Source organism: Achromobacter sp. ACRQX (genome assembly GCF_022346505.1).
Taxonomy (GTDB): domain Bacteria; phylum Pseudomonadota; class Gammaproteobacteria; order Burkholderiales; family Burkholderiaceae_B; genus Achromobacter; species Achromobacter animicus.
On the sequence record NZ_JAKRML010000002.1, the window covers coordinates 275,601 to 331,983 of the forward strand.

The window sequence follows — 56,383 nt, forward strand, 5'->3', positions numbered from 1 at the left end:
CCGGGCTGCATGACAGCCCGGGCGCCCATTTGCGGCTGGCCGCAGGCAGGATCGCGTGCTAGAATGCGGGGTTACTTTTTGGATACGTGGCTAGCGCTTGTCGCGCCAAGATCTGGTAGCGAACCGCGGCAGCGGAACCAGGCAGCTGTAGCTGGCGACCCTAACTCTTGAAAAAGACTCGACCGAGTCTAGGAAAGCACCATGAAAGAAGGCATTCACCCCGAATACCGCGAAGTCGTCTTCGCCGACCTGCAAACGGGCAACAAGTTCATCACCCGTTCGACCGTCCAAACGCGCGAAACCGTTGAACTCGACGGCAAGACGTACCCGCTCTTCAAGTGCGACGTGACCTCCGAATCGCACCCGTTCTACACTGGCGCCCAGACCCGCATCGTCGAAACCGGCCGCGTGGAAAAGTTCCGCGCCCGCTTCGCCCGTACGGCTGGCACGGTCAAGTCCGCTTCCTGATCCTGTTGCTCCTACGGGAGTCACAGCAAAAAGGCAGCCTTCGGGCTGCTTTTTTTTCCCCCCTCGACGCCAGAAGGCCGGTCAGGGGGTGGCGCATCCCGACCACTCGGTTACATTAACGCCCGTGTCCCCACTTTCCATTTCCACGCCGGCCCGGCTTACGTCGGTAGCCACCGCAAAACTGCCCCGCCTTATCCTGCTGGGCCTGTCCCTGGCCTACATCGTGGCCGGGCTGTTCATGCGCGACCCGTGGAAAACCGACGACGCCGTCGGACTGGCGACGATGATCACCGCGATCCGCGAAGGCGGCCTGACCTGGCTGCTGCCGCAGGTGGGGCACCTGGCCCACGCCGAGGAAGGTCCGCTGATCACCTGGGTGGGCGCCATCAGCATCTGGCTGTTCGGGCCGTTCATCGGGGACATCACTGCCGGCCGCCTGCCCAATCTGCTGTGGTTCGGCATCACGGCCTCGAGCGTCTGGTACGGCACATATCTGCTCGGCCGCCGGGCCGAAGCCCAGCCGCTGGCGCTGCCTTTTGGCGGGGAACCCGAACCGCGCGACTACGGCCGCATGCTGGCCGACGCCGCCCTCCTTTTGCTGCTTGCCACGGTCGGCATCCTGCAGCGCACCCACGAAACCACCGTCATCCCCGCCATCATGGCCTGCCAGGCGCTTGCGTTCTATTCGCTGGCGCGCACGGTGGATCGTCCCGTCACCGGCTCGACCACGCTGGGCATTGCGCTGGCTGCCAGCTTCCTGACGCGCGGTTGGGTGGGCGCCCTGCCCATCATGGTCGGCGTGGCGCTGGCCTTCTATCCGCGCAGCCAGCTCTGGAAGTGCAAGCGCTGGATGCTGTGGGCCGCGGTGCTGGCCACCGGTCTGATCCTTGCCTGGTGGATTCCCGCCAGCCAGGGCAGCGAGTACTGGATCCGCAACTGGAAGACCTGGAATCTGTCGTCCTTCGCCATCCCTGGCCTGCACGACGCCGCCCGCACGCTACGCGACCTGCCGTGGTACCTGTGGCCGACCTGGCCGCTGGCGCTGCTGGCGATCTGGCGGTGGCGCGCCTGGATCTACGCGCCGCATATCTGGGTGCCGCTGATGCTGCTGGTGTGTTCGGCAGTGATCCTGTTCTTCGTGGATGAGGCCAGCGATTCCGAATTCGTGCTGCTGGCCGTGCCGTGCGCGGTGCTGGGCGCGTTCTCGCTGCCCACGCTGCGCCGCGGCGTGGTGAACACGCTGGACTGGTTTGCCGTCATGTGTTTTTCGCTGACGGTGGCCACCGCCTGGCTCGGCTGGGTGGCGCTGCACTTCCATTGGCCAGCGCAGATTTCCCGCAACATCGCCCGCCAGACCACCGGTTATGAACCCGTGATCTCGTGGGTGGCCTTTGCGCTGGCGGTGCTCTTCACCCTGGGCTGGATCGTCCTGGTCGTCTGGCGGCTGCGCGTGCGCCCCCAGGCGCTGTGGCGCGGCACCGTGCTGTCGGCTGGCGGCCTGACCGTGACGTGGATCCTGCTCGTGCTGTTGTGGCAACCCGCGGTGGACTACGCACGCAGCTATCGCACGGTGTCCGGCCAACTGGCCCAGGCCATCGCGCAGCACAAGCGCCCAGGCGAGTGCATCCGGGGGCTCAGCCTGGGCAGCGGGCAGCGTGCCTCGTTCCTGATCTTCAACAACCTGTCGTTCCCGTTCGACACGCGCTGCACGCTGGTCCTGCAACAGACCACCAACCAGAGCCTGCGCGACGGCACGGCCGCGTACAGCGAAGGCGCCGAAGTCCTCTGGCAAGGCGGCCGCCGCGCCGACCGTTCCGAAGTCTTCCGCCTGCTGCGAACCGGCGTCAAGCCATGACCGCCGCGATTGGGGCGCCGATGACCTTCGGCGCCACCCTGCGCGGCATCGCCAAGCAGGCCTGGCCCGTCCTCATCAGCCAGTGGGCCAGCATCTCTTTCGGGGTGCTGGACACCGCCATGACGGGACACTCCAGCCCCGACGATCTGGCGGCGATGGCGCTTTCCGCTTCCATCTACATCACCGTCTTCGTCGGCCTGATGGGTGTCGTGCACGCCCTGATCCCGATCCTGGCGCAGCAGTTCGGCGCCGGCAACAACGCGGAAGTCGGAAAGAGCTGGGGCCAGGGCGTGTGGCTGGCGCTCGGCCTGTCGGTCGTGGGCGCCGCGCTGATGCTGTTTCCGGACATGTGGCTCTTCATGTCGGGGGACGTCGCCCCGGGCGTACGCGACCGCATCGCGTCGTACCTGCAGGCACTGGTGCTGGCCCTGCCCGCCGCGCTGGTGTTCCGCACGATCTACGCGCTGGGCACCGCGGTGTCGCGGCCCAAGCTCGTCATGGCCATCAACCTGTCCATCATCGGCTTCAAGGCGCTGTTCAACTGGCTCTTCATCTACGGCAAGCTGGGCCTGCCGGCGATGGGCGCGGCCGGTGCGGGGCTGGCGACAGCCGTGGTGTCGTGGATGAGCCTTGGCCTGGGTCTGTGGGTGATCACGCACGATCGCTATTACCGCCGCTTCCAGCTTCGCATCGGCAAGCCGGACTGGAAGGCGCTCAAGGAACTGCTGCGCCTGGGCATCCCGATGGGCGGCTCGTACCTGGTCGAGGTCTCAGCGTTCACGTTCATGGCGCTGCTGGTGGCGCGCGAGGGCACCTTCGTGACCGGCGGGCATCAGATCATGTCGAACCTGGCCGCCCTCTGCTACATGATGCCGATGGCGCTGGGCGTGGCGACCGCCGCGCTGACGGCGCAGGCCATCGGCGCGGGCAATTACGCGCATGCCCATCGCACCGGCATGGCCGGTCTGGCGCTGGGTCTGATCGGCGCGCTGCTGACGGCTGCGGTGCTGCTGATCGGCCGTCCGCTGATCCTGGCGGCCTACACGGACGACGGCGCGGTTGCCGCCGTCGCAACGACGCTACTTGCCGTGCTGCCGCTCTTTCACCTCTTCGATTCGATGCAGTGCATCAACTCGTACCTGCTGCGCGCGTACAAGATCGCGGTCGTGCCGCTGATCCTGCAGACGGTCGCGCTGGCGGGCGTGGGGCTGGTAGGGGGCTGGTGGTTTGGGTTTGGTCCCGGCCGGGGCGGGATCGACGATCTGCGCGAAGTGCTGGTGCCGGGCTCGCCGCAGGGGGCCGGCAGCATGTGGCTGATGGCCATGTTCGGGCTGGCTTTGTCGGCGGTCCTGCTGCACCTCTGGTATCGGCGCATACTGCGGACGGTGGGGCGATAAAGGTCGCGAAATGAAGAAAGGCAGCCGGTTGGCTGCCTTTTTTGCGTAGGGACGCGCCCTCTACTTCGGACGCTTGTCGATCACCCGGCGTGCCTTGCCGGTCAAGGTGCGTTCGACATGCCCGGCATCCGACACCTGGATCCGCGCGCTCACGCCGATGTGCGTCTTCACGGCATGCTGCAGCTGCTTGCCCAGATTGGCGCGTTCGGCGTCGGACAGGCCCGAGAACTCGGCGCGCACTTCAGTCAGGATTTCCAGTTCGTCCATGTTGCCCGACCGGGACAGCACCAGCTGATAGTGCGGCGCAAGCTGCGCGATCTTCAGGACCAGTTCTTCCACCTGCGTGGGGAACATGTTCACCCCACGAACGATCAGCATGTCGTCGCTGCGGCCGGTGATCTTGCCGATGCGACGCATGCTGCGCGCGGTGGGCGGCAACAGGCGGGTCAGGTCGCGCGTGCGGTAGCGCACGATGGGCATCGCTTCCTTGGTCAGCGACGTGAACACCAGTTCGCCAGGTTCGCCGTCGGCCACCGGTTCGCCGGTATCCGGGTTGATGATCTCGGCGTAGAAGTGATCTTCCCAGACCACCGGACCGTCCTTGGTCTCGACGCATTCGCTCGCCACGCCCGGGCCCATCACTTCAGACAGCCCATAGATATCGACCGCGTCGATGCCCGCTTCGGCTTCGATGTCGGCACGCATCTGGCCGGTCCACGGCTCGGCGCCGAAGATGCCGATGCGCAGCGAGCTTTGACGCGGGTCGATGCCCTGCCGGCGCTGCTCTTCCAGGATGTTGCAGAAATAGGACGGCGTGACCATGATGATGTCCGGACGGAAATCATTGATCAGTTGCACCTGCTTTTCGGTTTGCCCGCCGGACATCGGAATGACCGTGCAACCCAGGCGCTCGGCGCCGTAGTGCGCGCCCAGGCCGCCGGTGAACAGCCCGTACCCATAGGCCACGTGCACGGTATCGCCGGGCTTGCCGCCTGCGGCACGGATGGAGCGCGCCACCAGGTTGGCCCAGTTGTCCAGGTCGCCCTGGGTGTAGCCGACCACGGTCGGCTTGCCAGTCGTGCCGCTGGACGCATGAATGCGCGAGATGCGCTCGCGCGGCACGGCGAACATGCCGAACGGATAGTTCTCGCGCAGTTCCTTCTTGGTCGTGAACGGGAACTTCGAAATATCCGACAACTGCTTCAGGTCGTCGGGATGCACGCCGGCTTCGTCGAACGCCTTCTTGTAGTGCGGGACGTTTTCGTACGCATGCTTGAGGGTCCACTTCAAGCGATCGAGCTGCAGGGCCCGCAGCTCGTCCTGGCTGGCATGCTCGATAGGATCCAGTCCCGGCTTGCTCATGGTGTTGGGCATGATGATGTCTCTCTTCTCTTTGGTACGGTGCAGCAGTCAGGCGTCCGTGGGCGTCCCGACGATCTGGCCCTTGATGCGGTAGGAACGCCCCCTGAACAAGGCCACGTTGCGTCCATCCTGATTGGTGACGGTGACGTCATAGACGCCGGTGCGGCCGGCCAGCGAACGCTCCTGGGCGACGGCAGTCAGCAGGTCGCCTTCGAATCCCGGCGCCAGATAGTCGATCGTGCAGCCCGACGCCACCGTGCTGACGTTGCGCGAATTGCATGAAAACGCGAACGCGCTGTCGGCCAGGGCGAAGATAAAACCGCCATGGCAGGTCTTGTGGCCGTTCAGCATGTCGGGCCGAACGCGCATGGTCAGCCGCGCATAGCCCGGCGCCATTTCCTCGATCTTCATGTCCAGGCCTTGCGTGGCCGCGTCGCCGGCATACATCACCGAGCCCACGGCCTGCGCCAGCGCCTGCGGGTCGGTCGGCACTTCAACGGGGGGAACGTGCACGCTCATCATTGCCCCTTGAACTGCGGTTCACGCTTGCCAAGGAACGCGGCGACGCCTTCGGCGTAGTCCGCGCTCTGGCCCAGTTCGCGCATCATGTCGCGTTCCAGGTCGAGCTGCGTGGACAGGTCATTGGACAAGCTGGCCTGCAGGGCGCGCTTGGTGAACGCCAGGCCTTTGGTGGGCGCGGCCGCGAAATGCGTGGCCAGGCGATCGAGCGTGGCGTCGAATTCCTCGTCAGCCACGCACTGCCAGATCAGGCCCCACTCTTCTGCCTGCTTGGCGCTGAGCTTGTCGCCCAGCATCGCCAGGCCCATGGCCCGCGCGCGGCCCACCAGACGCGGCAGCACGAACGTGCCGCCCGTGTCGGGGATGAGGCCCAGGCGGCAGAACGACTGGATGAAGCTGGCCGAGGCCTTGGCGATGACGATGTCGCCCGCGAAGGCCAGATTGGCGCCCGCGCCTGCCGCGACGCCATTGACGCCCACCACGACCGGCATGGGCAAGGCATTGAGGCGGCGCACCAGCGGGCCGTAGAACTTGTCGACGGTCTCGCCCAGGTCGGGCGGCGTGCCGTCCGGCGCGGGCTTGCGCTCGCTCAGGTCCTGGCCGGCGCAGAAGCCGCGGCCCGCGCCGGTCAGCACCAGCACGCGCGCGCCTTCGGTTTCGACGCGGGTCAGCGCGTCGGCCACTTCGGCGTGCATGTTGGCCGTGAAGCTGTTCAGCTTGTCCGGGCGGTTCAGCGTCAGGCGCGCAACGCCGCCGGACAGGTCGAATTGAATATCCTGATAGCTCATCTGCGATCGCCCGGCTTAGATGTGACGGCGGGTTTGCACCACGCGGAAGCGGTTCGAGACAAACGCCGTGTCCGACAGCGCGGCATTGGCCGCCGGATTGGCGCCGGTGCCGTGGAAGTCGCTGAAGGCGGCGGTCTGGTTGACGAACACCGCGCCCGTCAGGTTCAGCGAGAGCGACACGCCCGAGACTTCGGCGGCATCCTGCACCTGCTCGGCCACGCGATCATCCGTCGTGTAGGCCGACAGCGACAGCGCGCCGTGCTTGATGACGCTGTCGCGCGCCAGCTGGATGCTGTGCGCGGTGGAATCCGTGGCGACGACAAACGCGATGGGGCCGAACCACTCTTGGCCCAGCGCCGCATTGCCGGCCTCGGTGCGCAGCAGCAGCGGCGTGCGCACGCGGGCATTCTCGAACTGGGGATGCGCCAGCGTCTTGCTGTCCGCCACGACGGGCAGACCCAGCGCACGGGCCTTCTCGATGCGTTCGACGATGCCTTCGTTCTGGATGGCGCCCGTCAGCTCGACGGCCTTGGCGGCGTCGGCGCCCACCTTTTCCAGCGCCACGCCCAGCGCGGCGGCTACGTCGTCGAAGCTGACACGGCCTTCCGGCGTGTTGATGCCGTCGCGCGGCACGTAGATGTTCTGCGGCGCGGTGCACATCTGACCGGAATACAGGGCCAGCGAGAACGCCAGGTTGCGGGCCACGCCCTTCAGATCGTTCGTCGAATCGATGATGACCTGGTTCACGCCGGCCTTCTCGGTGTAGACCTGAGCCTGGCGCGCATTGTTTTCGAGCCAGTCGCCGTTGGCGGTGCTGCCGGTGAAGTCAACGATCTTGACGGCCGGGTCCAGCGCCAGCTTCTGCGCGGTGTCGTCGCCTGCCTCGTGGGCGGCCAGTTGCACGACGTCGGGATCGAAGCCCGCTTCCTGCAGCACTTCGCGCGCCACCTTCACGGTGATGGCCAGCGGCAGGATCGCGCCCGGGTGCGGCTTGACGATGACGGTGTTGCCCGTCGCCAGGCTGGCGAAGAGGCCCGGGTAGCCGTTCCACGTCGGGAAGGTCGAGCAGCCGATCACCAGCGCGACGCCGCGCGGCACGACGGTGAACTGCTTTTCCATGCGAATGGGATCGTTCTTGCCCTGCGGCTTTTCCCAGACTGCGATGCCCGGGATGCGCGACATTTCCTGCCAGGCGTAGGTCACGGCTTCAAAGCCGCGGTCCTGCGCGTGCGGGCCGCCGGCCTGGAAGGCCATCATGAAGCCCTGGCCCGTGGTGTGCTGGACCGCGTAGGCGATCTGGAAGCTGAGCTTGTTCAGGCGCGCCAGGATTTCCAGCGACACGCCCACCCAGGCGTGGGGACCGGCGCGGCGCCAGTCTTCGAGCGCGCGTTTGGAGGCGGCGATCAGCTTGTCCGCCGGCACGCGCGGATACGTGATGCCCAGGTCGAAACCATAGGGAGATTTTTCGCCGCCCACGACGCCGTCGGCATCATGCAGGTTCAGCGGAAAGGGCTTGCCCTGAAGCGCTTCGAAGGCAGCGCGGCCTTCGTCGTTGGCGGTCTCGCCGTAGTTACGCGGACTGGGCGACTCGGCAAACGGGCTCCAGTAACCGCGCAGCGCGGCGGCAGCCAGGGATTGTTCCAGCAGGGGCTGGTGACGTTCGAAGAATTTCTGGGACACGCTCGTCTCTCCAATAAGTTTTGAATGCTTGCCTGGCGTGCGCCGGGTCAGGTTTCCTGGTCGAAGTCGATGACCAGCCGGTCGCTGACCGGGAAGCTCTGGCAGCTCAGGATGAACCCGCGCGCGACTTCATAATCTTCAAGGGCGAAGTTGGCGTCCATGTCCACCTCGCCTTCGATCACCTTGCAACGGCAGGTGGAACATACCCCGCCCTTGCACGAATACGGCAGTTCAATGCCCTGCGCCAGCGCCGAATCCAGCACGCTGTCCTTGTTCTTGTCGATGACGAACATGCGGCTGTGTCCGTCCTGCACCACGGTGACTTCGCACTGCCCCTTGCCAGGCGCCTGCGGGGCGTCCTGGCCGGTGCGCAGCGCACGCGGCCCCTTGGGTGCGCCGAAGAGTTCGAACTTGATGTTCGACTTGGGGATGCCGCGCGCCTGCAACCGTTCGACCACGCTCTCGGTCATGGTCTGCGGACCGCACACAAAAGCGTAATCGATATCCTCGGGGCTCATCCAGGCCGACATCAGCTGGTCGACCTTGTCGCCATCCAGGCGGCCGTTGAAGAGCTCGATGTCCTGCGTTTCGCGGCTCATCACGTAGACCAGCGAAAAGCGATCCATGTACAGGTTCTTCAGGTCCTCGATTTCCTCGCGGAACAGCACCGCGGACGACGCGCGGTTGCCGAAGAACAGCGTGAACTTGCTGCGCGGCTCGGTCGACAGCGCCGTCTTGACCAGCGAAAACACGGGGGTGATGCCGCTGCCCACGGCAAACGCCACGTAGTGGCGCTGGTTCTCGGGCGAGAAGTCCACCGTGAAGTTGCCCGCCGGCGCCATGACCTCCAGGGTCTGGCCGGGCTGCAATTCGTGATTGGCCCAGCTCGAGAACACGCCCTCGTCGACCTTCTTGATCGCCACGCGCAAGAGCTTGTCGTGCGGCGCCGAACAGATCGAATACGAACGGCGCAGTTCTTCGCCATTGAGCTGGGTGCGCAGCGTCAGGTATTGGCCGGGCAGGAAGGCGAACTCGTTCGTCAGCGTGTCGGGCAGATCAAAGGTCACGACCACGGCATCGCGCGTATTGCGCGCCACGGACGCCACCTTCAAAGCATGGAATTGGTTCTGGCTCATCTCGAAACCACTCTTTAGTGAGTCTTGAAATAATCGAAGGGTTCGCGGCACGAAACGCAGCGATACAGCGCCTTGCACGACGTCGACCCGAAATTGCTGACCAGCCGCGTGTCGCGCGAGCCGCAGCGCGGGCAGGCGATGGCCGGGGCCGCCGTGCGGCGGCTGATGCCCGAAATGTCGATGGCGCGTTCAGCGGGCGCGGCGATGCCGTAGCCCTCGAGCGCCTCGCGCCCTTTTTCGCTCATCCAGTCGGTCGTCCAGGCGGGCGCGAGACGCGTCTCCACCCGGACCTCGGACACGCCGTGGCGTTCGAGCGTCTGGCGGATGTCCTGCGTGATCTCGCGCATGGCCGGGCAGCCCGAATAGGTGGGCGTGATGACGACGACACAGGCGTCACCCTCCCACGACACTTCACGCACCACGCCCAGGTCCACCACGGACAGCACGGGGATCTCGGGGTCCGGGACCTCCTGCAGCCAGGCAAAGACCTGGTCGGCGGAAATGGGCGCCAGCGCGTTCACCACGTGGCTCCCGGGTAGGCGCGGTGCAGATGCTGCATCTCGGCCAGCACGTAGCCCAGCGCCTCGGTGTGCTTGCCCTGCCGGCCGCCGCGATGCGCGGCGTGGTTGCCGGCGGCTTCGTCGGGAACGGTCAGCGTGGCTTCTTCCAGCACTTCCCGCACGTGTGCAAGCCACGGCTGGCGCAGCGCGGACAGGGCACAGCCGATACCGCGCGCCGCGACGTCCTGGTCGATGTCGTCGTCGGTGAAGAGCTCGCCTGTGAAACGCCACGCGTCATCGATAGCGGCCTGCATCTTGGCGTGGCTTTCCGCCGTGCCATCGCCCAGGCGCACCACCATGTCCGAGGAGCGGCGCACGTGATAGGTCACTTCCTTGAGCGACTTGGCCGCGATGGCCGCGACACGCTCATCCGTGGACGCCTCCAGGCGCTGCAGCAGGAAGTAGTGCCAGACGTCGAACAGGAACTGCCGCGCCATGGTGTCGGCGTAGTTGCCGTTGTCGCGCTCGACCAGCAGCGCGTTGCGGAACTCGTGCGTGTCGCGCAGATAGGCCAGCGCGTCCTCGTCGCGGCCCGCGCCTTCGACCTCGCCGGCCAGCGTCAGCCACATGCGGGCCTGGCCCAGCAGGTCGAGCGCGGTATTGGTCAGCGCCAGGTCCTCTTCCAGGATGGGACCGTGGCCCGTCCAGGCGCCCAGCCGCTGCGACAGGATGAGCGACGTGTCGCCCAGGCGCAGCAGGTATTCAAACAATGCTTTGTCCATGTCTCCCCCACCCGCCTTACATGTGCTTGATTTCTTCGGGCATCGGGAAGAAGGTCGGATGCCGGTAGACCTTGCTGTTGGCCGGCTCGAACAGCGGATCCTTGTCGCCCGGGCTGCTGGCCGAAATATCCGACGCACGCACCACCCAGATGCTCAGACCCTCGTTGCGGCGCGTGTACACGTCGCGGGCGTGATTGATCGCCATTTCCGCATCCGGCGCGTGCAGGCTGCCCACGTGCTTGTGCGCCAGGCCGTGCTGGCTGCGGATGAAGACTTCCCACAGAGGCCAGTCTTTGCTCATGATGGATTTCCTCTAGTGCCGGGTGCGCAGTGCACGGCCGGTCTGCAATAAATAAAAAGAAGGTGTCCAGAAAGTCACGCATCCCGAAGCGCAGCGAGGGCCAGCGGGGCCGCGCGGATCCGGGCTCCGCCGGTCCGCTGCGGCGCCCCCCTGGGGGGGAAGCGCGCAGCGCTCCGGGGGGGGACCTCAAGCGGCTTTACGGGCGGACTGCTTGTCGGCGTAGGCGACTAGCGCGTCGCGCACCCAGGCGCCGTCCTCGTGCGCCTTCACGCGCGCCGCAAGCCGTTCGCGGTTGCACGGACCGTTGCCCTTGAGCACAGCGTAGAACTCCGTCCAGTCGATTTCGCCGAAGTCGTAGTGACCGCGCTCGGCGTTCCACTTCAGATCGGGATCCGGCACGGTCAGGCCCAGGTACTCGGCCTGCGGCACGGTCTGGTCCACCATCTTCTGGCGCAGCTCGTCGTTGGAGAAGAGCTTGATCTTCCAGGCCATCGATTGGGCGCTGTTGGGCGAATCCGCATCCGACGGACCGAACATCATCAGCGCGGGCCACCACCAGCGGTTGAGCGAATCCTGGACCATCGCCTTCTGTTCGGGCGTGCCGTGCAGGCACATCTGCATGAGCAGGTCGTAACCCTGGCGCTGATGGAAGGACTCTTCCTTACAGACGCGCACCATGGCGCGCGCATACGGGCCGTAGGAACAGCGGCACAGCGGGATCTGGTTGATGATCGCCGAGCCGTCGACCAGCCAGCCGATCATGCCGATGTCGGCCCAACTCAGCGTGGGGTAATTGAAGATGCTGGAGTACTTGGCGCGGCCGGCGTGCAGGTCGTCGATCAGGTCGTCGCGCGACACGCCCAGCGTTTCGGCGGCGCTGTACAGGTAGAGCCCGTGGCCCGCCTCGTCCTGCACCTTGGCCAGAAGGATGGCCTTGCGCTTGAGGGACGGCGCGCGGGTGATCCAGTTGCCTTCCGGCAGCATGCCCACGATTTCCGAGTGCGCGTGCTGCGAAATCTGCCGCACCAGCGTCTTGCGGTAGGCCTCGGGCATCCAGTCCTTGGCCTCGATGCGGACGCCGTCGTCGATGCGCCGCTGGAACGTCTGTTCCAGGCCTTCAAGCTGGTCCGCGGTCTTGACCTGCTTGACGCCGGTTTCGACGAGTTGAGCGTACATAGTTGTCTCCTTGAGACGGTTTGCGAAAACGCAAAGCAAACGCTGCGCAGTGCCGTCATGTCATGGGACGATTATTTAATACAAAAAAATCATTGTCAAACTCAAATCTGTATCACATTGGATTTATGTATCATATCCGGCATCCCGATATCGGCCGTCCGCGGCCCTCCTCATGGCAAACCCTCAGTCGTCCCTGGAACGCGCTCTGTCCCGCTTATTGAAAAGCGATCCGCCCCGCGCGAAATCGCTCTGCGTCAGCGTGCTGGGCGATGCATTGGCCCCGCACGGCGGCGCCATCTGGCTGGGCAGCCTGATCGAGCTTCTGGCCCCGCTCGGGATCAACGAACGCCTGCTGCGCACCAGCGTCTTTCGTCTGGTGGCGCAAAACTGGCTGCAATCCGAACGCCATGGCCGGCGCAGCCTCTACCTGATTTCCGAGCAGGGCTTGCGCCACACGTCGCACGCGTCGCAGCGCATTTACGTGGGCGGCGCCAAGGAATGGAACGGGGAATGGACGCTGGTCGCGCTGCCGCGCACGGGCAACGGACTGGCTGAACGCGGCGAGCTGCGCCGCGAATTGACGTGGGAAGGTTTCGGCATGATCGCGCCGGGGCTGTTTGCGCATCCGCACACCGAGGCGCGCGCCGCGCACGACATTCTTGAAAAGCTGGGCATCCCGGACCGGGCGCTGGTGCTGTCGGCCCGCGACCTGGCCGGCGCCGGCGGGCTGCCGATCGCCAGCCTGGCCACGCAATGCTGGAACCTGGACGACGTGGCCGAGCAATACCGCCAGTTCTCGCGCAACTTCGGCCCGCTTGAAAAGCTGCTGGACGAGGCGCCCTCGCCCGCCGAGGCGTTCACCGTCCGCGTCATGGTGCTGCACAACTGGCGCCGGATCGTGCTGCACGATCCGCAACTGCCTGCCCCCATGCTGCCCGATAACTGGCCGGGCCACGCCGCGCGGGAACTGTGCGGACGGCTCTACTGGAAGGTGTTCGATCCCTCCGAAACCCACCTGAATGCCCTGGCCGGGCAGGACAACGAACGCTACCGCCCCCTGTCGCCGGAAGTCGAATCGCGCTTTGGCGGCCGGCCAGCCTGACGGCCGGCGCGTTGCGGGCTTAGCGGCCCGGGCTGTCCTCGCCGGCCATGACGACGCCCAGCGTGTCGACGTGGCATTCTCCCGCCGCCTCGCGTCCTGCGCCGGCCAGCGTGAGTCCACGGCATGCCGCAATGAACGACAACGTCCATCGCGCCCGGATCGGGCGGCCCAGCGCCACCCCGGTGTCGGCATCAATGCCGCTGGGCACATCCAGCGCCAGCACCGGGACCTGCCACGCATTGACCGTGTCGATCAGGGATTGCCACGCGGCATCGAGCGGACGGTTCAAACCGATGCCGAACAGCCCGTCAATGATTAGCCCCTGAAACGGCCCGGCCGGCAACACGGCGTGCGTCCGGGGTGCTCCGCCCGCGGCCAGCCAGCGGCCCCAGGCGCGCGCTGCATCGGCAGGCAGCCTGCCTGGCCCCGAAGGCAGCACCACGTGAACATCCAGGCCGCGCGCCAGCAATAGCGCAGTCGCTTCCAATGCGTCCCCGCCGTTGTTGCCGGGCCCGGCCAGCGCCAGAATCGACGTGCCGGCCGGCGCCCGCGCCGCGACGAAGCCGGCCGCCGCCGCGCCGGCCAGCGGCATCAGCGCACGCCCCGTGGCCAGGGCGCGCTGTTCGGCTTGGCGGATCTGCGCGACGGAGTAGGACGGCATGACAGTCGGGCGCGGCCAAAGTCCGTGGGAACCGGGCGGTCCCCCGACGGTCTCAGACCTTCAGGAAATGCTCGCGGTAATACTTGAGCTCGTCGATGGACTCGTAGATGTCGGCCAGCGCTTCGTGGCGGCTCTTTTTCTCGAATCCCTTGTAGACGGCGGGGGCCCAGCGGCGCGCCAGCTCCTTGAGCGTGCTGACGTCCAGGTTGCGGTAATGGAAGAACTGTTCCAGGCGCGGCATGTAGGCAAACATGAAGCGGCGGTCCTGGCTGATGGTGTTGCCGCACATGGGCGATTTGCCCGCCGGCACATGCTGCGCAAGAAACGCCAACAGCGTATCCTCTGCCTCTGCCTCGGTCACCGTGGACGCCTTGACCTTGTCGATCAGCCCGCTCTTGCCGTGGGTCGACTTGTTCCAGTTGTCCATCGCGTCGAGCAGGCTGTCGGACTGGTGCACGACGATCACCGGACCTTCGGCCACGACCGTCAGGTCGGGTTCGGTCACCACGACGGCGACTTCGATGATGCGTTCTTTCTCGGGGTCCAACCCCGTCATTTCCATGTCGAGCCAGATCAGGCGGTTTTCGTTCGCAGCCATATAATTTGCCTTTAAAACGCGCGATTTTCGCACATCCCTTCTTGAGCAAAACGCTTTGCCCATGTTCACACTGCTGTTCGTTGCCTTCCTGCTGACCGATATTGCCGTGCGCATGTGGCTGGCGTCACGCCAGATCCGCCACGTCGCCCGCAATCGCGACCAGGTGCCCGCGGAATTCTCCCATCGCATCGGGTTGACCAGCCATCAGCGGGCGGCGGATTACACCGTGGCGCGGGTTCGGCTGGGCATGCTCGAGCGCACCTATGACGCCCTGATGCTGGTCGCCCTGACGCTGCTGGGCGGCCTGCAGTTCATCGACCTGATGGTCAGCCAGCTTACCAGCAACGACTTCGTGCGGCAGATGCTGCTGCTGGTGGTGGTTGCGCTGGTGCTGGGCCTGCTCGGTCTGCCCTTCACGCTTTGGCGGCAGTTCAAGCTGGAGGCGCGTTTTGGTTTCAACCGCATGACGCCGGGGCTGTTCGTCGCCGACGCCGCCAAGGGCCTCCTTGTTGCGGCGGTATTAGGCCTGCCGCTGGCCGCCGCGGTGCTGTGGCTGATGGGCAGCGCCGGCGCCTACTGGTGGATCTGGGCTTGGGCGCTATGGACCGTGTTCAACCTGGCCCTGCTGATCATCTACCCGATGTTCATCGCCCCGCTCTTCAACAAGTTCACGCCGCTGTCCGATCCTGAACTGGCCGGCCGCATCCAGCGTCTGGCGCAGCGCTGCGGCTTTGCCCTGAATGGCCTGTTCGTCATGGACGGCTCGCGCCGCTCGGCCCACGGCAACGCGTATTTCACGGGCTTCGGAAAATCCCGCCGTATCGTGTTCTTCGATACCTTGCTGGCCCGCCTGAACGCCGACGAAATCGAGGCCGTGCTGGCGCACGAGCTGGGGCATTTTGCCAAGCGCCACATCATCAAGCGCGTGATCTTCAGCTTTGCCGCCGCGCTGGCGTTCTTTGCCATCCTCGGCTGGATCGCGCAGCAACCATGGTTCTATGTGGGCCTGGGCGTAATGCCGCAATTGGGCGGCCGCAACGACGCGATGGCGCTGCTGCTGTTCTTCCTGGTCATTCCTGTATTCACCTTCATGCTGACGCCGCTGGCCAGCTGGTACTCGCGCCGCGACGAATTCGAAGCGGACCGCTATGCCGCCGAGCAAAGCTCGCCGGACCGTCTGGTCTCGGCGCTGGTCAAGCTGTACGACGACAACGCAGCAACCCTGACGCCCGACCCTGTGCATTCCGCCTTTTACGACAGTCACCCTCCTGCCGCCGTGCGCATCCGCCACCTGATGGCGGCCGCCGCATGAGCGCGCCGATGGAAGGCCGCATCATCGCCGCGCATGGCCGCCACTACACCGTGGAATTGGCCGATGGGGCCCTACGCAAGTGCTTCCCGCGCGGCAAGAAAACCGGCGCCGCAGTGGGCGATCGGGTCAAGATCACGCCGCAAGGCAAGGACGAAGGCGCCATCGACGCCATTCTGCCCCGCAGCAACCTGCTCTATCGTTCCGACGAAATGCGGTCCAAGCAGTTTGCATCCAACGTCGACCAGTTGCTGATCGTCGTGGCTGTCCGGCCCACCTTTTCGGACGACCTGACCGGCCGCGCGCTGGCGGGCGCATGGAGCGCCGGCATCGCGCCCCTCATCATCCTGAACAAGACGGACCTGACCGACGAGCTGCCGGCCGCGCGCGCGCGGCTCGCGCCCATCGCGGCGCTGGGCGTGGACATCATCGAACTGAGCGCGCTCGAGCCCGAGAAAGTCCACACGTTGCTGGCGCCGCGCCTGGCCGGCCGCACGAACTTGCTGCTGGGACAGAGCGGCATGGGCAAATCCACGCTGCTCAACGCGCTGGTGCCGGATGCCGCCGCAGCGACGCGCGAGCACTCCACCGCGCTGGACATGGGCAAGCACACGACCACCAGCACCCGGCTCTACCATTTGCCGGCGCCGGGGGGCGACCTGATCGATTCACCGGGGTTCCAGGCTTTCGGTCTGCATCACCTGACGCGGGATGACATCATTCGCGGGTTTCCGGAGTTCACGCAGCCCATCGAGGAATGCCGCTTCTACAACTGCACGCACCGCCACGAACCCGGGTGCGGGGTGGTGGCGGCGCTGCAGAGCGGCAGGATCGATCCGGCGCGCTACGCGCTGTACGAACGCATCCTTGAAGAAAACCTGGCGGGCCAGCAGCGCTACTGACGCTTGCCGCGCCCCCCATTGAAAACGGCCCCATCGGGGCCGTTTGCTTGTGCGGGCCTGCACGCCCGATCGTTCCGAAGCGGATTCAAAGGCCAATCAGCGCGGCGTGAATCCGTGGCGCAGCAAGTGATAGAGGTTGCGCAGCATGCCCGCAGTGGCGCCCCAGATGAAGTGCTTGCCGTATGGCATGCCGTAATACTGGCGCACCCGTCCGTCATCGAGCCGGGCTTCATAAAGGCGATGATTGGCCGGGTCCATCAGGAACGACAACGGCACCTCGAACACCTCGGCCACTTCGAACGCGTCGGGCGCCAGTTCAAAACCCGGCCGCACCAGCGACACCACGGGAATGATCGAAAAGCCGGTCGCCGTCAGGTACGGCGGCATGCTGCCCAGGACTTCGACATGATTGGCCGGCAGGCCCGTTTCTTCTTGGGCTTCGCGTAGCGCCGCATCCACCGGCGTGGCGTCGCTGGTCTCGATGCGACCGCCGGGAAAGCTGATCTGGCCCGCGTGGTCGTGCAGATGCGCCGCGCGCTGCGTCAGCATGATGTTCACGCCCTCGTCGCGCGTCACCAGCGGGATCAGCACGGCAGCGGGCACAGGCGTGCCCTCGCGGCCGGGATAGCGAAGATCGTTGTCGCGCGACAGCTCCAGCGTCCAGGTGGACGGCTGGCTCAGGGTGCCGCGCAGGGAATCCGGCGTCAGCAGGCGGGTGGGCACGGGCGGCAGCGATTCGTTGGCCACCACCCACGGTTGCGTCGCCGGATCGAATCCGGGGCGCGCCAGCGGCCGTCGAGGCCGCGCGGAGGACGAGGTTTCAGACATACGCTCAGAAGTAAGAAAAAAGGCACCCTCGCAGGTGCCTTTTTAACCCGGAAAACCGTGCCGGACGGAAACGCGGATTGGCGTGAACGTCCGACACTGTCAGGGCCGTGTACCGATAAGCGATCAAGCCGCGGGGGCTTGCTTGCTGACCAGCTTTTCCTTGATGCGAGCCGACTTGCCCGAGCGCGAGCGCAGGTAGTACAGCTTGGCGCGGCGCACGTCGCCGCGGCGCTTCACTTCGATGCTGGCGATTTGCGGCGAGTACAGCTGGAACGTACGTTCCACGGCTTCACCCGACGAAATCTTGCGCACGGTGAACGCGGAGTTCAGGCCGCGATTGCGCTTGGCGATAACAACGCCTTCGAAAGCCTGCACGCGCTTGCGGGTGCCTTCAACGACGTTGACGCTCACGATGACGGTGTCACCAGGAGCAAATTCAGGCTTGGCTTGACCGCCGGTCAGACGGGCAATTTCTTCCTGTTCCAGGATAGCGATGAGGTTCATGTGAACTCCTAGATCATCATGTCTTTGCGGACTAAAACTTTTGCCGATCGATGTTGTTCACGCCCGGCTTTCGCGTGGCCCAGGATTCCAGACTGAAGAATCAAGATTACGGCCACATCCGGCCTGGTGCGTGTGCATGGCAACCTGTCCGCTAGGTAAGCCGCAATGCGTAAGCCGCAATGCGGTTTTCCTGTTGGCGTGTATTGCGATGCTATGCCGCAAGCAGAGGATGAGATTTGGCAAACCGATGATTCTACACCAAAAATTCCCCAGAGCCTCGGGTAACATGTGCGCCTTGAGCACGGTTTGCGGTACCCTTCCAACTCCCTGTAACAAACACGTCATCTGACGCTGTTCCCTCATGTCGTACTCGTCCCTGATATTGGTCGTCCTGGCGGCGATGGCCCACGCCACGTGGAACCTCCTTGCCAAGCGCGCGGCCATGGTGGGCGCGCCGTTCGTCTTTGCCTACGGCTTGTGCGCGACGGTGCTGTATGCGCCGTGGGTGATCTGGGTGCTGATGCACGACGGCATGAACTGGACCTGGCCCGTCGTCGGCGCCATCCTGACATCCAGCCTGTTGCATCTGGGCTACAGCCTGTGCCTGCAGCGCGGCTATCAGGTGGCCGACCTGTCCGTGGTGTATCCGATTGCGCGGGGCACCGGCCCCCTGCTGTCGACGACAGGCGCTTTCCTGCTGCTGGGCGAACCCGCCACCAGCACCGGCATCACCGGCATGCTGTGCGTCGTGGCCGGCGTGCTGCTGATCGCCACCCAGGGTCGGCTCGCCATCTTCAAGCAAGCGCAGGCGTGGATCGGCGTGCGTTGGGGCGTGGTGATCGGCCTGTTCATCGCGGCCTATACGGTGGTGGACGCGTACGGCGTGAAAGTGCTGCTGATCAGTCCGGTGCTGTTCGACTGGTTTACCTGTGTGACCCGCACCGCCATGATGACCCCGCATATGCTGCGCCGCCCCACCCAATCGTGGGAATCCATGCGCGGCCATTGGCATCTGGCACTGGCCGTGGGGTTTCTGTCGCCGCTGGGGTACATCCTGGTGCTGTATGCGCTGCGCAACGGCGCGCCGCTAAGCCTGGTGGCGCCTGCCCGGGAAATGTCCATGATGCTCGGCACCCTGGCCGGCATGTTCCTGCTGCGCGAAAAAGTGGGCGTGGGCCGTCTGGCTGGTTGCGTGTCCATTCTGGCGGGCGTGATCCTGCTGGGATCGAGCTGACCGCCGCCGCGGGTCGTCAGAAGCCCGCGGCCATCAGAAGCCGCCAGCCACGCCCAACCACATCAGGCCGGGGATCATCGCGCCCCAGGCCAGCACCAGCACTACGTCCGTAATCATGGCTTTCATCGTGAGCTGATTGGCCACCGGCTGCGCCTTGGCGTCTCCGATGCTGTGATTGCGCGCCGCAGCGGCGGTCGCGGCCGGCGTGGAAGTGGCGGCGTCGGCGACGGGCAGACCCGCCAGTACGCCGGCCGCCGGAAGGCCGGCCGCCGGGACGCCAACCGCTGGAGCACTGGCCGCCGGCGCGACGGCCTCCCCTGCCGCGCCCGAGACTTCCTCGGGGGTGGGCGCCGGGGGGAACGGCCAGCGGACGGGCATGCGCGTCGACCGTGCCGGCTGGCCGGACATCGTGCCGCTCCAGGGCATGGCCATGCCGGTCAGCCGGGCGCAGAAGGTGCGCGCGCGGTTGGCGCCGCGGCGCAGCGGATTCAGGGAAACGACAAGCTCATCCGGCAGGACGGAAAAATCAGCGGTGTTCATGGGAACTCCTTGGATAAACGTTCCAGCGCCGAGGCAAATCGCCCTGGCATGCACCCGAGGCAACAGCAGCCTGCGGTCAATCGAACAAAGACAATTGGCCGGCCGCCATGGCGCGCAACTGGCGCGCACCGCGCCCGTATGCGCCGCTGACCGCGGGCAAACCACCAGGAAAAGGGACCCCTGAAGACGCTTTCGCGCCAACCGGGGATTGAAAATCGGTAGCGGCATTGGCGGAGCCGGCCGCGTTGCCGGCGCCAGCCGAGCGGGCATCGCCAGCAACGCTGGTTGATCCCGACGGCGTTGCGGCTACGCCGGTTGCAGCACCCGCTGCGTCAACCCCTGCAGCTCCGGACGCCGCGCCATCGAATAGCGACGCTGAGGCACCGGGCCCCGCGGGCGGCACGAACCGGCTGCAATCGAGCGACAGGCGGGTACGGTTCAGCCCCAGCTTGCGCGTGGCAACCGCAAAACGCTGGCGCAGCAGGTCAGCCCAGATGCCCGTGCCGCGCATGCGCGACCCGAAGTTGGGATCGTTGCGGCGGCCGTTGCGCAGGTCTTCGATGCGATGCAGGACGCGTTGCGCGCGGTCCGGGTAATGGGCGTTGAGCCAGTCCTCGAACAGCGTCTTGACCTCCCAGGGCAGGCGCAGGACCGTGTAGCTGGCGTAATGCGCGCCGGCCGCCTTGGCCTCCTGGAGGATGTGTTCCATGGATTCGTCGTTGATGAACGGGATGACCGGAGCCACCAGCACGCCCACCGGCACGCCGGCGTCGGTGAGGCTGCGCACCGCTTCCAGGCGGCGCCACGGCGCGGCGGCGCGCGGTTCCAGCGTGCGGGCCATGCCGGCATCCAGCGTGGTGATGCTGATGTAGACCACCACGAGATTCTGCTGCGCCAGAGCCGCCAGCAGGTCCAGGTCGCGGGCAACCAGCGCGTTCTTGGTGACGATGGTGACCGGGTGGCGGGTTTCAAGCGCCAGTTCGAGCATGCCGCGCGTCAGGCGCCAGTCGCGCTCGATGGGCTGGTAGGCGTCGGTGGCCGAGCCGATATTGATGGGCGACGGCTTGTAGCCGGGGCGGGCCAGTTCGGCGCGCAGGGCCTCGACCGCATTGGCCTTGGCGACCAGCCGCGTTTCGAAGTCCAGCCCGGGTGAATAACCCAGGTAGGAGTGCGTGGGCCGGGCATAGCAGTACACGCAACCGTGCTCGCAACCGCGGTACGGATTGGCAGCCACGTCAAACGGAATGTCAGGGGAATCGTTGCGCGACAGGATCTTGCGCGCCTCTTCTGCAGTGACCGTGGTTTTAGGGGCGGCCGGCGTGGAAAGCGTGTCGGGCAGGATGGGGATGACCGTGGCGCGGGCAGCAGCGCCTGCAGTCTGTTCAACTGCAGCGGCTTGCCCGGCAGACGATGAAATATCGGGAAAGGAATCGGGGACAGAATCGACGAAGTCGGCAGGCAGACCGGAAGCGGACCAGCCGTCGTCGACCTGCACGCGGTCATCGCGCTGAAAGCGATGCCGAACATTAGTAACCGCACCCCGACCGCGCAAGGCGGCGGGGGCGGCAGCCGGGGACCCAGAACCGGCGGGAAAAGAATGATCGGTGCGTGCCATAAAAACTACTGTACAAAAACACAGTGGTTTTGACAAGCACCAAAAGCCTTTTCGTAAGACAGCCCAACTTTACCGCAAGAAGAAGACATCGTCTGAACAATTCGATTTCATCTTGCGATATGGCCCGCAAACCCGCGCCAGCATTGAGTTTGGACGAAAAACAACACGAAAAAACGGGCCACGCGGTCCCGCCTTTCATCCAAAATTGCGGTTTACCGCAGCATGCCTGCCGCGGCCGTCTGATGCGTGGCTTCGTCGATCAGAATGAACGCGCCGGTCGCCGCCACATCGTCATAACGATCAACCGCCAACGACTCGCGCGTCGTCAACGTCACGCGTCCGATGTCGTTCATGCGCAAGGTGCCTTCTGTGTTCTCGACCTCCTGCAGTTCATGGATGTCCCGATGCGACAACACCGCGCGCACCTTCGCCGACGTCAGCCGCGTGCCCGACTTCAGCAGATACTTGCGCGCAGGATTCAACGCCTGCGCATCCAGCCAGCACAGTTCGGCTTCGAACTCGCGCGAGACCTGCGCCGGCGCGGCGGTATGCACGATCACGTCACCGCGCGACACGTCGACGTCGCGGTCCAGCACCAGCGTGATCGAATCGCCAGCCACCGCTTCATCCAGCGCACGATCAAACGCACGCACTTCCTGCACCACTGCCGTCACGCCCGACGGCTGCACCGTCACTTCGTCGCCGGGGCGCAGCACGCCGCTGGCGACGCGGCCGGCATAGCCGCGGAAATCATCCGCGCGATCGCCGCCATGACGCGACACCCACTGCACCGGAAAGCGCAGCGGCAAGGTGCGGCCGTCGCCCGACAGATCCAGCGATTCCAATAGGGCGAGCAGCGGTTGCCCTTCGTACCAGGGCGTCTTGGCAGACAACGTGACGACGTTGTCGCCGCTCAGCGCCGACAGCGGCAGCGCGTCGAAGTGCGGAATGCCCAATTTGACCGCCAGGTCCGCATAGGCATCGCGGATGCGTTCGAACACCGCGCGGTCCCAGTCCACCAGGTCCATCTTGTTGACCGCCACGACGATGTGGCGGATGCCCAAGAGACGCGCGATGGTGCTGTGCCGCTTGGTCTGCGGCAGCAGCTTGCCGTCGGCGGCGCGGGTCGCGTCGATCAGGATCACGGCAACGTCCGCGGTCGACGCGCCGGTCACCATGTTGCGCGTGTACTGCTCGTGGCCCGGCGCGTCGGCGATGATGAACTTGCGCGTGGGCGTCGAGAAGTAGCGGTAGGCGACGTCGATGGTGATGCCCTGCTCCCGTTCGGCTTCCAGGCCGTCGGTCAGCAGCGAAAAGTCGATGCCGTCGCCCGCCACGCGCTTGTGCTTGGCGCGCGAGATCGCGTCCAGCTGATCGGCGAAGACGCCCTTGCTGTCGTACAGCAGGCGGCCGATCAGCGTGGATTTGCCGTCATCGACGGAGCCCGCCGTGATCAGCCGCAGCACGCCGGTGTCGGCGCCGGAAAGAAAGGAATCGTTCAGTGCATTCATGTGGTTCCCCAGGCGCCGGCATGCGCCGGCGCGTCATCTCATTCAGAAATAGCCTTCCTTCTTGCGGCGCTCCATCGAGGCCTCGGAAGTCTGGTCGTCCATGCGCGTGGCGCCGCGCTCGGTGATGTCGGTCACGGCGGTCTCGGCGATGATGGCCATGGTGTCGGCGGCCTCGGAGGCGACCGGGCAGGTGCACGAGATGTCGCCCACCGTGCGGAACCGGACGGACAGGCGCTCAACCTGTTCGCCTTCCGCCGGCGGCGTCAGGCGGGTAACGGGCACCAGCAGGCCCTTGCGGCGCACCACCTCGCGCTCGTGCGCGTAATAGATCGGCGGCAGCGCCAGCTGTTCGCGCTGGATGTACTGCCATACATCCAGCTCGGTCCAGTTCGAGATCGGAAAGACGCGCATGTTCTCGCCGCGATGCACGCGGGTGTTGAACAGGTTCCAGAGTTCGGGGCGTTGAGCCTTGGGATCCCACTGCCCGAACTCGTCTCGGAACGAAAAGATGCGTTCCTTGGCGCGCGCCTTTTCCTCGTCGCGGCGCGCGCCGCCGATGCAGGCGTCGAACCCGAACTCCTCGATGGCTTCCAGCAGCGTCACGGCCTGGGCCGCGTTGCGCGAATCGGTCTCGCGGCGCAGCACGACGCTGCCGCGCTTGATCGAGTCTTCGACGCTGCGCACGATCAGGGTTTCGCCCAGTTCGGCCGCGCGGGCATCGCGAAAGGCGATCACCTCGTCGAAGTTGTGGGCGGTGTCGATGTGCATCAGCGGGAACGGAAAGCGTCCCGGCCGGAAAGCCTTTTCGGCCAGGCGCAGCAGCACGACGGAGTCCTTGCCGCCCGAAAAGAGCAGGACGGGCTTTTCGCATTCGGCGGCGACTTCACGCAGGATGAAGATCGCTTCCGATTCCAGCCAATCCAGGTGGCTGCGTTGGATCACGGCAGACATAGATATTCCCCTAAAACAATTTTGAATTCATGGCCGCGCTCAATCGGCGCGCGCCGCAATGGTGATGACCCGGTTGCCCGCATGCAGGCCGCATTCCTTCGAGTCGGACGACTCCCACCACCAGCGCCCCGCCCGCAGGTCTTCGCCGGGGCGGATGGCGCGCGTACAGGGTTCGCAACCGATGGACGGGTAGCCCTGGTCGTGCAGCGGGTTGTACGGAATGCCGAGCGCGCGGATGGCGGACCAGATGTCGTCCTCGCTCCACTCGGCCAGCGGGTTGAACTTGTAGAGGCCGAAGGTCGCGTCGTCCTCTTCCAGCAGCAGCTCGCCGCGCGTCGTGGACTGCGCGCGCCGTTGCCCGGTGATCCAGGCGCCGCGGCCGGCCAGGGCGCGTTTCAACGGTTCGACCTTGCGGATCTGGCAACAGGCCTTGCGCAGGTCGACGCTTTCGTAAAAGGCATAGGCGCCGTGCGCCGCGACGTGCTCGTCGACCGCCGCCTGAACGGGCCGGTACACGGTGACCTCACGGCCATAGCGCTCCCGCACGGCGTCCAGCACGCCCAGCGTCTCGGCGTGCAGGCGGCCGGTGTCCAACGTGAACACTTCCAGGTCCAGGCCGCCGTCGTAGATGGCGTGGGTCAGCACCATGTCTTCGGCGGCCAGCGACGACGCCAGCGCGGCGTCCGGATAACGGTGCTGGATGTCCGCCAGGCGCTCGGTCAGATCGCGCCAGCGCGCCGCCAGCGCCGGGGTCAGTTCAACGGAGGTATCGGTCGTCGTCATGGCTGCACCGCAAAGATGCGCGCCCGGCGGGGACGCGCGAGCAGGATTTCGCCGTCCCGCAGATTCAGCTCCTGATATAGCGATTCGGGCACCTCGGCTTCGATGATCGCGTCCGTGTCCTGGCGCGCCAGTTCCAGATACGCGCTGGGACCGGCCAGATAGGCGTGCGACAGACGCACCGGAATGCCATCCGCGCCAGCGCGATAACGCTCGACCTCGAACTCGTGCGGGCGCACGTACGCGGTGGCGCGCTGCGCATCAGCCTGCGCCAGCTCGGGCGCGGGCAGCGACAGGCCGGCGCCTTCAAACACGCCACGCGTGGCGGTGCCTTGGAGCTGGTTCACGTCGCCCAGGAAGCCGTAGACGAACGGGGTGGCCGGACCTTCCCAGACTTCGCGGGGCGTGCCCACCTGCTCAATGCGGCCGGCGTTCATCAGCACCACGCGGTCCGAGACTTCCAGCGCCTCTTCCTGATCGTGCGTGACGAACACGCTGGCCACGTGCAACTCGTCGTGCAGCCGCCGCAGCCAACGGCGCAATTCCTTACGGACCTTGGCGTCCAGGGCGCCGAAAGGTTCGTCCAGCAGCAGCACGCGCGGCTCGACCGCCAGCGCACGCGCCAGGGCAATGCGTTGACGTTGTCCGCCCGACAATTGCGCCGGATAGCGGTCGGCCAGCCAGTCCAGTTGCACCAGGCCCAGCAGGTCGTGCACCTTGCGCTTGATCTGGTCCTCGGACGGGCGCTGCGAACGGTGCTTGACGCGCAGGCCGAACGCCACGTTCTCGAACACCGTCATGTGCTTGAACAGCGCGTAGTGCTGGAAAACGAATCCCACCTGGCGCTGGCGCACGTCCACCGCGGTGGCGTCCTCGCCGGCGAACAGCACGCTGCCCGAATCGGCCGATTCCAGCCCGGCGATGATGCGCAGCAGCGTCGTCTTGCCGCAGCCCGACGGGCCCAGCAGCGCCACGAGCTCGCCGGTTTCGATGTGCAGCGACACGTCGTTCAGCGCGCGGAACTGTCCGAACCGCTTGGATAGATTGCGTACTTCGATACTCATGCCTGTCTCCTTGTACGGCCGGCCACGTCAGGCAACCGCCGGCTTGATGGCTACCGCGGCGCCGGGATACTCCACCGGCTGGTCCGCGTTCTGCTGCATGCGCGCGTTGCGCCACTCGACCACGTTCTTTGCCACCAGCGTCACCAGCGCCAGCAGCGCGAGCAGCGAGGCAACGGCGAACGCCGCGGAATACTGATATTCGTTGTAGAGAATCTCGACATGCAGCGTCATCGTGTTGGTCAGCCCGCGGATCTGGCCCGACACCACCGACACCGCGCCGAACTCGCCCATGGCCCGCGCATTGCACAGGATCGCGCCGTACAGCAAGCCCCACTTGATGTTCGGCAGCGTCACCCGCCAGAAGATCTGCCAGCCGCTCGCACCCAGCGTCAGCGCCGCCTGCTCTTCCTCGCTGCCCTGCGCCTGCATCAGCGGGATGAGCTCGCGCGCGACGAACGGAAAGGTCACGAACAACGTCGCCAGAATGATGCCGGGCACCGCGTAGACGATCTTGATGTCGTGGGCCTGCAGCCATTCGCCAAACCAGCCCTGCGAGCCGAACAGCAGCACGAACACCAGGCCCGCCACCACCGGCGACACCGAGAACGGCAAGTCGATCAGCGTGATCAGGAACTGCTTTCCGCGGAACTGGAACTTTGTGATGGCCCACGCGGCGGCGACGCCGAACACCAGGTTCACCGGCAAGGCGATGGCTGCGACGAGCAACGTCAGCCGGATGGCCGCCCAGGCGTCCGGCTCGACGATCGCTTCAAGATAAAGCGCCCATCCCTTGCGGAAGGCCTCGGCAAACACGGCCGCCAGCGGCACCAGCAGAAACAGCGCCAGAAATCCCAGCGCGATGAACAGCAAAACGCCGCGCACCCAGCGCGGCTCGGTCAAATGCGCGGGACGATCCGGTGCGCTCATGACTGCCTCCCCAGGCCGCGGCGCGCCTGCCAGCCCTGCAACAGGTTGATGATGAGGAGCAGCACGAACGACAGCACCAGCATCACGGTCGCGATGGCGGCCGCGCCGGCGTAGTCGAACTGCTCCAGCTTGGAAATGATCAGCAGCGGCGTGATCTCGGACACCATCGGCATGTTGCCGGCGATGAACACCACCGACCCGTACTCGCCCACCGCACGCGCGAACGCCAGCGCAAAGCCCGTCATCAGGGCCGGCATGATCGTCGGCAGCAGCACGCGCCGGAAGGTCTGCCAGCGGTCCGCGCCCAGGCTGGCGGCGGCCTCTTCGATCTCGCGCTCCACGTCTTCGAGCACCGGCTGCACCGTGCGCACGACGAACGGCACCCCGATGAAGATGAGCGCGATGACGATACCCAGCGGCGTGAACGCCACCTTCAGGCCGAACCAGTCGGACAGCGGCCCGCCCAGCCAGCCCTTCTGCGAATACAGCGCGGTCAGCGCGATGCCTGCCACGGCCGTCGGCAGCGCGAACGGCAGGTCGACCAGCGCATCCAGGATCTTCTTGCCGGGAAAGCGATAGCGCACCAGCACCCAGGCGACGACCGTGCCGAACACCAGGTTCACCAGCGCGGCGATGAACGACGCGCCGAAAGTCAGCTTGTACGAGGCCATCACGCGCGGCGCGGTCACCGCGTCCCAGAAACCCTGCCATCCCAGGCCGGCGCTCTTGATGGGCAAGGCGGCCAGCGGGATCAGCACGAGCACGCTGAGATACAGCACCGCGTAGCCCATGGAAATGCCGAATCCGGGCAGTACGCCCGGGCTGTTGCGCCGAACGGCAAAAGGCGCTTGCGCGCCGATTGCCGCCGGGTTCGAGGCTGAAGTCATGGCCGTCGTCCGAACGTTATGCAGTTACTTCTTCTGCGGCTGATAGATCTGGTCAAAGGTGCCGCCGTCGCTGAAGTGATCCTTCTGCGCCTTGCGCCAGCCGCCGAAGATCTTGTCGTCGATGGTGACGAGCTTGACCTTGGGGAACTTGGCTTCGTATTTGGCGGCGACCGTCTTGTCCAGCGGCCGGTAGTAGTTCTTGGCGATGATTTCCTGCGCGGCCGGGGTGTACAGGAATTCCAGATAGGCCTGCGCGGCGGCGCGGGTGCCCTTCTTGTCCACGACCTTGTCAACGACTGCCACCGGCGGTTCCGCCAGGATGGACAGCGACGGCACCACGATGTCGAACTTGTCCGGACCCAGTTCTTCCAGCGCCAGGAAGGCCTCGTTCTCCCACGCCAGCAGCACGTCGCCCACGCCGCGTTCCACGAACGTCGTGGTGGCGCCGCGCGCCCCGGTATCCAGCACCGGCACGTGCTTGAGCAGATCGCCGACGAAGGCGCGTGCCTTGTCCTCGCTGCCGCCGTTCTTCTCCAGCGCATAGGCCCAGGCGGCCAGATAGTTCCAGCGGGCGCCGCCCGAGGTCTTGGGATTGGGCGTGATGACCTGCACACCGTCCTTGAGCAGATCGTCCCAGTCCTTGATCTGCTTGGGGTTGCCCTTGCGCACCAGGAACACGATGGTGGACGTGTACGGCGAGCTGTTCTGCGGCAGGCGGGCCTGCCAGTTCTCGGGCAAGAGACCGCGGTCGGCGATGGCGTCGATGTCGTAGGCCAGCGCCAGCGTCACCACGTCGGCTTCCAGCCCGTCTATCACCGAGCGCGCCTGGCGGCCGGAACCGCCGTGCGACTGGCGGATCGTCAGATCGACGTTCGCCTTTTCCTTGTACTGCTTGATGAAGGCGTCATCGATCGCACGGTAGAGCTCGCGCGTCGGATCGTAGGACACGTTCAGCAGCGTCTGCTTCTGCTGCGCCTGCGCCGGCGCAATCGCGGCAAATGAAACCGTCACTGCGGCCAAGGCGGCCAACCAACCGGCTTTCCTGAAAGACATCCCTTGCTCCCTGTGATCTGCAATGTGGAGGCAAGTTTGCGTGTTGGCCGATCTGAACGGAACGAATCATTATTTGGTTGCTCATCGCCAAGAGGCATATAGGACAGGCATCCCAACAACGAAAAACCGCCGCGATCCTCTATGAAGATCGCGGCGGTTCGGGCGGCGCGGGACCGCGTTCAAGCCGGGGGGGCCAACCCCCCATTTTTCGAATTTACTTATTCGGTTGCGGCGTGATGCGCAGGTACGGACGCACGGCCTTGTAGCCCTTCGGGAATTTTTCCTTGATCACCGCTTCGTCCTGCAGGGACGGAACGATGATGACGTCGTCGCCGTCTTCCCAGTTGACCGGCGTGGCCACGCTGTGGCTGTCGGTCAGCTGCAGCGAATCGATGACGCGCAGGATTTCATTGAAGTTGCGGCCCGTGCTGGCGGGATACGTGATGGTCAGGCGGACCTTCTTGTTCGGATCGATGACGAACACCGAACGCACGGTCGCCGTGGCGCTGGCATTCGGGTGGATCATGTCGTAAAGCTCGGAAACCTTGCGATCCTTGTCGGCGATGATCGGGAAGTTGACCGTCGTCGATTGCGTGTCGTTGATGTCTTCGATCCACTTGGCGTGCGAATCGGCGCCATCGACCGACAGGGCCAGGACCTTCACGTTGCGCTTGGCAAACTCGTCGGCCAGTTTGGCCGTGTAGCCCAGTTCGGTCGTGCAAACCGGCGTGAAATCGGCCGGATGCGAGAACAGCACACCCCAGCTGTTGCCCAGGTACTCGTGGAAGCGGATCTTGCCAGCCGAGGATTCCTGCTCGAAATCGGGGGCGACGTCGCCCAGGCGTAGTTGACTCATGATGTCTCCTGTACGGGATTCAGTTGTAGGGACCGGCTGACGGTCCGGCATGGACTGCAGCGGGCAATCGCGTTTCGTGGCGGAGGTTGCCGTGTGACGTTACCGCGTGTGAAACGATTCTTCCATCAAACCTTTAGGCGAGGAAATACGCAAGTCATATAACCTTATGCAATATTCGCAGCCGTCTTAACGCCGAGCGCTGGCGGCCCCTGCCACCGGGTCAGCTCAGGTGATAGGCCAGCGACACGATGATCGGTCCCAGCACGGGCAGCAGCACGTTGGCGATCGCGTATGTCACCGTGTAGCCCAGCAGCGGCACCGAGCTGCCGCTGGCGGTCAGGATGGCGCTGATGGCCGGGGTGCTGACATGCTGCCCGGCAATGGCGCCCACCAGCAGCGGCCCCTCGATCTTCAACAGTTTGTGTCCCACCCACAGCGACAGGCACGCGGGCCCCAGCGACACCAGCAGGCCGATCAGCGGCAGCACCGCCCCATGCTCGCGGATCAGCGACAGCGCATCCGGCCCCGCCGACAAACCCACGCACGCCACGAAAATCGCCAGACCCAGGTCCTTGAGCAGTTGCACCGCATGGGCCGGCATGTGCCCGATCGACGGCCGCTTGGCGTTGATCCAGCCGCACACCAGACCGCTGACCAGCGCCCCGCCCCCGCTGCCCAGCGAGACCGGAATCCCCCACAGTCTTGCCCCCAGGCTGCCGATCATCAGCCCGGCAAGAATGCCAAACGCCAGAAACACCAGGTCCGTCACGCCGCTGCGGCGCAATTCGGAACCCAGCGCCGCGCCCGCCTCGGACAGTTCGGGCTCCGCCCCCACCAGGGTGACCAGATCGCCGAACTGCACCACGGTCGCCGGCGTCAGGGGTAGCACGTGGCCGGAGCGCGAGATGGATTGCAGGAACACGCCTCGCGCGCGTCGTGCATTGGGCCGCAAAGCCAGCTCGCCCACCGTGTGGCCGTTCACGGCCTTCTTGCTGACGATGACCTGCAGCTCGCTCAATTGCAGGTCGTCCGCGTGCGCTTCGGGCAACTGGATCTCCGGACCGATCACCGATCCGGCGCGCAGGGCAAAGCGGCGCAGCCCCAGCACCACCACGATGTCGCCCGTCGCAAGCACGTAGTCGGGCGTGGCGTCGACGGCCTCGCCGTTGCGCAGGACGCGGCTGATCACGGTGCGCCCGCCCAGTTGCGCCTCCACGTCGCCCACCCGCTTGCCGTCCACGTCCTTGACCACGTGGGCGCGTCCCACCAGACGCGGCAGCGTCGGCAGGCTGGCCTCGTCGTTGTCGCCGGGCGCCGCACCCAGCTTGGCCTCCAGCGCCTTGGACGCTTCGCGCAGGTTGATGCGCAGCAACGCGGGCGCCACCTGGCTGGTGAAGAACACGATGCTGATGAGGCCCACCAGATAGGTCAGCGTGTAGGCCGTGGCGATGTTGGCCTCCATGCGCTGCACTTCCGCGTCCGGCAGGCCCAGGTGCTTGAGCGCCTCGGCGGCGGTGCCCACCACGGCCGATTCGGTCGCAGCGCCCGCCGCCAGGCCCGCGGCGGTACCGGCATCCAGCCCGAACAGCGGCACGGCCGCCAGCACGATCGTCAGCACCAGCACCGCCTCGATCAGCGGCAGGACGACATAGCGCAGGCTGGACCGGTTAAGGTTCGCGAAGAACTGCGGGCCACCGGAGTAGCCCATCGCAAAGATGAACAGCGCAAACGCGACCTCCTTCAGGTCGCCGCGCATCTGGCAGCCCGTCTGGCCGATCAGCAGGGCGACGATGAGCGTGCCGCACACGCCGCCTAGCTGTATCGGCCCGACCTTCAGCTTGCCGATCAGGTATCCCAAACCCACCGTGACGAACAGCACCGCGATGGGAACGCTATTGAAAAACCCGACCGAACACGTCATGAGTCCACGCCGCCCTGTTGTTGCCTGCTGTGCAATGGCCTGCGCTGCGAACAACCGCGTTGCAGTTGCCCGCTTCACGGTTGCCCGCCGAACGGCTTCCTACTTCGCGGTCGCCTTCTTGGCCGACTTGGCTGCCGTGTCTGCCTTTTTCACGGCCTTCTTCACGGCCTTCTTGGCAGCAGTCTTGCCGGCGGCCGTGCGCTTTTTGGCGGCCGATGCCTTGACCGTCTGGCCCTTGCCCGCGGTCGGGCCGGAGCGCACCAGCTCGGACGCCTTCCACGCTTCGACGTACTCGGTCGCGGATTCGACCATGTACTTGCCGATCTTGGCGTAGTCCGCATCGTCCAGGTTCGCCAGCGAGATCCGGATCGACCACGGCGGCCCGCCAAACCCGCCGCCGTCCATCAGCACCACGCCCGTCTTCTCCGCCAGGCGGAACAGGAAGTCCACCGGCTCGTAGTTGTCGATCATGTACTTGCAAAACGCATCGCCGTACATGATCTTGGCCCAGACCATGAAGTCCAGTTCGACGTAATACCAGCCGCGCATCGGATCTTCCGGCGGCATCGGGATGCCCAGCCCACGCCACAACGCGTCGCGCCGGCTGCGCACGATCTGCATGGTCAGGTGCTTGTAGGCGTCCTTCAGGTCCAGCAGGTGCGACAGCGCAAAAAAGCCCATCTGCACCTGCTGCGGCAAGGACAGCCCCGCCGTATGGTTCAGCGCCACCTCGCGGCTGTCGGCAACCAGGCGGTCGATGAACTTCAGCTTTTCGGGCTCCATCGTCATGGCGCCGTAGCGCTTGTCCAGGCGCTTTTTCCAGGACGCGGGCAGCTCGGCGATGCGCCGGTCCATCGTGTTGTTTTCGTGCGTGGCGATGACGCCCAGGCGCCAGCCGGTGCAGCCGAAGTTCTTTGAGAACGAGTACACGCAGATGGTGTTCTGCGGCACCTCCGCCATCAGCGAGCGGAAGTTCGGCACGAAGGTGCCGTACACGTCGTCGGTCACCAGCACCAGGTCGGGATTTTTGCGGATGATGCGCACGATCTGCTTCATCTCTGCAGGGCTGAACGCCACCGACGGCGGGTTGCTGGGGTTCACCGTGACCGCCAGCTTGATCTTGGGATCTTCCAGTTTGGCGATTTCCGAGGCCGGATAATGCCAATCGTGCGTGCCGTCGGCGCGCAGGCTGCTGGCGTTGATGCCGACGATCTTGAACTGGAAACGCTCCAGGTGCGCGATCTCGATATAGGGCGTGAACGTCGGCAGGAACAGCGCAATGGTGTCGCCCTGCTTCAAAAGGCCGTTGACCATCAGCGAATCGAAGATGTAGCACATGGCGGCTGTGCCGCCTTCCACCGGGAAGAGGTCGAACTTGCCCTTGGGCGGGCGGCCGTCACACATTTCCTTGATCAGGTAGTCGTGGATGATCTGCTCGGTGTGCACCAGCGCGCGCGGCGGCACGGGATAGTGGTCGCCGATGATGCTGTCGGTCAGTTCATGGATCCACTCGTCCGGATCGAACCCCTTGATCTTGACGCCGTATTCCAGCACCCCGACCAGAAAATCGTAGCCGTCCTCGCTCTTGTGCTTGGACAGAAACTTGCGCAGCCGGTCGGCGCATCCCTTCTTGGCCGGCATGCCCGCCAGGATGCCCTCGTCGCGCACCCGGCGCGCCTCTTTCATGGCGAACCGGCCCATCAGGAAGAAGGCGTCCCGCGGCTCCGTGGCGATCCAGTTGGGATTGCCCCGGCCCGCATTCAACATGGACGCCGCAGCAGACTGCTGGCTGTCCTTGGCCAACGTGATCAGGTAGTCCTTCAGTTCGAACGGTGAAAGTTGCTCCAGGTCGCGTTGGTGGGAACGCGTGGTCTTCAGGGCCGAGGCCAGGCTGACGGTGACAGGCGCAGTGGAAGCCATTTTGTGTACTCCTGGTGTGCGTGTTGACAGGCGCCATCAAGTCGAGCGCCGTTACGATTGCCGCGCTTCTATCCAGCACCCGCAAGCCGGCGCTTGCGGGCAATCCTGCTAAGCCATGAGCATGACGATGACAATGCCCCAGATGATGAGCAGGGTATTGCCGATGGCGTAAGGCACCGTGTAGCCAAGCGCCGGGACCTGGCTCTTTGCCGTCTCGGTGATCTGGCCGATCGCCGCGGTGGTGGTCCGCGCCCCCGCGCACACGCCTAATGAGATGGCGGGGTGGAACTTGAAGACGTAGCGGGCAATGAGCACGCCCAGGATCATCGGGATGCTGGTGGCGATGACGCCCGCGATGAACAGCTTTGCGCCCAGCTGCTGGAAGCCCTGCACAAAGCCCGGTCCCGACACGATGCCCACCACCGCAACGAATGCGGTCAGGCCCACCGATGTCAGGAACCAGTGCACCGGCTCGGGCACGCGCCCGAAGGTCGGATGCACCGACCGCAGGTATCCAAAGATCAGCCCGGAGATCAGCGCGCCGCCGGACGTCGACAGCGTGATCGGAATGCCGCCCACCGTCAGCACCAGCGTGCCGAACAGGCCGCCCAGCAGGATGCCGAAGCCCACGAACACCATGTCGGTCTGGTTGGTGGCGCGGTCCACGTAGCCCAGCTTGCTGACCACGCGTTCGACGTCGCGTGTGGCGCCCAGGATGAAGAGGCGGTCGCCTCGGTCCAGTTTCAGGCCCCAGTTGACCGGCATCTCGTGGCCGCCGCGCACGACCTTGCGCAGGAACACGCCGCGGCCCAATTGGCGCACGGTCTCGTTTTCGGCAAGTTCCTTGAGCGTCTTGCCGGCCACGTTCTTGTTGGTCAGCACGACTTCGACGATCTCAGCCGGCAGGTTGATGACGTCGCGGTCCTCGACCTCGGTGCCGATGATGCCCGAGGCCTGCAGCACCAGCGCGTCATGGCGGCCCGTCACGCCGAGCACGTCGCCGGCCTGCAGCATCGTGGTCGAGTCGGCGTCGATGATCTGGTCGCCGCGGTGAATGCGCTCGACAAAGACTCGGGCGTCCACGAACTTTGCTTCCAGTTCGCCCACCGTCTTTCCGGCGTATTCCGCGTTGTCCAGCCGGTACGCCCGCGCCGTGAACTTGCGGTAGCCCGACAGTTCCATCGAATCGGCCCCGCCGGACATCTTGGCCTCGTAGTCCTTGCATTCCTTCACGATGTCCACGCGCATCAGCTTGGGACCGAGGGAAGCAAGCAGCCAGGCGCTGCCGACCGTGCCGAAGATGTAGCAGACCGCGTACGCGACGGGAATGTTGTCGATCCACTGCTTCTTGGTCGCCGCGTCGACGGACAGGCCGTTGATCGTGTCGGTCGCCACGCCCATGACCGCAGATATCGTCTGCGCGCCGGACAGCAGCCCGGCGCCGGTGCCGGCATCAAAGCCGAATCCGATGGCGGTCACCCAGGTGACCAGCAGGCAGAGCACGCAGATGATGACGGCAAAGATGACCTGCGGAAGGCCATCGCTTTTCATGCCGCGGAAGAATTGCGGTCCGACGCCGTAGCCAAGACCAAAAAGAAAAAGCAGGAAGAACACCTGCTTGAGAATGGGAGCAATTGAAATGTTGAGCTGGCCGACCAGCACGCCCACCAACAATGTCCCGGTCACTGCGCCCAGATTGAATCCGAAGATTTTCTTGGCCCCGATCCAATAACCGAGGCCCAGGGTCAAGAAAATCGCCAGCTCCGGGTACTTACGTAGCGTGTCAAAGAACCATTCCATCACGAATCTCCTTCGTTCTGTACAGGTCAAGCACAATCGCAAACGGTGAGTAGCGCGAAGTACGTTATCAGAGTCTTTCAGAAAATCAAAGATTTTCGAATATCTGAAATAAATGCGTGGCGCGTCCGCAAAAAAAAACCGCGGACCCGAAGGCCCGCGGTTTTGATCGAACCGGCTGAAACTTACAGCGCGTTCGTCAACTCGGGAACGACCGTGAACAGGTCGCCCACCAGGCCGTAATCGGCGACGCCGAAAATCGGCGCTTCGGCGTCCTTGTTGATCGCAACGATGACCTTCGAATCCTTCATGCCGGCCAGATGCTGGATGGCGCCAGAGATGCCGACGGCCACGTACAACTGCGGCGCGACGATCTTGCCGGTCTGGCCAACCTGCCAGTCGTTCGGCGCGTAGCCGGCGTCGACCGCGGCGCGCGAAGCGCCCAGTGCGGCGCCCAGCTTGTCGGCCAGCGGATCCAGGATCTTGAAGTTTTCGGCGCTGCCCAGACCACGGCCGCCCGAAACCACGACGCGCGCGCCGGCCAGTTCGGGACGATCGCTCTTGGCGACTTCGCGGCCCACGAACGTGGACAGGCCGGAATCGGCCACGGCAGCGGCGTCTTCGACCGAGGCGGAACCGCCTTGGGCGGCGACGGCGTCAAAGCCGGTCGTGCGCACGGTGATGACCTTGACGGCGTCAGCCGATTGCACGGTGGCGATGGCGTTGCCGGCGTAGATCGGGCGCTGGAACGTGTCGGCGGATTCAACACCGATGATGTCGGAGATCTGGGCCACGTCCAGCTTGGCTGCAACGCGCGGCGCCACGTTCTTGCCCGACGCGGTGGCCGGGAACAGGATGTGGCTGTAGTTCGAAGCCACGGCCAGCACCTGCGCCGCGACGTTTTCGGCCAGGCCGTCCGCCAGATGCGGGGCATCGGCCAACAGCACCTTCGCCACGCCAGCGGCTTGGGCAGCCTGGTCGGCCACGGCGCGCGCGTTGGCGCCGGCGACCAGCACGTGCACGTCGCCTCCGATCTTGGCGGCGGCGGCGATGGCGTTCAGGGTTGCGCCCTTGAGTTGGGCGTTATCGTGTTCGGCAATAACCAGCGTCGTCATGATCAGACCACCTTCGCTTCGTTCTTGAGTTTGTCCACCAGCGCCGCGACGTCGGCAACCTTGATGCCGGCCTTGCGGGCGGGCGGCTCGCTGACCTTCAGCGTCTTCAGGCGGGGCGCGGGATCAACGCCCAGGTCTTGCGGCGTGACGGTGTCCAACTGCTTTTTCTTGGCCTTCATGATATTCGGCAGCGTGACGTAGCGCGGCTCGTTCAGGCGCAGGTCGGTGGTCACGATGGCGGGCAGCTTGAGCGACAGGGTTTCCAGGCCGCCGTCGACTTCACGCGTCACGGTGACCTTGCCGTCGGCCAGTTCGACCTTGCTGGCGAACGTGGCTTGCGGCCAGTCCAGCAGCGCGGCCAGCATCTGGCCGGTCTGGTTGGCGTCGTCGTCGATGGCCTGCTTGCCCAGGATCACGAGCTGGGGCTGTTCCTTGTCGACCAGCGCCTTGAGCAGCTTGGCGACAGCCAGCGGTTGCAGTTCGGCATCGGTCTGGACCAGCACGCCGCGATCGGCGCCGATGGCCATGGCGGTGCGCAGTGTCTCCTGGCATTGCGCAACGCCGCAAGAAACCGCCACGACTTCAGCGACCGCGCCCTTTTCCTTCAGGCGGGTGGCTTCTTCGACGGCGATTTCGTCAAAGGGGTTCATGGACATCTTCACGTTGGCGATATCCACGCCGGTCTGATCAGACTTGACGCGCACCTTGACGTTGTAGTCAACGACGCGCTTGACAGGTACCAACACCTTCATCCCGCTGCCTCCAATTGGAAAATAATGACCCGGCTTTGCGCCGGGATCGCATTGCACAATTTTTTCCTGATTCTACAGCTTCGCCAGCGCCCGTATGTGCGCGACCACGCTGCGGCCCAGGGCCGACAAGTTGTAACCGCCCTCGAGCGTGCTCACGATCCGGCCCTGAGAGTGGCGGTCAGCCACGTCGACAAGCTGCTCGGTGATCCAGGCATAGTCCGCCTCGACCAGCCCCATCTGCCCCATGTCGTCCTCGCGGTGGGCGTCAAAGCCCGCAGACACGAGGATTAGTTCGGGGCGATGCGCTTCCAGCCGCGGCAGCCACGTGTCCGTGACGATGGTCCGGACCACGGCGCCCGCCGTGTAGGCAGGCACGGGCACATTCAGCATGTTGGCGGCCGGGTGATTCGCGCCGCTGTTGGGGAAGAACGGATGCTGGAAAAAGCTGCACATCAGCACCCGATCATCGCCGGCGAAGACGTCTTCCGTGCCGTTGCCATGGTGAACGTCAAAATCGACGATCGCCACGCGCGTCAGGCCGTGGAAGTCCATGGCGTGCTGCGCCGCAATGGCGACGTTATTGAAAAAGCAGAATCCCATGGCCTGCGATCGGCAGGCATGATGCCCCGGCGGACGCACCGCGCAGAAGGCCGTACGCGCCTCCCCGCCCAGCACCGCGTCGACCGCAGCCACCCCGGCACCCGCGGCATGCAGCGCGGCTTCGTAGGTGTGCGGGTTCATAAGGGTGTCGGGATCGATAGGGTAATACCCTTGGTCCGGCGTATGTTTCTGCAAACTGTCCAGGTACTGGACAGTGTGCACGCGCAAGAGGTCATTGCGGGACGCCTGCGGCGCCTGCCGGTCATCCAGATAAGGCATCAATCCGCTTGCGAGCAACTGATCGGAGATGGCGTCCAGCCTCTGGGGGCTTTCCGGATGCCAGCTTCCCATTTCATGCAAGCGGCATGCCGGGTGGGTAAGATACATGGTCTCCATAAGGAAGATTATGTTCATCTGTCGGCGAATACTGCAACTCGGCGCGCTTTCCGCCCTGCTGGCGGGGTGCTCCACCACCACTCCCACCGCAGCACCCTCCACGTCCCTCGCTCCCCAAACGGCCCAGGCTTCAGGGACAACCCCCATCCGCATCGGGCCCAGCACGCCGACGCTCGGCCCCGAACTGGCGGACGACGCGCCCGCCACGCTGACGCCGTCGGGCGCGCTGCGCCCCGAGGTCCGCACCTTCGTCGAGAACCTGGCCGCCGAACGGCAGCTGCCGCTGGCGCCGATGGTGTCCGCCTTGGAAAGCTCGCGCTACAACGCGACGGTCGCGCGGCTGATTGCGCCCTCCCCGCCGGGCAAAAAGGTCTGGCGCAGCTGGCTGACCTACCGGTCGCGCTTCGTCGAGCCCAAGCGCATCGCCTGGGGCGTCGAGTTCTACAACGAAAACCGCGACCTCTTGAACCAGGCCGCGCAACGGTTCGGCGTGCCCGCGCCCATCATTGCCTCCATCATCGGCGTCGAAACGCTGTATGGCCGCAACATGGGCAACTTCCGCGTCCTGGACGCGCTGGCCACGCTGGCCTTTGACTACCCCGACCCCGCCAAGCCGGAGCGCGCCACCATGTTCCGCACCCAATTGGCGGACTTCCTGACGCTGGTCATGAACGACAAGCTCGAGCTGGAAACGCAGGGCTCCTATGCCGGCGCCATCGGCATGCCGCAATTCATGCCGACCAGCGTAATGCACTACGCCGTGGACGGCGACGGCAACGGCCATATCGACCTGACCAACAACACGCAGGACGCGATCATGTCCGTGGGCAGCTTCCTGGCGCAGCACGGCTGGCAGCGCGGCCTGCCGGTGTTCGCACCCGTGGTGCTGCCCGCCGATCCCACCGCGCTGGTGGACGGCGGCCTGGAGCCCAAGCAAAGCTGGACCACGCTGTCGGCGGCCGGCTCGCAGCTCAAGCCTGGCGCGACCAGCGATGGCTGGAGCAGCCAGCCGCTGGGCGTGGTGGATCTGGTCGAAGAAATGCGGGGCACGGCGCAGTATCGCGTGGGCACGCCCAACTTCTTTGCACTGACCAAGTACAACCGCAGCTACTTCTATGCGACGTCGGTGGCGGATCTGGCCACGGAGATCGAGGCCCGCGTCGCGCGGTGAGCGCCCTCGCGCGGACACGCCCGCGCCGAAAGACAAACGCCCTGGCAGGTTCAACCGCCAGGGCGTTTTTCATTTGGGTGCCCTACTGGCTGGGGCGGCCGGGGGGCACCGCGTGTCAGTTGAACACGCCCGTCGACAGATAGCGATCGCCGCGGTCGCACACGATGAACACGATGGTCGCATCGTTGACGCGTTCGGCAACCCGCAGCGCCGCGACCAGCGCACCGGCCGACGAGATGCCGCCGAAAATGCCTTCCTCGGCGGCCAGCCGCCGCGCCATGACTTCGGCTTCGGACTGCTGGATGGACTCGTAGGCGTCCACGCGGCTGCGGTCAAAGATCTTGGGCAGGTAGGCCTCGGGCCATTTGCGGATACCGGGGATCTGCGATCCTTCGGCCGGCTGCGCGCCCACCACCTGCACGGCGGGATTGCGAGACTTCAGGTAGGTGGACACGCCCATGATCGTGCCCGTGGTGCCCATCGCGCTGACGAAGTGGGTGATGCGTCCTTCCGTCTGATTCCAGAGTTCCGGGCCCGTGGTTTCGATGTGCGCGCGCGGATTGTCGGGATTGGCAAACTGGTCCAGCACCACGCCACGGCCATCGGCCTGCATCTCGGTGGCCAGGTCGCGGGCGTATTCCATGCCGCCCTTGTCGGCCGGCGTCAGGATCAGCTCAGCGCCGTAGGCGGCCATGGCTGCGCGCCGCTCGACGGACAGATTGTCCGGCATGATCAGGATCATGCGGTAACCCTTCATGGCGGCCGCCATGGCCAGCGCAATGCCGGTGTTGCCGCTGGTGGCCTCGATGAGGGTGTCGCCGGGCTTGATGTCGCCGCGCTCTTCCGCGCGCTGGATCATCGACAAGGCGGGACGATCCTTGACGGACCCCGCCGGGTTGTTGCCTTCCAGCTTGGCCAGGATGACATTGCCGCGCGCGTCGCCCGCCGCCCCAGGAATGCGCTGCAGGCGCACCAGGGGCGTGTTGCCGACGGTCTGCTCGATAGTGGGGTAGGTAGTAGTCATGCGGTCGATCATAACTCCGCCCGGCGCCGCGCGGCCGCAAAAGCCGCGCACCCGCCAGGGTTAGCCAGAACCCGACTCAGGGCTTTGCGCGGACCTGTGCCGGCGCACTGGCGGCAGGCGGCGCCGGCTTTGGCGCAGCGGCCTTGCCGGGCGCGGGCCGGGCTCCGGGCGCCGCGCCGGACGCGCCTGCCGACGGCTTGGCGGCCGCACCCGCCGCGCCGATTGTCAGCCCCGCCGCCTGCAGCGCCTGAGCCTTTTTCTGGCCGATGCCCCGCACGCGCTCGGTCAGGTCGTCCAGCGACTCAAAGCCGCCGCCACGCTCGCGTTCACGGACGATGATTTCAGCGGTGCGAGGGCCGATGCCTCGCACGCCCTCTAGCTGGGCTGCAGTGGCCTGGTTGATGTCCACCGCATGCGCGGGCGGCGCGGCCACGCCCAGGCCAGCGGACAGCAGCAACGCGCCGAGCGCCCGCCGCAGGATGCGGTGCCGCTCGCGGGGGCATGCAGTCATGGCAGCGGGACGCGCGCGGCGCCACGAGACCAGAGGCAGGTTGCGGGCAACGGTGGGATAGACGAAGGGATTCATGGGGTTCTCCTGACAGTGACGGACGCGACGGTTGCCGCGCCCCGTTGCCATCATCGGGGCGGGCGGCTCGCAGCGCCGGTCCGGTGAACCAAAACATCCACCCCGGCAACTACGCGTGCACATACCCCGGCAATGTCCCCGGCCAATGACAGGCAACGTCGCGGGCAAAAAAAAGCCACCGCGTCGCGGTGGCCTTCGTTGTCGCCTTGCCTGCGTGGCGGATTACTTCCGGGCGCGCCAGTAGCGCACGTACTCTGCCACGCCCGTCTGCACATCGCGCATCGGCGCAGCAAAACCGGCGGCCCGAAGCTGCGTGACGTCCGCCTGCGTATAGCTCTGGTAGCGCCCCTTGAGGTCGTCCGGGAACGGGATGTAGCGGATCAGATCCAGCTCGGCCAGTTGAGCCAGCGTCAGCTCGGCTTCGCCCCGCTCGGCGCGCAGCGTGTTCACCACCGCGGCCGCCACGTCGTTGAACGGCTGCGCCTTGCCGGTGCCGCAATTGAAGATGCCCGATTGCTCGGGGTGATCCAGGAAATGCAGATTCACGGCAACCACGTCCTCGACCGAAATGAAGTCACGGCTCTGGCCGCCATCCACGTAGCCGTCCCAGCCCGCAAAGAGGCGCACGTGCCCGTGCTCCAGGAACTGGTTCATGTTGTGGAACGCCACCGAGGCCATGCGGCCCTTGTGCTGCTCGTGCGGACCGTACACGTTGAAGTACCGCAGACCGACGACCTGTGCCGTCAGGCTGTCCATGCGCTTGCGCAGCACCTGGTCGAACAGCAGCTTGGAATAGCCGTAGACGTTCAGCGGGCCTTCGTTGTCGGGATGCTCGACGTAGGTCGTCGAACCGCCGTACACGGCCGCCGAGGACGCATACAGGAACGGCACGCGGCGCGCCTGGCAGAACTCGAAGAGTTCCAGCGTGACGCGGTAGTTGTTGTCCAGCATGTAGCGGCCGTTGCGCTCGGTCGTGTCCGAGCACGCGCCCTGGTGCAGCACCGCGCGGATTTCGGGCAGGCTGCCATCGGCGACGCGCCGGCGGAAGTCGTCCTTGTCCATGTAGTCGGCGATCTTGCAGTCGACCAGATTGACGAACTTGTCGCCTTCGGTCAGGTCATCGACGGCAATGATGTCTTCGATGCCGCGGCGGTTGAGTCCGCGAACCAGGTTGCTGCCAATGAAGCCCGCGGCTCCGGTAACGACGATCATGAGGATTCTCCTGCCAATTCCGCGGCCGTGACGACGGACGTGCCCAGCTTGCCCACGGCGATGCCGCCGGCCTTGTTGGCCCAGCCCATGGCTTCGGCCCACGGCAAACCGATGGCGCGCGTAACCGCCAGCGTGGCCAGCACGGTGTCGCCCGCACCGGACACATCGAACACCTCATGCGCTTGCGCGTCGGTGTGGTCGCGTCCCGCGTCGGAAAACAAAGTCATGCCCTGCTCGGACCGCGTCACGAGCAAGGCTTCAAGGTCCAGATCGGCGCGCAGGCGCTGCGCACGATCGGTCAATTCGGCTTCGGACGTCCAGCGGCCAACTGCCTGCTGCATTTCCGAGCGGTTGGGCGTGACCAGCGTCGCGCCGCGATAACGCGAATAGTCGTCGCCCTTGGGGTCCACCAGCACCGGGATGCCCGCGCTGCGCGCCAGCGCAATCAGCGATTCGACCCGGGTCAGCACGCCTTTGGCATAGTCCGACAGAACGACGATGTCGTGGTTGGCCAGATGCCGGGCCAGCGCGGCGTCCACCGCGTCAAGCGATGGCTGGGTGGGATGCTGTTCGAAGTCCACACGCAGCAGCTGTTGCTGGCGGCCCAGCACGCGCATCTTGAGGGTGGTGTGCAGTTCGTTGTCGGCAATCAGGTCGCCCTGGATGCCGGCCTCGGTGGCCAGGCGCCGAACGCTGTCGCCGGCTTCGTCCTGGCCCAGCACGCCGACCAGGGTCACGTGGCCACCCAGGGCCGCGACGTTGCGCGCGACGTTGGCGGCGCCGCCCAGACGGTCTTCGCGTCGCGCGACCCGCACGACCGGCACCGGCGCTTCGGGCGAGATACGTTCGACTTCACCGAACCAGTAACGGTCCAGCATGACGTCGCCAACCACGAGCACGCGGCTACGCGAAATGGCTTCGGCGGGAAAAGAGTTCATTCAAGTTCTTCCAGACGGCGCGGCGCATAGGTTTCCCAGGCGTTGCAGCCGGGACATTGCCAGTAAAAGCGACGCGCTTGAAAACCGCAATTGCGGCATGCGTAGCGATCGAGCCGTTGCGTGTGCTTGTGAATCAGGCTGCGCAGCAGGGTCAGGTCGGCGCCCGGCACCGGACCGTGATCGCCGTCGCTGTCGCCGTTGGCGAGTTCGGCTTCCAGCAGGCGATCCAGCCCCAACAGCGAAGGATGGCTGCGCAGCGCGCCGCGGGCAAAGGCCCACGCGGTCGCGGCGCCCTGCTGCACCCGCAGCTCCCGGAACACCACATTGAAAAGGTCCAGGGACGCATGGCGGCCATACTGCTTTTGCAGGAAATCCAAGCCCTCCGCCACCTGATTGGCATTGCGGTAATTGGCCAGCAACTGTTCGGCCACCAGCCCGGCGTATTCGGACGCGTCGGTCATGACCGACTCGAGATACAGCCGTTCGCGCTTCGGATCCTGTTCGATCAGCGCCAGGCGCGCCCGCAGCATGGCGGTGCGCACCTTGGCGCCCTTGCTCGAGGCGGCTTCGGTGGTGGACAGCGCATGGTCCGCCGCGTCCAGCGCCTTGTGTGCGGCCTCGACGTCGGCGGGCTTGGCCGCCAGCGCGGTCTGGGCCTGTTCGCAGTAGTAATGCACGATTTGCGGGACGGGCTCGTCGACCAGGCCCTGCAGGGTCTTCACGGCCTCGATCGCACGCGGCCAATCGTGCTCGGATTCATAAATGCGGATCAGTGAGCGCAGCGCGGGCAAGGCGTAGCGCGTGTCCTTGAGCTGCTCGAAACCGCTTTCGGCGCGATCCAGCATCCCGGCCTTCAGGAAGTCCTGAGCCAGCTCGTGCTGCGCGTGTTCGCGTTCGGCCTGCGGCAGGTCGGAACGGTTCAGCAGGCTTTGGTGCACCCGGATGGCGCGCTCCATTTCGCCGCGGCGGCGGAACAGACTGCCCAGCGCAAAGTGCAGCTCCGTGGTTTCCGGGTCCAGCTTGGCGACTTCGACGAAGGCGTCGATGGCGCGATCAGGCTCTTCATTGAGCAGGAAATTCAGCCCGCGGAAATAGGAGTCGGGCAGGCTGCGCGTTTCCCGCAGCATCTGCCGGATATCGAATCGCGCGGCCAGCCAGCCCAGCGCGAACAGCACCGGGACGAATATCAACCACCAAGGTTCAAAATCCACTATTCGGACTCATGCGGTAATTCGGTGCAAAAAGGCGGCGCGGTGTCACAGCGGCGACATGGGAGCGACGGCTTCGGGGGGCACGACGGGCGTCGTGCCATTGGCGGCGGCCTGGATGCGATCCAGTTCGCGGCGCAGGCGGATGGCCTCGCGGCGGCGGCGCAGCGCGGCGGGCACCGTCAGCAGCAGGCCGAACAGCGCGCCAAGCACGAACACGACCAGCATGACGACGATCAGCGGGACATCCTGGATGACGTAGTCGGCGTAGAACTTCACGGCGACGGGGTCGGTGTTCTTCAAGGCGAACATCAACACCGCAACAAAGACGAGCAATCGCAGGGCCCAGACGAGATAGCGCATGGCGCATGCTCCAGATGATTCGAGACCGTCAATTGTAAGCGACGTCTTCATGACGAGAGAAAAAAAAGCCCCAAGGCGGAGCACGGCCCGCCCTTGCGCAAGCCGGGCGCCCGCATGAACCGGCGCCACAAAAACAAAGCCCCTTGATTTCTCAAGGGGCTTTGCTCGCGGTCCGATCTGCCCGAAGGCAGCCCTGCCTGGCCGACGCGTCAGTGCATGGCGTGCAAACCTGCCATGGAAGACGGCATCGACTCGCTCGACCCAGAGGATTGAGCGTCCTCGTCATTGCCGCCGACCAGGTCCACCCGCTCGCGCAATTCCTTGCCTGCCTTGAAGTGCGGCACCTGTTTACCAGGCACCAGCACCTGCTCGCCGGATTTGGGATTGCGACCGATACGGGGTGACCGTTGCGACAACGAGAAGCTGCCAAAACCGCGGATCTCGATGCGCTGACCCGAGGCCAGGGCCTGAGTCATTGCATCCAGTACGGTCTTGACCGCGTAATCGGTGTCGCGGGCGGCCAGCTGAGGATAGCGGGCCGCCAAGGCGGCGATCAGCTCCGACTTGGTCACGAATTAACCGTCGTTGCGCTGTTGGTCCAGCTTGGCCTTCAGCAGCGCGCCGAGGTTGGTGGTGCCGGACGAAGCGCTGGCATCGGACATGCGCTGGATCGTGTCGGCGGTTTCGGCGTTGTCACGGGCCTTGATCGACAGTTGGATCGAACGCGTCTTGCGGTCGATGTTGACGATCATGGCTTCGATGTTTTCGCCGGCGGACAGCACGGTGGTGGCATCTTCGACGCGGCCCGAGGAGATCTCGGAAGCGCGCAGGTAGCCTTCGACGTCCACGGACAGCGTCACGACGGCGCCCTTGGCTTCGACGGACTTGATGGTGCCCGGAACGACGGCGCCCTTGTCAAACGTGGCGACGAAGTTGTTGAAGGGGTCGCCTTCCAGCTGCTTGATGCCCAGCGAGATGCGTTCCTTGTCGGTGTCGATGCCCAGAACCACGGCTTCGATTTCGTCACCCTTCTTGAAGTTGCGCACGGCTTCTTCACCAGATTCCGCCCACGACAGGTCGGACAGGTGAACCAGGCCGTCGATGCCGCCGGGCAGGCCGACGAACACGCCGAAGTCGGTGATCGACTTGATGGCGCCGCGGACCTTGTCACCACGCTTGAAGTTCGTGGCGAACTCTTCCCACGGGTTCTGGCGGCACTGCTTCATGCCCAGCGAAATACGGCGACGGTCTTCGTCGATTTCCAGGACCATGACTTCGACTTCTTCGCCCAGAGTCACAACCTTGCGCGGGTCGACGTTCTTGTTGGTCCAGTCCATTTCGGACACGTGGACCAGACCTTCGATGCCGGCTTCGACTTCAACGAACGCGCCGTAGTCGGTCAGGTTCGTGACCTTGCCGAACAGGCGGGTGCCTTGCGGGTAGCGGCGAGCCAGGCCCACCCACGGATCTTCGCCAAGCTGCTTGACGCCCAGGGAGACGCGGCTCTTTTCCTGGTCGAACTTGAGGACCTTGGCTTCGACTTCCTGACCCACTTGCAGGACTTCGGAGGGGTGACGCACACGGCGCCAGGCCATGTCGGTGATGTGCAGCAGACCATCGATGCCGCCCAGGTCGACGAACGCGCCGTAGTCGGTGATGTTCTTGACCACGCCCTTGACCACGGCACCTTCGTGCAGGGTTTCGAGCAGCTTTTGACGCTCTTCGCCCATGCTGGCTTCCAGCACCTGGCGACGCGACAGCACAACGTTGTTGCGCTTGCGGTCGAGCTTGATGACCTTGAATTCGAGGGTCTTGCCTTCGTACGGGGTGGTGTCCTTGACCGGACGCAGGTCCACCAGCGAACCCGGCAGGAACGCGCGGATGCCGTTGGTCATGACGGTCAGGCCGCCCTTCACCTTGCCGGTGATGGTGCCGGTAACCAGTTCGCCGTTCTCCAGGGCCTTTTCCAGTTGCAGCCAGGCCGACAGGCGCTTGGCGCGGTCACGCGACAGGATGGTGTCGCCGTAGCCGTTTTCCAGGGAATCGATGGCCACCGAGACGAAATCGCCAGGTTGCACTTCGAGCTCGCCCTGGTCGTTCAGGAACTCTTCCAGGGGGATCAGCGCTTCGGACTTCAGGCCGGCGTTGACGACGACGAAATTGTGGTCGACGCGCACGACTTCGGCGCTGATGACCTCGCCGGACTTCATGTCCTGGCTCTTGAGGCTTTGTGCGAAAAGGTCGGCGAAGCTTTCGCCGCCGGTGGCGGTAGTGGAAACGGAAGACATGGGGTTGAAATCCATTGGGCCGAAATGGCCGTTAAGAACACACCGCAGCGGATTGCCCGCCACAGTGGAGTCAAAATACCTGCCGGCTGGCTGACCCTTGCGGGGTGGCCCGTGGGGGAGTCGCCTGGCTTGAGCAGGGCCTAATCAAAAAATGCTAAAAACTGCCGGTAGCAATACTGCCTGTAGCAACACTGCCCGTAAATTCACTTAACTTCACTTCACGGGTTGGCTTGCTGCCAGAAATCCAGGATTGCCTGCACCGTTTCCGCGATCGTCAGATTGGACGAATCCAGCACGTGTGCATCTGCTGCGGGAGCCAGCGGCGCAGTGGCGCGCCCGGTGTCGCGCGCGTCACGCTCGCGCATATCCCGCAAAAGGTCGTCTAGATTAGCAGAAATTCCCTTTTCGATCAACTGCTTACGCCGCCTCTCCGCCCGGGCGACCACGTCGGCGACCAGGAAGACCTTCAGGGACGCGTCCGGGAACACGACGGTGCCCATGTCGCGGCCGTCCGCAACCAGGCCGGGCGGCAGCCGGAAGGCGCGCTGGCGCTCGAGCAAGGCCTGCCGCACCCCCGGGAAAGCCGCCACGCGAGATGCGAAATTGCCCACTTCCTCACGGCGGATGTCATGGCCGGCATCGGCCCCCTCGAGGTAAACGTGCGGTCCGTCGAACCTTACATCCAGCGTCTCGGCCACGCGCGCCACGGCGGGCTCGTCGTCGGCGGCAACGCCGCGGTTGATGGCAGCCAGCGCAGTCAGCCGGTAGAGGGCGCCGCTGTCCAGCACCGCCCAGCCCAGCGCCTTGGCGACGCGATGAGCCACGGTGCCCTTGCCGGACGCGGTGGGACCGTCGATCGTGATGACCGGGGCCAGGGAGGCGGAAGTTGAAGCAGTCAAAGTCATGGATGCGATGCAGCGCTAGGCCGAAACCAGGCCGGCGTAGACGTCAAAGTAACCCGGGAACGTCTTGCTGACACATCCGGGATCAAGAATGCGGACCGCCGCCGGTCCGAATGCCGCCAGCGAAAAGCACATCGCCATGCGGTGGTCGTCCCAGGTGCCGATGCGGGCATCGCGCCAGGCGTCCTGCGCCGGCGGCGTCACGCGCAGCCAATCGGGGCCGGACTCCACCTGCGCGCCCAGCTTTTCCAGCTCGGTCTGCATGGCATGGATGCGGTCCGTCTCCTTGACGCGCCAGCTGCCGATGTTGCGCAGCCGGCAAGGACCGTCGGCGTACAGGGCCAGCGCCGCGGCTGTCATCGCCGCGTCGGGGATCAGGTTGAAATCGGTATCAAAGGCCTTGAGGCGCTCGCCGTCGGCAACCTGCACCCCCGACACCTCGATCCAGTCCGGACCGTAGGTAACCTTGGCGCCCATGTCGGCCAGGGTGCTCGCGAATCCCACATCGCCCTGGATGCTGTCGGCGCCGACGCCGGTCACGCGCACCGGGCCGCCGCCAATGGCGCCTAGCGCCAGGAAATACGACGCCGTCGATGCGTCCCCTTCCACGGCGATCTGCCCCGGACTGCGATAGGCGGCGCCCGCGTCCACAACGAATCGGCTCCAGCCGTCCCGTTGCACCAGCACGCCAAAGCGCGCCATCAGGTTCAGCGTGATCTCGATGTAGGGCTTGGAAATCAGCTCTCCCACGACCTCGATCTTGACGGGCTTGCCGCTGCGAGCAGCCTGCAAAGGCGCGGCCAGCAGCAAGGCGGTCAGGAACTGGCTGGAGACCGAACCCTGCACGCGGGTCACGGCGTTTTCAGCTATGTCGCCGCGGCCGATGTGCAGCGGCGGATAACCCGGCTGGCCCAGATAGTCGATACGCGCGCCCAGCGCGTTCAGGGCATCGACCAGGTCGCCGATCGGGCGCTCGTGCATGCGCGGCACGCCCGACAGGCGGTAGTCGCCGCCCATGAGGGCCAGTGCCGCCGTCAACGGACGGATTGCGGTGCCCGCATTACCCATGAAGAGGTCGGCGCTTTCGACCGGAAAACGGCGCACGCCCTGCACCGTGACGCGCCCGGCGTCCAGGTCGGACACCTGCACGCCCAGCTGACGCAATGCCGCCAGCATGACGCGAGTGTCGTCGGAGTCCAGCAGGCCGGTGATGACCGTCGTGCCTTCGGCGATGGCCGACAGCAACAGCACGCGGTTGGAAATGCTCTTGGATCCCGGCAAGGCCATCGCGCCCTGCGCACGCCGCACGCGCGGCAGATCGAGGTAAGACAAAGCGCCCATTGAACTACTCCTTGCGCCAGCCGCGGCGCGCACGCGCCGCCGTGTCCAGCAGCGTCAGCAAAGCTTCGCCGTCGCCATCGGCAATGGCGCGCTCGGCTCGGTCCAGCACGCCGCGCACAGCGGCCAGCTCGGCCAGCATGGCGTCGCGATTGGACAAAAAAATGTCGCGCCACATCTCGGGCGATCCGGCGGCAATACGGGTGAAATCACGAAAGCCGCTGCCCGCCAGTTCCAGCCGGGTCGCGGCGTCGGCGGCCGTGGCCACCTGTTCCATATACACCGACGACAGCAGATGCGGAAGATGGCTGACCGACGCGAGCACGCGATCGTGTGCGTCGGCGTCCATGTCGATCACGTGCGCGCCGCAAGCCTGCCAAGCCTGGCGCACGAACGCCATGGCCGCCGCGCCGTTTTCAGGCACAGGCGTGAGGATGACGGTGCGTCCGCGGTAGAGGTCCGCATCCGCGGCTTCCGGCCCGGTGCGCTCGGCGCCCGCGATGGGATGGCCCGGCACGAACTGCCCGATGCGATCGCCCAGCGCATCGCGCGCCGCCTCGACCACTTCGGCCTTGGTGCTGCCGCCGTCGGTCAGGACGGCGCGCGGCGAGAGGTGCGTCCGCATCCGCGACAGCACGTTTGTCAGGCCGCCGACCGGCGTGGCCAGCATGATGAGATCCGCCTGGGCCGCCGCGGCCTCGGCCGTCACGGCCTCGTCGATGAGGCCCAGCGCCACAGCGCGTTCCAGCGACTGCGCATTGCGCCCCACGCCCAGCACCTTGCCCACCTGCCCTGCCTGCCGCAAGGCCGCCGCGAACGATCCGCCGATCAAGCCGACGCCAACCACTGCCAATACAGGAATCAGGGGGCCCGCGGCCCCCTGATCTGAAGAAGGTAACGCGTCGTTCATGCGGTCAGGATGGCGGTCAGGGCGTCGATGAATCGGGCGTTCTCTTGAGGCAGTCCGATGGACACGCGGAGCCACTCCGGCAGACCGTCGCCCGCAACGGGACGCACGATGACGCCGCGCTTGAGGAGTTCAAGATTGATGCGCGGCGCGTCGCCCACGTGAACCAGCACGAAGTTGCCATAGCTGGGCACGTAACGCAGATTCAGCTTGTCGAACGCGGCGCACAACTGGGCCTTGCCTGCCTTGTTGGAAGCGTAGGCTTGCTCGAGGTATTCGGCATCGCCGAGCGCGGCGATGGCTGCGGCTTGGGCCAGCGTATTGACGTTGAACGGCTGGCGCACGCGGTTGAGCAGGTCGGTCAGGCCGGGCTGCGCCACCGAGAAACCGACGCGCAGGCCCGCCAGGCCATAAGCCTTGGAGAACGTGCGCGACACGATCAGGTTCGGGTACTGGCGCGCCAGCGCGGTGCTGTCAAAGCGCAGCTCCGGATCCAGGTATTCGTTGTAGGCCTCGTCCAGCACGACCGTGACACGGTCGCCGTGCGCGGCATGCACGCGTTCCAGGAAGTCCGCGACCTTGTCGCCCGGCACGAAGGTGCCGGTGGGGTTGTTCGGGTTGGCGATGAACACCAGGCGCGTGTCGTCGGCGATCGCGTCGAACATCGCATCCAGGTCGTGGCCGTGGTCCACGGCCGGCACCACGATGTGGCGCGCGCCGCGCGCCTGCGTGGCCAGGCGGTAGACCGCAAACGAGTGCTGCGCGTACACCGCGGAAGCGCCCGGTTCCAGCAGCGCCAGCGCGGCGATTTCCAGGATGTCGTTCGAGCCGTTGCCGAGCGTGATCCAGTTCATCGGCACGCCGTAGCGTTCAGCCAGCGCCGCCTTCAGGTCAAAGCCGTTGGGGTCCGGATAGCGTGCCAGCGATTCGGCCGCAGCCAGCATGGCCGCCTTCGCCGATTTGGGCATGCCCAACGGGTTTTCGTTGGACGCCAGCTTGACGATGGTCGCCGGATCCAGCCCGAATTCGCGGGCCAGTTCTTCGATCGGCTTGCCTGCCTGGTACGGGGCGATGGCGCTGACGTGCGCGGGGGCAACGAGGGGCTTGGATGCGTGGGTCATGATGTGGGATTCACTGCGCCGGGTACGAGCCCAGCACTTTGAGGTAGGCAACCTGCGCCTGCAGGGCCGCCAGGGCACGCTCGACATTCGGGTCGTTCCGGTGGCCCAGGACGTCGACGTAGAAATAGTATTCCCACTGGCCCGTACGCGCGGGGCGCGACTCGAAGCGCGTCATCGACACGCCGTTGGCGGCCAGGGGCGCCAGCATTTCATAGACGGCGCCCGCGCGGTTCGGCACCGCCAGGATCAGGCTGGTCTTGTCCTTGCCGCTGACCAGGGGCTCGATGTTGCCGATTGCCAGAAAGCGGGTGCGGTTGTGCGGGTCATCCTGGATGCCGGCGGCGACAATCTGCAGGTTCCAGGCGGGCGCAGCCACTTCGCCGGCAATGGCCGCGATGCTCGCATCCGACGCGGCGGCGCGCGCTGCTTCGGAATTGCTGGAGGCGGCCACGCGCTCGACGTCGGGATAGTTGCGCGTCAGCCAACCCTGGCACTGGGCCAGCGCCTGCGGGTGCGCGGAAATGGTCTTGATGCCGTCCATGCCGCCCGATTGCGACATCAGGCAATGGCGGATGACGAGCGAACGCTCGCCCAGGATCTTGACCGGCGTGTTCAGCAGCAGGTCCAGGCTGCGGTTGACAGCGCCTTCGGTGGAATTTTCCACCGGCACCATGCCCACGTCTGCCTGACCGGCCTCGACAGCCCGGAAGACCTCGTCGAACGAGGCGCAAGGCAGCTTCTGGACCGCATGGCCAAAGTGTTCCAGCGCAGCCTGCTCCGAGAACGAACCCTGCGGTCCCAAAAACGCGACGGTCATGCCGCGCTCCAGGCCCCGGCATGCGGAGATGATTTCGGTCCAGACCGACGCCACGCCGGCGTTCGGGAACGGACCCGGATTGATCTGCTGCAGGCGGCGGATGACCTCGGCTTCGCGTTCGGGACGCAGCACGGGTCCATCGGCGTGCGCGGCATGCTTGGCCTCACCCACTTCGAGCGCGGCGCGCGCGCGCTGCGACAGAAGATCGAGGATCTGCGCATCGAGGTCGTCGATGCGCTTGCGCAGGGGAAGCAGCTTGCGCTGCAGCTCGTCATCCATGGCGGCGCTCGAATTCCTTCAGGTACTCGACCAGCGCCGCCACGCCTTCGAGCGGCAGCGCGTTGTAGATGGAGGCGCGCATGCCGCCCACGCTCTTGTGGCCCTTCAACTGCGTCAGGCCCGCTGCCTCGGCGCCCTTTAGGAAAGCGTCGTTGAGCGACTCGTCATGCAGCACGAACGGCACGTTCATGCGCGAACGCACGGGCGCGTGAATGGGATTGCGGTAGAAGCTGGTGCTGTCCAGGTAGCCATACAGCAGATCGGCCTTCGCCTTGTTGGCGGCTTCCATGCCCGCCACGCCGCCATTGGCCTTGACCCACTTGAACACCAGGCCCGCGATGTAGATCGCAAAGGTGGGCGGGGTGTTGTAGCGCGAGTGTTCGGCCGCCACGTTGGCGTAGTCGAACGCCGAGGGGCAGATCGGCAAGGCCTGGCCAATCAGGTCGCGGCGCGCGATGACCATGGTGACGCCGGCCGGGCCAGCGTTTTTCTGCGCGCCGGCGTACATCATGCCGCAGCGCGACACGTCCATCGGGCGCGACAGGAAATGCGAAGAGGCGTCGATGACCAGGGGCACGTCAGGTGCGCCGAGGTCAGCGGTGTCGGGCCAGTCCAGGAACTCGACGCCGCCAATGGTTTCGTTGCTGCACAGGTGCAGGTAGGCCGATTCCTTGCGCACCTGCCAGGTATCGGCAGGCGGCACCCAGGTCAGCGGCGCCTGTTCGCGGCCGTCGATCTGGGTGGCATGATCGGAACTGGCCGCGATGTGCGTGCTGCCGTAGCGGCCGGCTTCCTTGTACGAACGCTTGGACCAATGGCCCGTCACGACGAAATCCGCGGCTGGGGCGCCGCGGCGTCCCATGAGATTCATGGGAACGATGGCGTTTTCCCCGGAACCGCCGCCTTGCATGAACATGACGGCGTAATCGGCCGGCAGGCCCAGCAAGTCGCGCAGATCGGACTCTGCTTCATCGCAGATCTGCACGAAATGCTTGCCGCGATGGCTCATTTCCATCACGGACATGCCGCTGCCGTGCCAGTCCAGCATTTCTGCAGCGGCTTGCTGCAGCACCACCTCGGGCAAGACCGAGGGGCCGGCCGAGAAGTTCCAGGGGCGGGCCATTATTGCTCCGTAGGTTCCGTCGAATCTGCTGCGTCGTTGCTGTCGTCGCCACCGGTTTGCTGGCCGTCTTCGTCCAGTTCGCCGTCATCGTCCGCGTCGCTTTCGACGACACGGCGCACGCCGGACAGCGTGCTGCCGTCGTCGACGTTGATCAGCGTGACGCCCTGCGTCGCACGGCCCATTTCGCGGATTTCCGCGACACGGGTGCGCACCAGGACGCCGCCGGTGGTGATGAGCATGATCTCATCGGTAGGCGTGACCAGCACCGCGCCCACCACCTTGCCGTTACGCGAGGTGGTCTGGATGGCGATCATGCCCTTCGTGCCGCGGCCATGGCGCGTGTACTCCGCGATCGGCGTGCGCTTGCCGTAGCCGTTTTCCGTGGCGGTCAGCACCGTCTGCGTTTCGTCGCCGGCGACCAGCAGCGCGATGACCGTCTGCGTGTCCTCGAGCATCATGCCGCGCACGCCGCGGGCGTTACGGCCCATCGGACGCACGTCGTTTTCGTCGAAGCGCACGGCCTTGCCGGCGTCCGAGAACAGCATGACGTCGTGCTTGCCGTCGGTGAGATCCGCGCCAATCAGGTAGTCGCCATCGTCAAGGTCGACGGCGATGATGCCGGCCTTGCGCGGGTTGGAGAAGTCGGACAGCGGGGTCTTCTTGACCGTGCCGCGCGAGGTCGCCATGAAGACATAGTGGTCTTCGCTGAATTCCTTGACCGGCAGCACCACCGTGATCTTCTCGCCGTCGGCCAGCGGGAACATGTTGACGATCGGCTTGCCGCGCGAGTTACGCGTGCCTTGCGGCACTTCCCAGACCTTCAGCCAGTACACACGGCCACGGTTCGAGAAGCACAGCAGGAAGTCGTGCGTGTTGGCGATGAAGAGCTGGTCGATCCAGTCGTTTTCCTTCATGGCCGTGGCCTGCTTGCCGCGCCCGCCACGCTTTTGCGAGCGGTACTCGGACAGCGGCTGGCTCTTGATGTAGCCGCCGTGCGACAGCGTCACGACCATGTCGGTCGGCGTGATCAGGTCTTCGGTATCGAGTTCCGTCGCGTTCAGTTCGATTTCCGAACGGCGCGAGTCCTTGGCGCCAGTCGAGAACTCGGCCTTGATGGCCTGCAGCTCTTCGCTGATGATCGTCGTGATGCGCTCCGGACGGGCCAGGATGTCCAGCAGGTCGGCGATGGTGGACATGATGTCCTTGTACTCGCCAACAATCTTGTCCTGCTCCAGCCCGGTCAGGCGTTGCAGGCGCATGTTCAGGATTTCCTGGGCCTGCGTATCGCTCAGGCGATACAGGCCGTCGCCCTGAAGACCGAACTCGACGCCCAGATCGTCCGGACGGAAAGCCGCGCGGCCGCCCGGCGTGTCGCCGTCGGCGCGCGACAGCATTTCACGCACCAGCGACGAGTCCCAGGACTTCGCCATCAGTTCCTGACGGGCGACAGGAGGAGTCGGGGCCGCCTTGATGATCGCGATGAAATCGTCGATGTTTGCCAGCGCCACCGCCAGGCCTTCCAGCACGTGGCCGCGCTCGCGGGCCTTGCGCAACTGGAAAACCGTGCGGCGCGTGACCACTTCCCGGCGATGCTGCAGGAAGTAGTCGATCATCTGCTTCAGGTTGAGCAGGCGGGGCTGGCCGTCGACCAGCGCCACCAGGTTCATCCCGAAGGTGTCCTGCAGCTGGGTGTTCTTGTAGAGGTTGTTCAGCACGACCTCGGGCACTTCGCCGCGCTTGAGCTCGATGACAAGGCGCATGCCGTCCTTGTCCGACTCGTCGCGGATGTCGGAGATGCCTTCGATCTTCTTGTCGTTGACCAGCTCTGCGATGCGTTCCTGCAGCGTCTTCTTGTTGACCTGGTAGGGAATCGCGTCGATCACGATCGCCTGGCGATTGCCCTTCTCCATGTCTTCGAAGTGCGTCTTGGCGCGCATGATGACGCGGCCGCGACCCGTGCGATAGCCTTCGCGCACGCCGGACATGCCATAGATGATGCCGCCCGTGGGGAAGTCCGGCGCCGGGATGAGCTCGATCAGCTCATCGACCGTGCACGCCGGATTGCGCAGGCAGTACAGGCAGCCGTCGACCACTTCCTGGAGGTTGTGCGGCGGAATGTTGGTCGCCATGCCCACCGCGATGCCGGAGCTGCCGTTGACCAGCAGGTTGGGCAGGCGCGACGGCAGCAGCAGCGGTTCCTGTTCGCTGCCGTCGTAGTTGGGTCCGAAGTCGACGGTTTCCTGGTCGATGTCGGCCAGGAGTTCGTGGGCGATCTTGGCCAGGCGGATTTCGGTGTAACGCATCGCCGCGGCGTTGTCGCCGTCGATGGAACCGAAGTTGCCCTGGCCGTCGACCAGCATGTAGCGCATGGAGAAATCCTGCGCCATGCGGACAATGGTGTCGTACACGGACTGGTCGCCGTGGGGGTGGTACTTACCGATGACGTCCCCGACGATACGCGCTGACTTCTTGTAGGCGCGGTTCCAGTCGTTGTTCAGCTCGTGCATCGCGTAGAGCACGCGCCGGTGGACAGGCTTCAAGCCGTCCCGCACATCCGGTAGCGCCCGACCGACGATCACGCTCATCGCGTAATCGAGGTAACTGCGGCGCATCTCTTCTTCCAGCGATACCGGAAGCGTCTCCTTGGCAAAGGAATCCATATATATAACGACAGAATCGTGTAAGGAGGAACCCGGGCCGGGTAAACAGGAAATTCTATCATTCGATTGGGGGACCGGTCCGATGGGCCGTCCGAAGGCGCCGCTAGCGGGCCGCGACGGACCGATCAGAAACGCCGCCCGGCCACGCCCACCCGCGCCCTGCGGCCCTGTTGTCAAAAACCAACATGGGAAACGGCAGGAGTGCCGAAAACGTCATATCCAGCATTAATGCGCCTGTCCAGGGAAGCCAAAGCCCCCCAAATGCCTTAAGATTGTTTCCAGCACGCAGGAAACCCAGTAGCTATTCCTTTGAACCAGCTCTTGGCGTTGCTATACTGGCCCCGTTTTCCTGATATGCGGCGGGGGTTCGCTGCGAGTCACTTATCCAGCTTCAAGCTCAACGAGGAGAAACATGAACAAACCCTCCAAATTCGCTCTGGCGCTCGCCTTCGCCGCCGTCACGGCCTCTGGTGTAGCTTCCGCGCAAACCGTGGACAACTGGCGCAACCCGTTCGGTAACGTTTGGAAGAACGGCACGAACGAACTGTGCTGGCGCGATGCCTTCTGGACCCCGGCCACCGGTATCCCCGGTTGCGACGGCGTCCCGGTTGCCCAACAGAAGGCGAAGCCGGCCCCGATGGCGGCAAAGGTCGTGTTCA

At 65.3% G+C, this 56,383-nt stretch carries 53 protein-coding genes (1 of these 53 running past the window's edge); 9 read left to right on the top strand and 44 right to left on the bottom strand.

What is annotated here, in order from left to right; genetic code table 11:
• Positions 1–201: 201 nt before the first annotated feature.
• The 3 genes from MHZ91_RS03170 (at position 202) to MHZ91_RS03180 (ending at position 3,720) form a co-directional block, all read left to right on the top strand.
• On the top strand, positions 202–468 hold the full coding sequence (locus tag MHZ91_RS03170) for a type B 50S ribosomal protein L31 (protein ID WP_008164119.1): 267 nt from the start codon (positions 202–204) through the stop codon (positions 466–468).
• A 124-nt stretch (positions 469–592) separates the two neighbouring features.
• Entirely contained in the window at positions 593–2,323 is a 1,731-nt protein-coding gene (locus MHZ91_RS03175) for a glycosyltransferase family 39 protein (protein ID WP_175124702.1), read from the top strand.
• Complete coding sequence (locus MHZ91_RS03180; RefSeq protein ID WP_239212409.1) at positions 2,320–3,720, top strand: MATE family efflux transporter; 1,401 nt, start codon at positions 2,320–2,322, stop codon at positions 3,718–3,720. Before MHZ91_RS03175 ends, MHZ91_RS03180 begins: the two co-directional genes overlap by 4 nt.
• A 60-nt stretch (positions 3,721–3,780) precedes the next feature.
• Here the strand turns inward: MHZ91_RS03180 and paaK are convergent, their stop codons facing one another.
• The 9 genes from paaK to paaA all read right to left on the bottom strand — a co-directional run bounded on the left by paaK (position 3,781) and on the right by paaA (position 11,964).
• Positions 3,781–5,094: a phenylacetate--CoA ligase PaaK gene (gene paaK / locus MHZ91_RS03185; RefSeq protein WP_175124704.1), complete on the bottom strand. Its 1,314-nt coding sequence runs from the start codon at positions 5,092–5,094 to the stop codon at positions 3,781–3,783.
• Between the two features lie 36 nt (positions 5,095–5,130).
• Positions 5,131–5,601, bottom strand: a complete 471-nt coding sequence (gene paaI, locus MHZ91_RS03190) for a hydroxyphenylacetyl-CoA thioesterase PaaI (RefSeq protein WP_056569414.1) — start codon at positions 5,599–5,601, stop codon at positions 5,131–5,133.
• Positions 5,601–6,389, bottom strand: coding sequence for a 2-(1,2-epoxy-1,2-dihydrophenyl)acetyl-CoA isomerase PaaG (gene paaG, locus MHZ91_RS03195; RefSeq protein ID WP_239212411.1), 789 nt, complete (start codon positions 6,387–6,389; stop codon positions 5,601–5,603). The genes paaI and paaG overlap by 1 nt, the downstream gene beginning before the upstream one ends.
• Positions 6,390–6,404: 15 nt before the next feature.
• Positions 6,405–8,069 carry a phenylacetic acid degradation protein PaaN gene (gene paaN, locus MHZ91_RS03200; RefSeq protein WP_175124706.1) on the bottom strand — a complete coding sequence of 555 codons (1,665 nt, stop codon included), beginning with the start codon at positions 8,067–8,069 and terminating at the stop codon, positions 6,405–6,407.
• Between the two features lie 47 nt (positions 8,070–8,116).
• A complete protein-coding gene (paaE, locus tag MHZ91_RS03205; protein ID WP_175124707.1) occupies positions 8,117–9,205 on the bottom strand; it encodes a 1,2-phenylacetyl-CoA epoxidase subunit PaaE in 1,089 nt (362 codons plus the stop codon).
• Positions 9,206–9,219: 14 nt separating this feature from the next.
• On the bottom strand, positions 9,220–9,726 hold the full coding sequence (paaD, locus tag MHZ91_RS03210) for a 1,2-phenylacetyl-CoA epoxidase subunit PaaD (RefSeq protein WP_239212423.1): 507 nt from the start codon (positions 9,724–9,726) through the stop codon (positions 9,220–9,222).
• On the bottom strand, positions 9,723–10,487 hold the full coding sequence (paaC, locus tag MHZ91_RS03215) for a 1,2-phenylacetyl-CoA epoxidase subunit PaaC (RefSeq protein ID WP_239212424.1): 765 nt from the start codon (positions 10,485–10,487) through the stop codon (positions 9,723–9,725). The genes paaD and paaC overlap by 4 nt, the downstream gene beginning before the upstream one ends.
• A gap of 16 nt (positions 10,488–10,503) precedes the next feature.
• Positions 10,504–10,788: a 1,2-phenylacetyl-CoA epoxidase subunit PaaB gene (paaB, locus tag MHZ91_RS03220; protein WP_006388300.1), complete on the bottom strand. Its 285-nt coding sequence runs from the start codon at positions 10,786–10,788 to the stop codon at positions 10,504–10,506.
• Positions 10,789–10,974: 186 nt separating this feature from the next.
• On the bottom strand, positions 10,975–11,964 hold the full coding sequence (paaA, locus tag MHZ91_RS03225) for a 1,2-phenylacetyl-CoA epoxidase subunit PaaA (RefSeq protein WP_175124709.1): 990 nt from the start codon (positions 11,962–11,964) through the stop codon (positions 10,975–10,977).
• 172 nt (positions 11,965–12,136) lie between these two features.
• Between paaA and paaX the strand changes: the two genes are divergently transcribed.
• Positions 12,137–13,066, top strand: coding sequence for a phenylacetic acid degradation operon negative regulatory protein PaaX (gene paaX, locus MHZ91_RS03230; protein WP_239212425.1), 930 nt, complete (start codon positions 12,137–12,139; stop codon positions 13,064–13,066).
• 19 nt (positions 13,067–13,085) lie between these two features.
• On the opposite strand, the gene MHZ91_RS03235 is transcribed toward paaX, so the two are convergent.
• Both MHZ91_RS03235 and orn read right to left on the bottom strand, forming a co-directional pair.
• Entirely contained in the window at positions 13,086–13,727 is a 642-nt protein-coding gene (locus MHZ91_RS03235; protein WP_239212429.1) for an NAD(P)H-hydrate epimerase, read from the bottom strand.
• A 52-nt stretch (positions 13,728–13,779) separates the two neighbouring features.
• On the bottom strand, positions 13,780–14,325 hold the full coding sequence (gene orn, locus MHZ91_RS03240; RefSeq protein WP_105237948.1) for an oligoribonuclease: 546 nt from the start codon (positions 14,323–14,325) through the stop codon (positions 13,780–13,782).
• A 61-nt stretch (positions 14,326–14,386) separates the two neighbouring features.
• On the opposite strand from orn, the gene MHZ91_RS03245 reads away from it, so the two are divergent.
• Both MHZ91_RS03245 and rsgA read left to right on the top strand, forming a co-directional pair.
• Positions 14,387–15,637, top strand: a complete 1,251-nt coding sequence (locus tag MHZ91_RS03245; RefSeq protein WP_239212430.1) for a M48 family metallopeptidase — start codon at positions 14,387–14,389, stop codon at positions 15,635–15,637.
• Complete coding sequence (rsgA, locus tag MHZ91_RS03250; protein ID WP_175137479.1) at positions 15,634–16,536, top strand: ribosome small subunit-dependent GTPase A; 903 nt, start codon at positions 15,634–15,636, stop codon at positions 16,534–16,536. Before MHZ91_RS03245 ends, rsgA begins: the two co-directional genes overlap by 4 nt.
• A 96-nt stretch (positions 16,537–16,632) precedes the next feature.
• On the opposite strand, the gene MHZ91_RS03255 is transcribed toward rsgA, so the two are convergent.
• Positions 16,633–17,364: a CoA pyrophosphatase gene (locus tag MHZ91_RS03255; RefSeq protein ID WP_175137478.1), complete on the bottom strand. Its 732-nt coding sequence runs from the start codon at positions 17,362–17,364 to the stop codon at positions 16,633–16,635.
• Between the two features lie 123 nt (positions 17,365–17,487).
• Positions 17,488–17,868: a 50S ribosomal protein L19 gene (rplS, locus tag MHZ91_RS03260; RefSeq protein WP_175124715.1), complete on the bottom strand. Its 381-nt coding sequence runs from the start codon at positions 17,866–17,868 to the stop codon at positions 17,488–17,490.
• Between the two features lie 361 nt (positions 17,869–18,229).
• Here rplS and MHZ91_RS03265 point away from each other — a divergent pair, with 361 nt between their 5' ends.
• Entirely contained in the window at positions 18,230–19,102 is an 873-nt protein-coding gene (locus MHZ91_RS03265) for a DMT family transporter (protein ID WP_218345137.1), read from the top strand.
• Between the two features lie 33 nt (positions 19,103–19,135).
• Here MHZ91_RS03265 and MHZ91_RS03270 read toward each other — a convergent pair whose 3' ends face one another.
• From MHZ91_RS03270 to MHZ91_RS03345, 16 genes are all read right to left on the bottom strand, one after another.
• On the bottom strand, positions 19,136–19,642 hold the full coding sequence (locus MHZ91_RS03270; RefSeq protein WP_239212431.1) for a hypothetical protein: 507 nt from the start codon (positions 19,640–19,642) through the stop codon (positions 19,136–19,138).
• A gap of 76 nt (positions 19,643–19,718) precedes the next feature.
• Entirely contained in the window at positions 19,719–21,257 is a 1,539-nt protein-coding gene (locus MHZ91_RS03275; RefSeq protein ID WP_304505265.1) for a PA0069 family radical SAM protein, read from the bottom strand.
• Between the two features lie 212 nt (positions 21,258–21,469).
• The gene (locus MHZ91_RS03280; protein WP_105237942.1) at positions 21,470–22,768 is read right to left on the bottom strand and encodes a sulfate adenylyltransferase subunit 1; all 1,299 of its coding nucleotides are present in this window, start codon (positions 22,766–22,768) and stop codon (positions 21,470–21,472) included.
• A 42-nt stretch (positions 22,769–22,810) separates the two neighbouring features.
• Positions 22,811–23,719: a sulfate adenylyltransferase subunit CysD gene (gene cysD, locus MHZ91_RS03285; protein ID WP_239212433.1), complete on the bottom strand. Its 909-nt coding sequence runs from the start codon at positions 23,717–23,719 to the stop codon at positions 22,811–22,813.
• Between the two features lie 39 nt (positions 23,720–23,758).
• Positions 23,759–24,502, bottom strand: a complete 744-nt coding sequence (locus MHZ91_RS03290; protein WP_239212443.1) for a phosphoadenylyl-sulfate reductase — start codon at positions 24,500–24,502, stop codon at positions 23,759–23,761.
• Positions 24,499–25,563 carry a sulfate/molybdate ABC transporter ATP-binding protein gene (locus tag MHZ91_RS03295; protein ID WP_175124718.1) on the bottom strand — a complete coding sequence of 355 codons (1,065 nt, stop codon included), beginning with the start codon at positions 25,561–25,563 and terminating at the stop codon, positions 24,499–24,501. Before MHZ91_RS03295 ends, MHZ91_RS03290 begins: the two co-directional genes overlap by 4 nt.
• Before the next feature lie 27 nt (positions 25,564–25,590).
• The gene (cysW, locus tag MHZ91_RS03300; RefSeq protein WP_218345140.1) at positions 25,591–26,490 is read right to left on the bottom strand and encodes a sulfate ABC transporter permease subunit CysW; all 900 of its coding nucleotides are present in this window, start codon (positions 26,488–26,490) and stop codon (positions 25,591–25,593) included.
• Positions 26,487–27,377: a sulfate ABC transporter permease subunit CysT gene (gene cysT, locus MHZ91_RS03305; RefSeq protein ID WP_218345141.1), complete on the bottom strand. Its 891-nt coding sequence runs from the start codon at positions 27,375–27,377 to the stop codon at positions 26,487–26,489. The genes cysW and cysT overlap by 4 nt, the downstream gene beginning before the upstream one ends.
• A gap of 24 nt (positions 27,378–27,401) precedes the next feature.
• On the bottom strand, positions 27,402–28,430 hold the full coding sequence (locus tag MHZ91_RS03310) for a sulfate ABC transporter substrate-binding protein (RefSeq protein ID WP_175184322.1): 1,029 nt from the start codon (positions 28,428–28,430) through the stop codon (positions 27,402–27,404).
• A gap of 214 nt (positions 28,431–28,644) precedes the next feature.
• Positions 28,645–29,286: a peroxiredoxin gene (locus MHZ91_RS03315; protein ID WP_175124722.1), complete on the bottom strand. Its 642-nt coding sequence runs from the start codon at positions 29,284–29,286 to the stop codon at positions 28,645–28,647.
• 220 nt (positions 29,287–29,506) lie between these two features.
• The gene (gene aspT, locus MHZ91_RS03320; protein ID WP_239212444.1) at positions 29,507–31,207 is read right to left on the bottom strand and encodes an aspartate-alanine antiporter; all 1,701 of its coding nucleotides are present in this window, start codon (positions 31,205–31,207) and stop codon (positions 29,507–29,509) included.
• 99 nt (positions 31,208–31,306) lie between these two features.
• On the bottom strand, positions 31,307–33,127 hold the full coding sequence (locus MHZ91_RS03325) for a bifunctional aspartate transaminase/aspartate 4-decarboxylase (protein WP_239212445.1): 1,821 nt from the start codon (positions 33,125–33,127) through the stop codon (positions 31,307–31,309).
• Between the two features lie 108 nt (positions 33,128–33,235).
• Positions 33,236–34,927 carry an aspartate-alanine antiporter gene (gene aspT, locus MHZ91_RS03330; protein WP_239212447.1) on the bottom strand — a complete coding sequence of 564 codons (1,692 nt, stop codon included), beginning with the start codon at positions 34,925–34,927 and terminating at the stop codon, positions 33,236–33,238.
• 182 nt (positions 34,928–35,109) lie between these two features.
• On the bottom strand, positions 35,110–36,039 hold the full coding sequence (locus tag MHZ91_RS03335; protein WP_056567625.1) for an electron transfer flavoprotein subunit alpha/FixB family protein: 930 nt from the start codon (positions 36,037–36,039) through the stop codon (positions 35,110–35,112).
• A 2-nt stretch (positions 36,040–36,041) separates the two neighbouring features.
• Complete coding sequence (locus tag MHZ91_RS03340; RefSeq protein WP_056322273.1) at positions 36,042–36,791, bottom strand: electron transfer flavoprotein subunit beta/FixA family protein; 750 nt, start codon at positions 36,789–36,791, stop codon at positions 36,042–36,044.
• Between the two features lie 72 nt (positions 36,792–36,863).
• The gene (locus tag MHZ91_RS03345; RefSeq protein ID WP_239212491.1) at positions 36,864–37,787 is read right to left on the bottom strand and encodes a histone deacetylase family protein; all 924 of its coding nucleotides are present in this window, start codon (positions 37,785–37,787) and stop codon (positions 36,864–36,866) included.
• A 10-nt stretch (positions 37,788–37,797) separates the two neighbouring features.
• Here MHZ91_RS03345 and mltB point away from each other — a divergent pair, with 10 nt between their 5' ends.
• Positions 37,798–38,958 carry a lytic murein transglycosylase B gene (mltB, locus tag MHZ91_RS03350; protein WP_218345144.1) on the top strand — a complete coding sequence of 387 codons (1,161 nt, stop codon included), beginning with the start codon at positions 37,798–37,800 and terminating at the stop codon, positions 38,956–38,958.
• Positions 38,959–39,073: 115 nt separating this feature from the next.
• Here the strand turns inward: mltB and cysM are convergent, their stop codons facing one another.
• The 15 genes from cysM to gyrA all read right to left on the bottom strand — a co-directional run bounded on the left by cysM (position 39,074) and on the right by gyrA (position 55,724).
• Positions 39,074–39,982 (bottom strand): cysteine synthase CysM, encoded by a 909-nt coding sequence (gene cysM / locus MHZ91_RS03355; RefSeq protein WP_056569425.1) that lies wholly within the window; start codon positions 39,980–39,982, stop codon positions 39,074–39,076.
• Between the two features lie 76 nt (positions 39,983–40,058).
• Complete coding sequence (locus MHZ91_RS03360; RefSeq protein ID WP_239212448.1) at positions 40,059–40,568, bottom strand: helix-hairpin-helix domain-containing protein; 510 nt, start codon at positions 40,566–40,568, stop codon at positions 40,059–40,061.
• 222 nt (positions 40,569–40,790) lie between these two features.
• Positions 40,791–41,780: an ADP-glyceromanno-heptose 6-epimerase gene (gene rfaD / locus MHZ91_RS03365; RefSeq protein WP_056567633.1), complete on the bottom strand. Its 990-nt coding sequence runs from the start codon at positions 41,778–41,780 to the stop codon at positions 40,791–40,793.
• Positions 41,777–42,718 carry a D-glycero-beta-D-manno-heptose-7-phosphate kinase gene (rfaE1, locus tag MHZ91_RS03370; protein ID WP_175122830.1) on the bottom strand — a complete coding sequence of 314 codons (942 nt, stop codon included), beginning with the start codon at positions 42,716–42,718 and terminating at the stop codon, positions 41,777–41,779. The genes rfaD and rfaE1 overlap by 4 nt, the downstream gene beginning before the upstream one ends.
• Positions 42,715–43,929 (bottom strand): lipopolysaccharide assembly protein LapB, encoded by a 1,215-nt coding sequence (gene lapB / locus MHZ91_RS03375; protein ID WP_175122831.1) that lies wholly within the window; start codon positions 43,927–43,929, stop codon positions 42,715–42,717. Before lapB ends, rfaE1 begins: the two co-directional genes overlap by 4 nt.
• Positions 43,930–43,974: 45 nt before the next feature.
• Positions 43,975–44,289 (bottom strand): lipopolysaccharide assembly LapA domain-containing protein, encoded by a 315-nt coding sequence (locus MHZ91_RS03380; RefSeq protein ID WP_062838607.1) that lies wholly within the window; start codon positions 44,287–44,289, stop codon positions 43,975–43,977.
• A 209-nt stretch (positions 44,290–44,498) separates the two neighbouring features.
• Complete coding sequence (locus tag MHZ91_RS03385; RefSeq protein ID WP_056322254.1) at positions 44,499–44,861, bottom strand: integration host factor subunit beta; 363 nt, start codon at positions 44,859–44,861, stop codon at positions 44,499–44,501.
• Between the two features lie 3 nt (positions 44,862–44,864).
• Positions 44,865–46,577, bottom strand: a complete 1,713-nt coding sequence (rpsA, locus tag MHZ91_RS03390) for a 30S ribosomal protein S1 (RefSeq protein ID WP_175122832.1) — start codon at positions 46,575–46,577, stop codon at positions 44,865–44,867.
• Positions 46,578–46,795: 218 nt separating this feature from the next.
• On the bottom strand, positions 46,796–47,476 hold the full coding sequence (cmk, locus tag MHZ91_RS03395) for a (d)CMP kinase (protein WP_370633081.1): 681 nt from the start codon (positions 47,474–47,476) through the stop codon (positions 46,796–46,798).
• A 21-nt stretch (positions 47,477–47,497) separates the two neighbouring features.
• On the bottom strand, positions 47,498–48,820 hold the full coding sequence (aroA, locus tag MHZ91_RS03400; protein WP_239212449.1) for a 3-phosphoshikimate 1-carboxyvinyltransferase: 1,323 nt from the start codon (positions 48,818–48,820) through the stop codon (positions 47,498–47,500).
• Between the two features lie 4 nt (positions 48,821–48,824).
• Positions 48,825–49,727, bottom strand: a complete 903-nt coding sequence (locus tag MHZ91_RS03405; RefSeq protein WP_239212450.1) for a prephenate dehydrogenase/arogenate dehydrogenase family protein — start codon at positions 49,725–49,727, stop codon at positions 48,825–48,827.
• Positions 49,724–50,845 carry a histidinol-phosphate transaminase gene (hisC, locus tag MHZ91_RS03410; RefSeq protein ID WP_175137462.1) on the bottom strand — a complete coding sequence of 374 codons (1,122 nt, stop codon included), beginning with the start codon at positions 50,843–50,845 and terminating at the stop codon, positions 49,724–49,726. Before hisC ends, MHZ91_RS03405 begins: the two co-directional genes overlap by 4 nt.
• A 10-nt stretch (positions 50,846–50,855) precedes the next feature.
• The gene (pheA, locus tag MHZ91_RS03415; protein WP_175122837.1) at positions 50,856–51,941 is read right to left on the bottom strand and encodes a prephenate dehydratase; all 1,086 of its coding nucleotides are present in this window, start codon (positions 51,939–51,941) and stop codon (positions 50,856–50,858) included.
• Positions 51,934–53,064 carry a 3-phosphoserine/phosphohydroxythreonine transaminase gene (serC, locus tag MHZ91_RS03420; RefSeq protein WP_239212451.1) on the bottom strand — a complete coding sequence of 377 codons (1,131 nt, stop codon included), beginning with the start codon at positions 53,062–53,064 and terminating at the stop codon, positions 51,934–51,936. The genes pheA and serC overlap by 8 nt, the downstream gene beginning before the upstream one ends.
• A complete protein-coding gene (gene gyrA, locus MHZ91_RS03425) occupies positions 53,064–55,724 on the bottom strand; it encodes a DNA gyrase subunit A (protein WP_175122839.1) in 2,661 nt (886 codons plus the stop codon). Before gyrA ends, serC begins: the two co-directional genes overlap by 1 nt.
• 412 nt (positions 55,725–56,136) lie before the next feature.
• Here gyrA and ompA point away from each other — a divergent pair, with 412 nt between their 5' ends.
• Positions 56,137–56,383, top strand: partial view of an outer membrane protein OmpA gene (gene ompA / locus MHZ91_RS03430; protein ID WP_056322232.1) — the beginning only. 335 nt of this gene lie beyond the right edge of the window; only the first 247 of its 582 coding nucleotides appear in the window; its start codon is at positions 56,137–56,139; its stop codon lies beyond the right edge, outside the window.

Excerpts from the sequence above, each read along its gene's own strand:
- MHZ91_RS03170 (WP_008164119.1), top strand. The coding sequence starts at position 202 with ATGAAAGAAGGCATTCACCCCGAATACCGCGAAGTCGTCTTCGCCGAC.
- MHZ91_RS03180 (WP_239212409.1), top strand. The coding sequence starts at position 2,320 with ATGACCGCCGCGATTGGGGCGCCGATGACCTTCGGCGCCACCCTGCGC.
- paaK (WP_175124704.1), bottom strand. The coding sequence starts at position 5,094 with ATGCCCAACACCATGAGCAAGCCGGGACTGGATCCTATCGAGCATGCC.
- paaI (WP_056569414.1), bottom strand. The coding sequence starts at position 5,601 with ATGAGCGTGCACGTTCCCCCCGTTGAAGTGCCGACCGACCCGCAGGCG.
- paaG (WP_239212411.1), bottom strand. The coding sequence starts at position 6,389 with ATGAGCTATCAGGATATTCAATTCGACCTGTCCGGCGGCGTTGCGCGC.
- paaE (WP_175124707.1), bottom strand. The coding sequence starts at position 9,205 with ATGAGCCAGAACCAATTCCATGCTTTGAAGGTGGCGTCCGTGGCGCGC.
- paaC (WP_239212424.1), bottom strand. The coding sequence starts at position 10,487 with ATGGACAAAGCATTGTTTGAATACCTGCTGCGCCTGGGCGACACGTCG.
- paaB (WP_006388300.1), bottom strand. The coding sequence starts at position 10,788 with ATGAGCAAAGACTGGCCTCTGTGGGAAGTCTTCATCCGCAGCCAGCAC.
- paaA (WP_175124709.1), bottom strand. The coding sequence starts at position 11,964 with ATGTACGCTCAACTCGTCGAAACCGGCGTCAAGCAGGTCAAGACCGCG.
- paaX (WP_239212425.1), top strand. The coding sequence starts at position 12,137 with ATGGCAAACCCTCAGTCGTCCCTGGAACGCGCTCTGTCCCGCTTATTG.
- MHZ91_RS03235 (WP_239212429.1), bottom strand. The coding sequence starts at position 13,727 with ATGCCGTCCTACTCCGTCGCGCAGATCCGCCAAGCCGAACAGCGCGCC.
- orn (WP_105237948.1), bottom strand. The coding sequence starts at position 14,325 with ATGGCTGCGAACGAAAACCGCCTGATCTGGCTCGACATGGAAATGACG.
- MHZ91_RS03245 (WP_239212430.1), top strand. The coding sequence starts at position 14,387 with ATGTTCACACTGCTGTTCGTTGCCTTCCTGCTGACCGATATTGCCGTG.
- rsgA (WP_175137479.1), top strand. The coding sequence starts at position 15,634 with ATGAGCGCGCCGATGGAAGGCCGCATCATCGCCGCGCATGGCCGCCAC.
- MHZ91_RS03255 (WP_175137478.1), bottom strand. The coding sequence starts at position 17,364 with ATGTCTGAAACCTCGTCCTCCGCGCGGCCTCGACGGCCGCTGGCGCGC.
- rplS (WP_175124715.1), bottom strand. The coding sequence starts at position 17,868 with ATGAACCTCATCGCTATCCTGGAACAGGAAGAAATTGCCCGTCTGACC.
- MHZ91_RS03265 (WP_218345137.1), top strand. The coding sequence starts at position 18,230 with ATGTCGTACTCGTCCCTGATATTGGTCGTCCTGGCGGCGATGGCCCAC.
- MHZ91_RS03270 (WP_239212431.1), bottom strand. The coding sequence starts at position 19,642 with ATGAACACCGCTGATTTTTCCGTCCTGCCGGATGAGCTTGTCGTTTCC.
- MHZ91_RS03275 (WP_304505265.1), bottom strand. The coding sequence starts at position 21,257 with ATGGCACGCACCGATCATTCTTTTCCCGCCGGTTCTGGGTCCCCGGCT.
- MHZ91_RS03280 (WP_105237942.1), bottom strand. The coding sequence starts at position 22,768 with ATGAATGCACTGAACGATTCCTTTCTTTCCGGCGCCGACACCGGCGTG.
- cysD (WP_239212433.1), bottom strand. The coding sequence starts at position 23,719 with ATGTCTGCCGTGATCCAACGCAGCCACCTGGATTGGCTGGAATCGGAA.
- MHZ91_RS03290 (WP_239212443.1), bottom strand. The coding sequence starts at position 24,502 with ATGACGACGACCGATACCTCCGTTGAACTGACCCCGGCGCTGGCGGCG.
- MHZ91_RS03295 (WP_175124718.1), bottom strand. The coding sequence starts at position 25,563 with ATGAGTATCGAAGTACGCAATCTATCCAAGCGGTTCGGACAGTTCCGC.
- cysW (WP_218345140.1), bottom strand. The coding sequence starts at position 26,490 with ATGAGCGCACCGGATCGTCCCGCGCATTTGACCGAGCCGCGCTGGGTG.
- cysT (WP_218345141.1), bottom strand. The coding sequence starts at position 27,377 with ATGACTTCAGCCTCGAACCCGGCGGCAATCGGCGCGCAAGCGCCTTTT.
- MHZ91_RS03310 (WP_175184322.1), bottom strand. The coding sequence starts at position 28,430 with ATGTCTTTCAGGAAAGCCGGTTGGTTGGCCGCCTTGGCCGCAGTGACG.
- MHZ91_RS03315 (WP_175124722.1), bottom strand. The coding sequence starts at position 29,286 with ATGAGTCAACTACGCCTGGGCGACGTCGCCCCCGATTTCGAGCAGGAA.
- aspT (WP_239212444.1), bottom strand. The coding sequence starts at position 31,207 with ATGACGTGTTCGGTCGGGTTTTTCAATAGCGTTCCCATCGCGGTGCTG.
- MHZ91_RS03325 (WP_239212445.1), bottom strand. The coding sequence starts at position 33,127 with ATGGCTTCCACTGCGCCTGTCACCGTCAGCCTGGCCTCGGCCCTGAAG.
- aspT (WP_239212447.1), bottom strand. The coding sequence starts at position 34,927 with ATGGAATGGTTCTTTGACACGCTACGTAAGTACCCGGAGCTGGCGATT.
- MHZ91_RS03335 (WP_056567625.1), bottom strand. The coding sequence starts at position 36,039 with ATGACGACGCTGGTTATTGCCGAACACGATAACGCCCAACTCAAGGGC.
- MHZ91_RS03340 (WP_056322273.1), bottom strand. The coding sequence starts at position 36,791 with ATGAAGGTGTTGGTACCTGTCAAGCGCGTCGTTGACTACAACGTCAAG.
- MHZ91_RS03345 (WP_239212491.1), bottom strand. The coding sequence starts at position 37,787 with ATGGAGACCATGTATCTTACCCACCCGGCATGCCGCTTGCATGAAATG.
- mltB (WP_218345144.1), top strand. The coding sequence starts at position 37,798 with ATGTTCATCTGTCGGCGAATACTGCAACTCGGCGCGCTTTCCGCCCTG.
- cysM (WP_056569425.1), bottom strand. The coding sequence starts at position 39,982 with ATGACTACTACCTACCCCACTATCGAGCAGACCGTCGGCAACACGCCC.
- MHZ91_RS03360 (WP_239212448.1), bottom strand. The coding sequence starts at position 40,568 with ATGAATCCCTTCGTCTATCCCACCGTTGCCCGCAACCTGCCTCTGGTC.
- rfaD (WP_056567633.1), bottom strand. The coding sequence starts at position 41,780 with ATGATCGTCGTTACCGGAGCCGCGGGCTTCATTGGCAGCAACCTGGTT.
- rfaE1 (WP_175122830.1), bottom strand. The coding sequence starts at position 42,718 with ATGAACTCTTTTCCCGCCGAAGCCATTTCGCGTAGCCGCGTGCTCGTG.
- MHZ91_RS03380 (WP_062838607.1), bottom strand. The coding sequence starts at position 44,289 with ATGCGCTATCTCGTCTGGGCCCTGCGATTGCTCGTCTTTGTTGCGGTG.
- rpsA (WP_175122832.1), bottom strand. The coding sequence starts at position 46,577 with ATGTCTTCCGTTTCCACTACCGCCACCGGCGGCGAAAGCTTCGCCGAC.
- aroA (WP_239212449.1), bottom strand. The coding sequence starts at position 48,820 with ATGGGCGCTTTGTCTTACCTCGATCTGCCGCGCGTGCGGCGTGCGCAG.
- MHZ91_RS03405 (WP_239212450.1), bottom strand. The coding sequence starts at position 49,727 with ATGAACGACGCGTTACCTTCTTCAGATCAGGGGGCCGCGGGCCCCCTG.
- hisC (WP_175137462.1), bottom strand. The coding sequence starts at position 50,845 with ATGACCCACGCATCCAAGCCCCTCGTTGCCCCCGCGCACGTCAGCGCC.
- pheA (WP_175122837.1), bottom strand. The coding sequence starts at position 51,941 with ATGGATGACGAGCTGCAGCGCAAGCTGCTTCCCCTGCGCAAGCGCATC.
- serC (WP_239212451.1), bottom strand. The coding sequence starts at position 53,064 with ATGGCCCGCCCCTGGAACTTCTCGGCCGGCCCCTCGGTCTTGCCCGAG.
- gyrA (WP_175122839.1), bottom strand. The coding sequence starts at position 55,724 with ATGGATTCCTTTGCCAAGGAGACGCTTCCGGTATCGCTGGAAGAAGAG.